Genomic DNA, 57,671 nt, shown 5'->3' on the forward strand with positions numbered 1-57,671 from the left:
ATATACAACGATTCGATCTACCGAACCGAATAGTCTTCAAATTCCGGAATCGTTTTTTTCACGATATAAGCCAGGATCGCCTTTTTGGAAAGCACCTTTTTGCAGGCCGCATCGAATGTCTTTTCTTGATTCCATTGTAGCATAGGATACGAGAATATTTCTTCTCGAACAAAGCTGTACATAGTGATTCCCCCTTCTTATATTCAATACGACAAAAAACAAAAAAATGGTCCCAAAAAAGAAAAAAACTGCGAAAGATTTTAATCTTCCACAGTTCAAAGAAACATTTCGTTAAAGTTGATGATTATTTGTCTTCTTCACTTGTTTCCTTTGTTCGGAATACAAACCGAACTTTTGAATCTGCACCCTTAGGAGCTCCGGCAAACGACGCGTTTTCTTGATTCAAATCTTGAATATCTTCCACAATATCCATCAAAGTCTTCACTTCATTCGTCGTCAGATCTAATTTTTTCTTCAATTGACCCATTCCTTGTTCTTGGAATTGATCGGAACCTTCTGCCAGCTTTTTCGCACCAGCATCGAGTTCATCTACACCCGATTCTAGTTTGCTGATTCCTGCCTTCAATTCATTGAGTTTGTCTTTTTGATCATACAATTGTTTCGTTCCAGCTTCTAATTGACTTGCACCTTCTTTAAGTTTTCCAGAATTTTCGTTGAGTTGATTTGTACCTTGTGCTATTCCATTCGCTCCAGAATTCAATTGGTCAACACCATCCGTCAACATACCTAAACCATTTTGTAATTCGGAGAGTTTACCTTTTTGATCATACAATTGTTTTGTTCCAGCCTCTAATTGACTCGCTCCCTCTTTAAGTTTTCCGGAATTCTCATTGAGTTGGTTTGTTCCTTGGGCTAAGCTATTCGCTCCAGAATTTAATTGATCAACGCCTCCGCTGAGCTTACCTAAACCTGCTTTTAACTCATTCAACTTATCTTTTTGATCAGCCAACTGTTTCGTACCTTGAGCGAGTTGAGCAGCTCCACTATTCAAAGCCTCGTTTTGATCAACAAGTTGTTGAGATCCAGCATTCAATTGAGCAGCCGCTTGATTTGTGCTCTCTTCCAGTTTATCGATTCCTTGATCCATTCTTGTGATTCCATTTTGAACATTTTGGGAGCCCTTTGTTAATTTACCGAGACCCTCTTTTAACTGAGCAACTTGATTTTGAATATCTCCAATAACCGGCGTCAAAGTTGGATCGCTCAAAGAAGACTGCATCTGATTTAGAATCGTTTTTGAAGTTTGAATATCGCTTTGCATACTTGCCAAACTATCTTTTGCTGATTTGATCGTCTCTTGCATCGAACTAAGTCCGGCGCTCATTGTTTGAAAATCCTGAGCCAATTGAGAAGGATCGAGTTTTTCTAACGCTTGAAGCTGTTCAGGAGAAGTTGCCGCAGCCAAAGCATCTCTTTGACTTTGCAAGCTTGCGATTTGAGAACTTAGATCAACCGTTACTGTCTTTGTTTCATACGTAACTGTGTCTTGTTCTCGTCCATTTTCATCAACCGTTTTCGTAGTGACAGGCACTTCATAAGTTTGATTGACTTGCGCATTCTGTAAGGCAGCGATCGCAGAATCAATTTGAGCAATGTAGGCATTTCGTTCTGATTTAAATTGAGCAACGCTCGAATTAGCAGAAGCGTTATAAGCATCGATCTTCGCGTTATTTTGATCAATGATCGCATTCATCTTTCCAGCTTCTGTTTGAATATCTGCTACAAGAGCTTCCATGCCAGTTAATCCTTGAGAAGCTTGTTCAACAGTCGCGCTCATCGAATCGAGAGTGTTCGTATCTTTGACTAAAATCGTATTGAGCTCGTCTAAAGCCGCCTTTGCCTTTTGAATCTTATCATTCAAGTTTTTAATCAAGTTTGGATCCAGACTAGAAACCTTTTGACTGATCTCTTCAATACCATCTACAACTTTTTGATTGCCTTCACTCAATGTCAAACTTCCTTGTTTGAGTTCACGGACACCATTATCGATCGCATACAAGTTTTTATTTCCTTCATTTAACTGAGCAACCCCAGCCGTATATTGTGCTAGACCTGCTTGAAGGTTTTCGCTACCTTCAGCGAGCTGGCTCGATCCTTCGATCAATTGATCGATTTGAGGATAAGCACTCTCTAATGGCTTCATGCCCTCTTTAAGTTGATCTGTTCCTTGAGCGAGCTGACCTGCTCCCGTGTTGACTTTTGCCACTCCATTCGTATATTCTTCGATGCCAGTATGTAGCTTTTTGCTTCCATCGTACAGTTGAGAAACTCCATTTCCTAGCTGATTAAGCTGAGGTCCAACTTGTGCTAATGGCTGTATCCCCGCTCTTAATTGATCTGTTCCTTGAGCAAGCTGACCTACTCCCGTGTTGACTTTTGCCACTCCATTCGTATATTCTTCGATGCCAGTATTCAGCTTCTTGCTTCCATCATACAATTGGGACGCTCCATTACTTAGCTCTTCGATTTTTGGACCAGCCTGAGTCAATGGCTGGATCCCCGCCTTCAATTCTCCTGTTCCATCCGACAATTGATGTGTTCCCTCATTGATCTGCTCGCTAGCGCTGACAAGCTCATTGATGCCACCCGTAAGATCGGAAACTGAATCGATTCCTTCGATGTCTTCTGCATCCATTTCATTGGTAGCCCCCATCATGATTTCCGTTTCTTGATAGTCTTTGACATCGGCATTGATCGTGATCGTATCGCTCAAATCTACTTTTTTAGCCACCGTAGAAAGTCCTGCTTCATCCAATGTTTGAGCGAGTCCAGGAACCGTGGCGAACGCTAAGATCTCGTTTTTGCCATCATTGACGATCTTGCCTTGCTTGCATTTGACATTCGAGAATACATCGGTATTCAAATCCATCAAACCCCCTGCAATATAGGAAGGATGAATCGTGACCTCTTTCCCATTCGCCATCACTTTTTTTGAAATGTTGTTTGTAAAATGGATCAACATTTCTAAATGGCCGCTCTTGCCGACAAGATCCTTTGGAGCAATCGTCTTTCCATCCAATTTATATTCGATCGACAGTGAAATCGGAAGATCCTTTTTCGTGTCGCCTTGATAATATACATCATTGCCTTTGACATTCCATGTATACTCTTTCCCTTTGACCGTTGGCTTTTCATCGGTCTTGATATTTTCAACATTTTCAAGATCGAGCGTTTCTTGAATCGACTGGATCCCGTCTTCATCATGGAGCCATGAAGAAACGATCGTATCCTCCACGTTTCCATTCGCGTCGATCACTGTATATACTGTCTCCGTTTTTTCGGTCGGATGATCTTCCTCACTTGCAAAAAGCGGAATCGAAATCGAAGAACATCCCATCACTGTCGCAAGAATCGAACATCCAATATTTTTAATTGTTTTATTCATGAGCAATTTCTCCCTTGGCTTTTGGCCATCCCTTAGTCGTTTTTTCAATCAATTTAGAAAAGAAGATCAGAAGTGAAGGAAGCACAGTCAAGATCACGATTACCGAAATCAAGGCGCCCCTTCCTAATAATTCACATAAAGAAGCAATCATATCCATCTTGGCAATCAACGCCACCCCCGAACAAGCAGCAAAGAACGACAAGCCACTTGTGATGATCGAAGGCGATGTCATCATGATCGCCGTTTGCGCAGCCCGTTTTCGATCTTTGCCATTTTGAAGCTCTTCCTTAAACCGTGTCGTCATCAAGATCGCATAATCGATACAAGCGCCCAACTGAATCGTGCCAATAACAATACCCGCAATAAATGGCAACTGTGTATGCGTCAAGAATGGAATACCCATATTGATACAAATCGCAAACTCGATCGCCAATACAAGAATAAAAGGCAAAGAGAACGATTTGAACGTGATTGCGATGATCAACAAAATCGCCACGATCGACACAATATTGACCATTTGAAAATCTGTATTTGTAACATGAATCAAATCTCTCGTCAAGCTTCCTTCTCCAGCAATTTTCGCCTCCGGATCGTATTTATGAATGATCGAATCGATTTGATCCAGCTGTTTATTCTCTTGATCTGTGGCAGCCCGGTAATCCGAATTGATCACCAACAAACGCTTGCCACCATTATGCAAAATATCTTGCACAGCCTTCGGTTCAAAAGTGCTCGGAACCCCAGGACCCATATATTTTTCATAACCAATCACATTCGTGACCCCATCGACCTTTTCGATCCGGTCAATGATCTTTTGAATATCTTTCGTTTTCACTTGATCTGAAAGGATCGTGAAATGAGTCGTTGTCATATTGAACTTTTCCTTTAATTGATTCGTTCCAATAACACTTGGCAAATCTTCAGGAAGCGTCTGCGTCAAATCGTAATATTGACCTACGTTGGCTTGGCAATAGATAGCTGGAATGAACAACAATACAAAGACGATCAAAATCGCTTTATAATGCTTCACTACAAATTTAGGCGTTCTCTTTAAAGGACGGATCAGTACAGGATGTGACCATTTCTCGATCCATGGATCAAAAGCCATCAAAAGACTAGGCAAAACCAACACGGTACAAACAACACCCAAAACGACACCTTTTGCCATGACGATTCCAATATCTTTTCCCAACGTCAGCTGCATAGCACATAAGGCCAAGAATCCAGCAATCGTTGTGACTGAAGAAGAAGTGATTGAAACAAAAGTGGCATGGATCGCTTTTGACATCGCCAATTCTTTATCGCTCACCTTTTGTTTTTCTTCTTGATAACGGTGTAAGAGGAAAATGGAATAGTCCATCGTTACAGCCAGCTGCAAAATCAACGCCAAAGCCTGCGTAATATAGGAAATCTGACCTAAGAACACATTCGTTCCCATATTGTAGATGATCGGAAACGCGATACCGATCAAGAAAACGATCGGGGCGACCCAAGATTTCAAGCCTAGACATAATACGAACAAACAAAGAATAACGGCGATCAATGAATAAATTGGCGTCTCCGTATTCACTAAATCTTTCGTATCTTCTGTAATCGCGCTAAACCCTGCCAAATAACAATCCATCGCCGCATATTTCTTGATCTTCGCGATCGCATCCATCGTCGTATCCGAAGCAGTCGGCTCTTTGAACGTGATGATCAACATCGTTGAATCGCCACTGTAAAGCATCTTTCTTATATTTTCAGGAATCGCTTCTTTTGGCACCGTGATGTCTGTGGCATCATCTCTCCAAATAACTTTGTCGACTCCTTGGATCCCCTGAATCTCTTTTTTTAACTTGAGAACATCTTTATCCTTCATATTGTTGACAACGAGCATGTCGACACTCGATAAATTAAAATCATCATTCAAAATATCTTGCGCTTTCATAGACTCACTGTCTTTTGGCAAATAGGATAAAATATCGTAGTTGACTTTTGTGTTCAAATATCCAAACACACTTGGAATAAGAAGCAAGATCGAAATGATCAAGATCACCTTTCGATACTTGACGATAAATTGTGATAGTTTTTCCATATTCCTCAATACATTCCTTTCATGCCTGTGAATATATCACTAGAATGACTATTGGTCAAATATTTTACATTTTTTTTGTTTTAGAAACTATAATCACGATTTTCAACTAAACAAATGGTCATTTTTAGTCAACTTGTGATATAGTTAAGCCATGAAAAGCAAAATACTCGAAAATAAACGCAAAAAAAAAGAGAGCCTGCTTAAAGCAGCCTACTCGCTCTTCTCAAAAACAGATATCAAAAATGTCAGCATCCAAGATATCGTATCCAATGCCGGAGTGGCTAAAGGAACTTTCTATCTTTACTTTAAAGATAAGTATCATCTTAGAGACTACTTGATCTCGATCGAAGTCTCCAAGCTTTTTAAAAGCGCCAATGATGAACTGCAAAAAAACGATATCCGCAATTTTGAAGACAGCGTCGTCTTTATCCTCAACAACGTACTGCTCTCCTTAGAATCCAATCCAGTCATGCTTCGCTTCATTAAAAACAACCTGTCTCTTGGCGTATTTCATGAACAGCTCCACTCCGCCCTCGAAAACGATGAAACGTATAATTTAAACGATCAATTCATCAAACTCGTGCACAAATATCATTATACATTCAAAAATCCAACGATCATTTTATATTTGATCATCGAAATGGTCGGAAGCGCCTGTTATACAAGCATCCTCGAATCCAAACCAATGCCGATCCAGGAGCTTAAGCCCTATTTGTTCGACTCGATCCGTGCTATACTCAAGCAAGGAGAACCATCCAAAGAAAGCGAGAAATAAATATGGCAACACAACATCCAATCTGGACCTTGACCAAAAAGATCGACACGCCTCAAAATATCAGTGCCGTTCTAGATACCAACGAAACCGCTCTAGTCAGCTATAAAGATGGAAAAGATATATTCACACTTACAAACCAACGGATCCTTTTATCCGATTCGCAAGGACTTTTCGGCTCCGAGCATACACTGTATGTTTTCCCAGTCTCAAAGATCGAAGCCTATAGCCTACAACAAGCCAATCTGCAAAAAAACACATTGACGATCGATACATGGAACGATCAATACATTTTTAAACTCGATCACTCGATCGATCCAAACGAGCTCCTTAAGCTACTCGCTCAAGCGATGGCGCGCTAAAAAACCGCTCGATCTGGCGCTTCCTCCATCGAAACGATATGTTTTGTCTTTTCATTCCGGTATAGCTTCAGCGATTCTTCGCTCAAGCTTTCGATAAAATCGACTTTCGCGCTCAAAGCGTCTTCGAGATCCATCAAAATATGATACAAAAGAGCACGACTTTCAAATTCTTCACGAGAAGAAGGAAGCGGCTCTTTTTTCATGACCAAAAAGATTTCACTCAAGATCTCCTTTTGCATGATCGGCAATTCATGCTCATAGATCTTGTTGCAGCAAACATCCAAAAATTGCTCGATGATCTTTGCTTGAGCAGGCATGCTCCGAATCTTACGGATCTCATAATGCAAATTATGAAGAATATGAAACTGACGTATCCGCATCTGAAAGTATTCAATAAAATACTGAGGATGATCGCTGAACGTATTGTCTTGAAACTCGATCGCCTGCGACAAAGCTGTCTGCAGCTCCTTTTCGATCCGCCCAAACTCTCCCCATACTTTTGAATTTGTCTCCATCTTTTCCATATATACGATTACTTCTCGAATCAAGATCAAAAGCTCCTCATCCGTTTTCCGCACCTTTTCAACCAAAGAACTTGTCGCTCCTCGATAATCATGAAACAAATTAAAAACGATCGCGATCGAGATTCCGATCAACAACAAAAAAAACTCGTTAAAAATAAAAGGCCAAGAATACGTTTGAGTCGAAAAAAAATGCATCGCGATCAAAGCATTGACTGAAAGTGTCTGCTGCGTTTTCGAAGCCTCCGTGATCAGAACGAGCAAAAAGATCACAAAACCAAAAGCGATAAAATCTTCCTGAAGCCAAGGATAGATCCAACAACACAAGCTCACCGTAATAAGAAACGTCCAAATTCTTTGAAACGTCAATTTAAACGTCCCTTTTTTTGTCGTCAAAAGAGTCAACAAAGTGATCGTCCCTGCCCCCATCGGATTTTCTAGCCAAAACAAATGCGCCAAAAAAACAGCAAGCGCCGAACCTATTCCAATTTTAAACGCTAAGATCAAAGCCTTCTTTTGATTGATTGACATACGATCCTCCCCGAACTGTTTCTTTAAGTCTACGAAAAAGATTGCGATTATACAATACTTGACGGATAGGAGTATAATAGATGGGCAATTACAGAAAAGGAAATGACAAATATGCGATTTGAAACGAATATACCTCAAAAAGAATACGATCGATTCGTCCAAGAGCAGCCTTACAACCATCTGCTGCAAAGCTACAACTGGGCAAAGATCAAAAACAACTGGGACTCTATGACACTTGGACTTTACGACGATAACGACCAGTTAACAGCCACAAGTCTTGTCTTGAGCAAAACATTGCCATTCGGTTTTAAAACATGGTATATCCCTCGCGGACCAATCCTTGATTGGGAAAATCCAAACCAAGTCAAAACATTTTTTGACCATCTAAAAAAACTCGCCAAACAAAACAATGTGATCTTTATCAAATTCGATCCTGCCTACCCGATCCAATCGTTCAAAACGAAAGATCGGCCTGAAGGAATCAGTGAAAAAGGAAAAAAAGTTGTTTCGCTCCTCGAATCCATCGGCGCAGAACATAAAGGATATACCTTAATGCTTGAAGACACCGTGCAGCCGCGCTTCGAATCCGTCGCGTTCTTCGAACCCGACATCAAAAAAGTGGAAAGTACGATGCCACGCCATACAAAAAAACTGATCAAAGTCGCCAATAAACATGGCGTAAGCATCGAAGAAGGTCATGAAGAATTGTTAGACACCTTCGCCAACCTCGTACAATTCACCGAAGCAAGAAAAGGAATCTCGCTTCGGGATAAAGAGTATTTCAAACGACTGCTCGAAATCTATGGAAACGATGCGATCATCCATATCGCCTACTGCAATTTAGAAGAATTGATGCAAGAGACAAAAACCGATCTTGCCGGAGTGATGCACGATCTAGAAACGTGCCCCGAAAACGCGAAGAAAAAACGCAATTCCCTCTTAGAACGCCAAGTCTCTCTCGAAAACAAATTAAAATCATTCGAACAAATGATCCAAGATGGACTTCCAAAAGAAAAGACCCCGATCGCCGGAATGCTTTCCGTAAAGTATGGCCCCTATATGGAAATGTTGTATGCAGGAATGGATGAGCGCTTCAAACAATTCATGGCCCAATACAAAAACTACGTCGAGATCTTTCAATGGGGATTGGAACATGGCTGCAAAAAAGTCAGCATGGGCGGGATCGAAGGCGACCTAAACGATGGCCTCACCCAATTTAAAGATAACTTCGACCCGATGATCGAAGAATACGCTGGCGAATTCGACTTACCGATCAAAAAAATCGTATACTCGCTCGTGATGCCGATCTATCGTAAAAAAACCAGTAAAAAATAACGATGAAAAAAGCTCTCTTTCCTTTAGAGAGCTTTTTAAATCCAAATCTATTCTTAATCCGCTAAAGCATCGATCTCTTCTTCGAAACTATTCATCGGTCCAGTTTGAAGATCGACCTTCTCTTTTCCTGCCAATGCACGCAGCCCTTGGATAGCCACGATGATTCCAAGAGCCAGCAGCAAGATGGCAAAGACAAGCTGTAAACCAAGACCCAATGTGAGCGTTCCCGCAAACAAATTGCCCGTTAACCCAAAGATCGTCATCGATAAAGCGGTGAACGTAACCGCCATCATGAAAAGCATTGGAATATAAAGCATCTTGGATCTGCGTTTTGTCTTTTTCAAGAACACCGCGCAAGCCACCAAAGCAAGCACCGACAAAAGCTGATTAGCCGAACCAAACAATGGCCAGATCTGCGCATAGCCGATCCGCGCAAGAATGATCGCCAAAACTAGAGTGAGTCCAGTCGAAAAATAAGTATTGGTCATCAACTTTTTAAAAGGCGATAGTTCCTCTAAATTCGTGTCTTCATCCAAGAATAGTTCCTGCAAAGACAACCGGCCAATTCGAGCCACCGAATCCAAAGAAGTCAGGGCGAAAGCGCTGACGGCCAAATTGATCAAAGTAAATGTCAGATCCCAAGGAAGTCCAATCGATACGAGAAAGTTGGCGATCGCGCCTGCAAAAATCTGCGGCTGCGTGACAAGACCCATACTCGCCGCCTCACCACTTGCAAAACTAGCTACACAAATCAAAGCGATCACCGCGAGCATGCTTTCCATGATCATGGCTCCATAAGATACTGGAAGCATGTCCTTTTCGTTTTTGATTTGTTTGGAAGCCGTTCCCGAAGAGACAAGTGAATGGAATCCGCTGACTGCTCCACATGCGATCGTGACAAACAAGATCGGAAAAAGCATTTGTCCATCTACATCAAAGCCCGAAAAAGCCGCCAAGTTGATCGAAGGATTCGAAACGAAAACACCAATGACAGCCCCAACGATCATAAAGATCAACAAATATGAATTCAAATAATCTCTAGGCTGTAAAAGCGCCCAAACAGGAACGACACAGGCGATAAAAATATAAATAAAAATAATATAATGCCATGTTGTCTGGGTGAGATAAATAGGATAATGCATTCCTAGCCACACCGCCGCGATCAACATCAAAACAGCCAAAGCGGTGTTGATCCACTTATTCAAATGCGCATAACGCAAGATCATCCCTAAACCAACTGCTTCAACGATAAAAATCATCGAAGTCATCGCTACAGCTCCATTCGCTTGGATCGTCGCCCCCATATCACTATAGCCATTGAATGTTCCTGCCACGATATCGGCAAAAGCTGCCACTACTAAAATACAAAACAACCAGCAAAACAGCAAAAACAACTTTTTACCCGTCTTGCCAATATACATTTCAATGATCGTGCCGATCCCTTTCCCTTTTGATTTGACAGAAGCGTACATGCTGGCAAAATCTTGCACCGCACCAAAGAACACGCCGCCAAAAAGGATCCACAATAAAACTGGCACCCAGCCAAAAATCGCAGCTTGGATCGGACCATTAATCGGTCCTGCTCCAGCGATCGAGGCAAATTGATGACCAAATACAACATTCGTATCCGCTGGCACATAATCAACACCATCTTCTTGCGTATACGCAGGAGTAGGCTCTTTAGGATCGATCCCCCACGTCTTAGCAAGCCATTTTCCATAAAATACATAACCGGCGCCAAGAAATAGGATGGCGATCACCATCATCGTTATTCCATTCATTTCGATTTTCCTTTCCTTTAACAGAAACAATAAAAAAGAATCTATTCCCATTATTATCCCATAAAGAAAAAATGTAAAATATTTTCTGTAAATTTTGTTTAATATTTTCTTAATATTCCATTTTTATGAAAAATATTTCATCAAAAAAAAAAGAAATAGCTGAATATTCAACAATTTCTTTCTTTATTTTTAATATATTCTTTTAATCGGTTAGAGACTATAGCAAGCTCTTTATTGGGCGAGATCGCTTTGAGTGCGAAACTGCTTACATATGGGATCCAAACTTTTTGATATGGATCGTATTCGATCCATGCATTGTTGGCCCCTCGATAGGCGATCGGGTCGATCCGTATCTCATTCCGCTTTTTCTTTCCTAATCGATTCCGATATTCATTATAGTTCTTGCACTTTCGAAAAAGATCTTGATCGATCCAAGGCTTGAAGACTTCTTCCTTTGCTGGTTCAGGCAAAGCCAATCGCACTTTTTGTTTACCCAAAAACTCTTTAAGATCTTTCTCTTCCCGTCTGATCTTCACACCATATTCTTGAGACAAAAGCTCGATCGGGCGATCATAGCCTTTATCTTTAGAAAGAATGACATATTGCCTTTTCTTTTTATATTTTGCGCAGCAGATCGAAAGCTGTGCTAAAAGCACAAGATCCATCTCGTTTTTAACGTTCGAAGAATTCGTGCTTAGATCTACCAATCGAACTCGTTCATTCATACAAGCCGGATAGATCTTTGGCAAAATGTTGCGGTTGTGCAAATAAAAATAAATCGTATACCTCTTCTTGATTGTCTCTGGAATTTGAATTCCGATATTTTCTGTATCGACAAACAAGATCTTTTTTTTCTTTTTCATTCGTGACAGTGCGAACAGACTTCTTCGTGGCAATTACAGCTATGATTCAAATTCTCGACCACAAGATCCCCATTGAGAACATCGATCTTCACACCTTCTGCCAACTCTTTTCCCTCTGCAGGAATCAGTACTTGAATTCCATTGATCGTTGTGACGACATCATTATCATCAAAAACCGCCAAAGAAAACATCGGTGATGCCCCACAACAAGAGGTTGCGATCTGCATCATCAAACCTTCCGCCTTGTTCTCCTTCAATAAAGCTTCTAACTGCGCTTTAGCCGCATCTGTAATATTCATTTGGATATACCTCCTTAAAAAATTAGATTCCGTGGTGTTCTAGGATATGGCTGAACATCGCGAATATTTTGAACTCCGGACAAGTACATGAGCATGCGATCAAAACCAAGCCCAAATCCTGAATGCTTGCATCCGCCAAATCGACGCAGATCCAAGTACCACTGCAAGCCCTCAAGCTCCATTCCCATTTCCTGCATACGAGAAACGAGAAGATCGTAACGCTCCTCGCGTTGGCTGCCTCCAACAAGCTCTCCAACATATGGAACAAGAAGATCGCATGCAGCGACCGTTTTGCCATCATCATTTAAACGCATATAAAACGCCTTGATCTCTTTCGGGTAATCTGTCAAGAATACAGGTCCTTTCACGACTTGTTCGCACAAGTAACGCTCATGCTCCGATTGAAGATCCATGCCCCAGAAAATGTCTTGGTTTTCAAATTGATCTTTTGCCGCTTTTAAATGCTCGATCGCTTCAGTATAGCTCATCCGCTCGAATTTTGAATCCGCCACTTTCTTCACACGAGTGATGCAGTCGTGATCGATCATCTTTTCAAAGAACGCCATTTCTTCGCTCGCGTTTTCTAAAACATATCGGATACAGTATTTGATCATATCTTCGATCACATCCATATCATCGCTCAGATCCGCAAACGCCATTTCCGGCTCGATCATCCAGAATTCGCTCGCATGACGCGTCGTATTGGAGTTTTCCGCTCTAAAAGTAGGACCAAATGTATAGACGTTGCGATACGTCAAAGCGAAAGGTTCTACATGAAGCTGTCCGGAAACTGTCAACTGCGCATGTTTCTGAAAAAAATCTTCTTCGTATTTGCCATCGCAGCGCGTCGTGACCGTAAACACTTCTCCAGCGCCTTCCGCGTCGTTGCCTGTGATCTCTGGCGTATGGACATAAACAAAACCTCGATCTTGGAAGAAGCGATGGATCGCCATGCTCAAGACAGAACGAAGACGGAACATCGCATAATACGTGTTCGCACGCGGACGAACATGCGGAATTTCACGCATATATTCGAAACTATGCCGCTTTTTCTGCAACGGATAATCATGATCCGAAGCCCCTAAGACATCGATCGAAGAAGCCTGGATCTCAAAAGGCTGTTTTCCTTCTGGAGTGACTTTAACGATCCCTTTGACTTCGATCGCGCTTCCTAGAGTAATCTTGGAGACTTCCTTATAGTTGTCTAGATCGTCCAAATATACGATCTGCACATTGGAAAATGTCGTACCATCGTTCAATTCAATAAAACCAAGCTTTTTTGAATTCCGGTTCGTTCTCACCCATCCTTGTAGCATGATCTCTTTTCCATCGAGCTCTTCAAATCGTTCTTTCAATTTCTTTACTAACATATCAACAACCTCTTCCTTTCCAAAAAAAAACCGTTCCTTCTTTGAGGAACGATCGAAACCGCGGTACCATCCTTATTTATACTAAGTATACGCTCTAGACTTAACGCGCCCAACGAGTCTGTCTACTAGCTTTCTCCAGACCAACTCCGCAGCTGTTCATTCTCTTTGCTTCGTATATGCTTCCACCAAACGCATACTCTCTTGAAAACCCGCAAAGCCTTCTACTGTTTCTATGTTTTTGAATCCATTGAATTTGTCTGAAAGACAAGTTCTTGAATAGATGATACCACATCGATAAACTTGATATCAACCCCTTTGGGGGCTTTGAAATGCTGATGGGTAAAGTCTACGATTCCCTGGATCCCGCACGCTACTAATCGATCCACCGTTTGCTGTACATCGTTCGAGATCGTCAAGATCGCGATACGACAGCCTTTTGGGATCTTTTCTTCCAATTCGCTCATTGGATAGACGTCCACACCAAACTGCTCTTTGCATTTTTCAGGATCAATATCAAAAGCGCATGCGATCTCGCCGACCACATGATCCCATTTATTATAATTCAAAAGCGCTTTCCCTAAGTTTCCGGCACCGACCAAAATGATCTTTTCATCAAAGTCGACACCCAGCTGTAAATTAAAGATCTCGATCAGTTTATTGACATCATAGCCATAGCCTTGCTTGCCTAAGTTGCCAAGAAACGAAAAGTCTCTTCGGATCGTCGTCGGCTCGATATCGACAAGAGCCGCCAGTTCCTTGGACATGATCTTTTCCACTCCGTTTTTTTGAAGTCGTCTAAGCGCTTTCAAATAGATCGGATAGCGATGTAATGTTGCTTTTGGTACGTTTATTTTTCGCATAGAAATCACCCATATTATTGTATCAGATTTTGATGAATTTGTGAAATAAATTAGAAACTGAACTATTTTTGCGACTCACTTCGAATTCATCCATCGCTTGATCCAAAGCCGAACGATTTTTCTCGATTTCCTCTAGGATCTTTTCATCCAATAAGGAAAAAACCATATAAACCAAGAAAAAGAGCCAGATCAATACGCTAAATAAAAACGCGAACAAAAAAGGAATATGAAAAACAAAGACCAAAAGCGAAAGCATGACAATATAAATAGAGGTCGATACATACAAAAACGGCTTCATGAGCATCTCTTTTCTTTTGCTTAAATAATCTTTGCGTTCCGATAAAAAGATCGCCACGCCATAGTCGATCCGGTTTTGAAAATCAACCCCCTTGAACAAGGTCCGCTTGTATTTTTTTCGTTTCGCCTCGACGAGCATCTGCATCTTGATCATCGTATATTCATAGGCGTCGCGATCCTCTTCTTCCGCGTATTTGATCGCGAACATTTCCAAAAGCTTTAAATAATCGTTGATCGTGATTATTTCTTCATAGATCATCGAGCGCGTCAGCTCATCAAGCAGATTGTATTTATCCGACATCATGCTGAGCTGATGCTTGCTTTTTTCCTCGATCCGATAGAGAGCGTTTAAATACTTGTCTTCCATAGTCCCAATTTCCCTTTCATCCTAAGCAAGATCTGTCGTGTCAGCAAAGCGATGCATAAACCAGATACGATCGATAACGCCAAAAGGATCGGCAAGAACAGCTGCATAAAATATTGTTGATAAATATAGGTGATCGCCAACACTTGTCCGACATTATGAAAGCAGGCGCCCAAGATGCTCACCCCATAGATCGAAAAGATCTTCGAACGATACGCCAAGATCATCGCGAACATCGAAAGAAGACCTCCCGATACCGACAAAAGAAAGGCGATCGAAAAAAGAGTCCCCTGCAACAACGACGCAAGAAAGATCCTCCCAGTCGTTACGATCACCATATCTTTCGGACTATACGCGTATAAGGCAAACAAGGATACGATATTGGCGATCCCGATCTTATAACCTGGAACGACCATGACGATCGGGAAAAAGCTTTCGATCAATTGAAACACGATCCCTAGCGCGATCAAAAATGCAAGAATGACGCCTTTTTTCGTATTCATTGAATCTGCACATCCTCTCCGTCTTCTTGCCCTTCGATACGAACAACAGTTTCATTGGGCAAACAGACGATCGGTGTATTGACAGAATCGACAAATCCTTGCTTCGAACAATAATGATGGGGCGAGTTTTCTTGTTTTACTCGCACCGCTCCATCTTTGACTTCAATGCTCACTTTGCCTAACGTTCCATCGACCGCGTAATTGGCGTTTTCTAAAAGCGAAAAGCGAAGCACTTCTTTATTTTTGACTTGAACGACGGCTTCCTTGCTCACAGGCGCGTTTTGCATGATCGGAATGATCAAGACAAGACATGCGATCATGATCGAGACGATCAATATTTTGTCCGCCTTTCTCATCCAAGAACTCCATCCAAGACCATCATGACCGCAAATCCGATCCCAAAACACAATGTTCCAAAATTCGAATGCTTCCCTTCTTGAGCTTCCGGGATCAGCTCTTCAACGACCACATACATCATCGCCCCTGCCGCAAAAGAAAGGAAATACGGCAAGATCGGCGTTAAATATTGAGAAAAAGCGATCGTCAGCAACGTTCCGATCGGCTCTACGATCCCAGATAGGCTTCCATAGAGAAACGCTTTCCATTTCGACATACCTTGCGTATGCATAGGCATCGATAACACGGCTCCTTCGGGAAAATTCTGGATCGCGATCCCGATCGCCAACGAAAGAGCAGCTGCAAACGTGATCGTCGCCTGCCCTTGCAGAAAGGCTGCAAAAACGACTCCGACAGCCATCCCTTCTGGAATGTTGTGAAGCGTCATGGCGAAGAAAAGCTTTGTCGTTTTCTTCCATGGTGTCTTTATCCCTTCTTCTTGATCCGTGATAGCATGTACATGGGGGATCACTTCATCTAAAAACAACAAAAACAAAATACCCGCGAGAAAAGCCAAGGCGCATTGAATGTAGCCAGCTTGTTCCAAGGCAGGAAGCAGCAGCGAAAAGAAGCTAGCCGAGACCATGATGCCGGCCGCAAATCCTAACAAACTTTTTTCAATACGAACAGGGATCTCTTTTTTCAAAAAGAAGACCATCGCGCTGCCTAAAATCGTTCCTAAAAAAGGAACGAGCGTTCCGATCCATATTTCATTACTCATCATCTTACCACCACCTTGATCGGTTGTTCGATCGTATTCCCGTATCGATCTTTGATCTTAACGACTGTATCCTTTTCTCCGCTTGTGCTCGTTAAATCGTTAGCGGATTCATACGAGACACCCGATAGATCGCTCGCCTGAAAAACCGAGTCCCAGTCGATCTTTTCTAGATACCCAACTTCGATGGAGCTAGGCGTATTCGTCAGAGTCGGTGGCTGTGTATCTTTGATCTTGATCACAAAAGGAGTCGCGTCCCCATCATAATCGAGCTTAAAATCATACTCGCCAACTTCTAATATATCCTTCCCGACGCTGATAAATCGATTATCCTTGATGGCGATTCCATTTGTGACAGGAACGACTTTCAAGCGTTTTTGATCCACGAGCCGATCTTCTTTCATATATAAATTTGGATTGGCGTATACATCTTGTCCAAGCTCGATCGTGAATGTCTGCTTTTTTAGATCGAGTGTCTGCGCGCATCCAGATAGCATAATACAAATTCCCGCGTTAAGAATCCACTTCTTCATCTTCGCTCCTCCAAGCTTTTGCCATCGTCTTGATCTTGCTAAGGCGATGCTTCATCCCTGATTTTGAAATAATCTCTCCATATTCTCGATAGGCTTCGTCGCAGAGTTCGTTGATACTTGCTTCCGGATGCTTTTTACGGATCTCCATCACCTGCAAAATCTTTTCCGGGATCTGAAGCTGACGGGCATGGTCTTCTAAGATTTGAATGCAAGCCAGTTGTTCTTTGGCGGCCTTGAACGTTTTCATCTCGTTGGCAACTTCGCAGTTATCCAAACGGGTGAGCTGGTTGTAAAAATCCCGTTGGATCCGGTTGTCTTCAAATAAAAACAAGCCGCTCGTCGCGTTGCACAGCCTTAAAAAATCAGCGATCTTATCCCCTTGCTTGATATAAATAACATAGACATTTTTTCTTTCGATCACCTTGGCTGGCAAATAAAAACGCTCCAGGATCTTTTGGATCCCATACGCTTGTTTTTCGTGGCTCGCGCTCATTTCTAGATGGTAGTTCGTCGTTTTCGGCGAATTGATCGATCCGCTCCCTAGAAAACAACCTTGCAGATAGGCTCGGGCGTTTTTTTCCGAACGGATCCATTTATAGATAGGACTTGAATGCAAGCCGCTTGCCGTCAAGATCCCTAGATCGTTCAAGATCTCCGTACAGCTTTCATAGATCTGAAGCCGATACATATTGTTTTTTTTAAGCTGCATCTTTTTCAGGACAGAAAGTCGTCCCTCGATCTTATATAGACGTTTGATCAAGGTGTAAATATGTTTGATGATGCCCGCGTTTTCCATTTGTACAGAAATATAAGATCCTTGCCAATTCATGTGCAAGCTGCCTTTTGATTGAAGCAGCGCACACAACTGCGCTTTTGCTTCGTTGTCATCCAATTTGACTTGACAGATCTCCGCTTTGATATCGCTTGTAAACGACATAACTACATCGCTTCCAAGATCTCTTCCAGAACGGCTTTTACCGCATCCGGGTTGTGCCGGATCCTGCCTTTTTCATCAAGCATGATCAAGTTGCGAGTAATGATCTTATATGGATGTTCGCTTTCCTGCATTTGTACTGGATACGAGCCTTCTTCTTCATAATTCTTTTTGACAAAATCAGGCAGCACGCTTTCGTTCAAAACCGCCACATCGACTGGATTTTTAAAGGAATGTTTTTCGAGAGCCCGAATGTGGTCTTCTAAAGAATAGCCATCGGTTTCGCCAGGCTGACTCATCGCGTTGCAGAAATAGATCTTTGGACAAGGGTTTTCATAGATCGCTTGCGAGATCTCCTGGATGATCAAATTCGGGATCACAGATGTATATAGCGAGCCGATCCCATAAATAATCAAGTCCGCCTGCTCTATGGCCTCGATCGCTTTTGGGAAAGGCGTGATCGATTGCTGATAAAAGATCTTTTCAATGTGGTTATCCATATTGGGGATATTCTTTTCACCTCGAACGAGCGTGCCATCTTGCATCAATGCATACAAAGTCACGACATCCAACGTGCTTGGCAAGATCTCGCCTTTGACATTCAAAACTTTCGAGATCGACTGGATCGCTCCCATAAAGGAGCCTGTTGTATCCATCAAAGCGAGGAAGATCAAGTTTCCTAGGGAATGCCCACCAATATCTTTGTCTCCTTCGAAGCGATAATTCATCAAATCGTTGAATAAAGTTTCATTTTCTTCTTGGGACATAGCGGAAAGAACATGGCGAATATCTCCCATGGCAGGAACATGATATACGTCCCGGATCCTTCCTGTGCTTCCTCCATCATCTGCGACAGTCACGATCGCAGTCAAGTTGACGTTTTTGAGCTTTTTCATTCCCATCATCATACTTGAAAGACCTGTACCGCCTCCGATCACGACGATGTTCTTCATTCAAACTCCTCCTTTATTCCTTTCTCTTCGCCATCTTCGATATCGCGGTGGCTCTTGAAGCAGCGATACATATTTTTATAGGTGTCGAACAAATAATTGCAGATGCTCACAGAGCGGTGCTGTCCCCCTGTACATCCGATCGCCACGATCATATGCGATTTGTTTTGTTTATCGTAAGAAGAGAATGTGAAATCTAAATACGCCTTGAGCTTTTCGACAAATTCCTTCGTTTCATCAGCAGACATGACATAATTGTAGACTTCTTCTTGATTGCCTGTTTTATCACGCAAGCTTGGTTCATAAAACGGATTCGGCAAGAACCGGACGTCGATCACACTATCGGCATCCATCGGGACGCCGTGCTTGAAACCAAAAGACTGGAAAGTAATCGTGAACTCTGTCTTTTCATCGGTCCTGAACCGGTGGCGGATGCGATTCGCTAACGCTTGTGGTGTAAGCTTGGTCGTATCAAGGTGAATCGTATTCTGCGCGTTTTCTTGCAGATGATCGAAATAATCCCGTTCCATTTCAATGGCTTCTTCCAACGTTGTCGCAAGATTGGTGGCGATCATTGGATGTTGTCGGCGCGTAAACCGATAACGAAGAAGCAATTCATCGTCGTTGCAGTCTAAAAAGACGATCTGAAGCTTATTGTTGTTGTTGTCGAAATATTTAACGAAAGAAACGTAATCCAAAGCGGATACCGATAAAGCGACCGATTTATACTTGGACCCTTTTTCTTCGAGCAATTGTTCCAGGTTTGGTAAAAGTTCTTTTGGAAAGTTATCTATACAATAGTATCCGAGATCTTCAAGAGCGTTCATCGCGCTGCTTTTTCCAGCTCCTGACATTCCCGTGACTAATACGATGTTTTCGTTCATAAATCCTCCTTTCTTCCATTATAGCATCTCTCTAAAACAATACCTTGCTTCTAAAAAGAAGAAAGCGGCGCTCTCTTCTTATTCCCTTTCGATTTTATAGACCATTTGATGCGATGTCCATAACGAATCCATCAACGGGATCGGTTCTTCTTCTCTTCCGATCTCGAATCCAACTTTTTTATAACACGCGATCGCACGAGGATTGTTGTCGAACACCCCAAGATCGACTTGCTGGGCGCCAAGAAATTCGATCGCGTACAACACAGCCATTTCAAGCATCTTGCCTCCAAGATGAGGAATATTTGGGTCCTTGATGACAAAGCCGATCCGAACATGCGTATATGCGGGATTTGTATAACGAAAGATCAGATGACCGATCACTGTATGCTCTTGGACAAAAGTAAAAGGAAAAAACCAATTGTCCTCTTGGTGCAAGCGATACAAATCGATCATATCTTGAGGCGAGATCGGATAAAAGCCGTATACGCTCGCGCTCCATTGAAAAAAAGTTTTCTCATCTTTGATCCAGGATACGATCGTTCTGGCATCTTGATTGATAAATGGACGCATCTGCATAAAATTATCTTTCCTGATCGCTTTCGAAGCGCTGGATCGAATCGATCCGCCCGATCACGACGATCCCATCGCCGAACTCAAACCGATAATTCGGTGAAATATCGGTGATCGTGCTTTCTCCTCGTTCGATCGCGATGATATTCAAACCATATTTCGCACGCAGATCAACTTCCTGCACGCTTTTGCCTACGTATTTATCGGGGATCATCATTTCATAGATCTCTGTTTCATCGTTGAGTGAAAAGAAATCGACCAAATGATTCGAGAGTAGTTTTTTTCCTAGCCGGACTCCCATATCGTGTTCGGGATATACAACTTCAGCGCCAAGCCGTTCCAAAATCTGTCCTTGGTCTTGCGTTGTCGCTTTGGCGATGACGCGTGGCAAACCAAGATTGATCAAATGAAGCGTCGCAAGAATGCTGACTTCGATCGCGTTTCCGATACACACGATCCCGACTTCGCAGTTTCTGACCCCGATTTCATCAAGCGCTTCTTTGCTCATTTGGGGAACGACAAAAGCGTACGGAGTTAAATCGCGAAGTTCTTTGACGCGGTCCGCATCTTTATCACATATAATGATCTGTCTTCCAGATAGAGCGAGCGTTCTCGCTAAGGCGCTTCCAAAACGGCCGACGCCAATGATCGCATAGCTTGCGGGTTCTTTCTTTTTCATGTTTTTTCCTTCCTTTATCCAATCATAATGTCTTCTTCCGTATAGGAAGCTTCATTCATTCCTTTGACGATATATAGTGTTGCGATCGTCGTTGGTCCCAATCGGCCGATGAACATGCAAATCATCAAGACGATCTTGCTTGGAGTACTAAGTCCTGGCGTGATACCCACAGTGCTTCCAACAGTAGCGAAGGCGGAAGTCACTTCCACTAGCACGCTGGATAGATCAAGATCTGGTTCAAAGAACAAGATCAAAAATGTGCCGACAAAGACAACTGCCAATCCATAAAACAAAACGGTCAAAGCTTTTCGAAAGACTAGGCTCGGGAACTTACGATGAAAGATCTCATCTCGATTGTTTTCAACCGTGCTGCTGATCGCTTGGAAGGCGACCGCAAAAAAGGTCGTTGTCTTGATCCCGCCACCTGTCGATCCAGGAGAAGCGCCAATAAACATGAGAACACAGAAGACCAATAAAGCAGGCTGCGTGAATTTTGCCAACGAAAACGTGCTGAATCCAGCTGTTCTTGCGATCACGCTTTGAAACCACGCCTCAAGCCACGTTTCATCGGTCGTCCATTTGAGCAAGATCGTACCACTGATCAATAAAAAGATCGTCATGAATGTAACGACTTTCGTATTGAGTCTTAAATAGCGCCATTGGAACCGATTTTGATACAAATCCATCAGAGCGTAAAATCCAAATCCGCCGATGATGACTAAGATCGTCGTCACCAAGTTCATCGGAACGTTGTTCGCGTACGCGCTCAATGAATCATAAGCGCCTAAAATATCGAAGCCTGCATTATTAAAGGCGGAAATCGAATGAAATAAACCGATCCCCAAAGCAGCTGGAGGGGAATAATTAGGCAGGAAGATCAGAAACGAGAGAACGGCGCCGATCAGCTCTGTAAAAAATGTGATCTTCAAAAAGACGATCATGATCTGCACCACGCCACCATAGCTCGAAAAATTCATCGCTTCCACAACGAGCTGTCTAGTTTTGAGGCCGACTTTTCGTCCAATCAATAAGGTAAATAGGACGCCTACACTTGCGACGCCTAAACCTCCGATTTGAATCAAGATCGCCAAGATCGTATATCCGATCGGCGTAAATGTATCTCCAATCGGGATCGTGGTCAATCCTGTCACGCACACGGCGCTTGTCGAAACGAACAGAGCATCAATAAAGTCGACAGGCTCGTTTGCTTTATGACAGATCGGAAGCATGAATAATAACGCTCCCATCAAGATCACTAGGGCGAAACCTAACGATAAGATTCTAGCCGGCGACTGTTTATTGATCCAGTATTCAAGATTTTTTATCATGTAATAAACCACCTTATTCTCTACAAAGTATAAACTTTCACTGAATAAGTTTCAATTTTAGTGTATGATGATTTTGAAAGGGAGAATCAAAATGAATGCAGTCATTTTTCTAGATATCGATGGTGTCCTTGCCCCGAAAGAAAGGATCCAGACCTATACGATGATCGAGCAGCTGAATAAAAAGCTCGCCTATAAGAAAGAGGATGCGCGTATCGAAGCGCTTCCGAACAATCTTGTTAACCAGATCTATCATCACTTTGATGCAGAAAGCTGTCGTATGATCTTAAAGCTGTGCGAATCGTTCGATGCGAAAATCGTCCTGACTTCGACTTGGCGGCTCTTTTTTTCCTTGGAGCAGCTCAAGGCGATTTTGAATATTTTCGATCTTGGCGATATGGTGATCGGATGCACAGATCCAGATGTCCCTCGGTATCGAATGATCCAAAATTATATCGAAGCACATCAGATCAATAATTATATCGTGATCGATGATCTGAATATGTCTAGACAATTTCCTTCCCATTTTATCGCAGCTCAAAAGCGTTTTGATCATGGGCAATATGAAAAAGCGGTCTGTTTGCTCCAATATCAAATATGAAAAAGAAAGCGTTGCCTTTCATCCTCGTCTCATTGTTGATCATGGGGATGATCTTTTTCTTTTCGAGTCAAACTGGAGATCGTTCTTCTTCGCTTTCTAGTCATTTCGCAATGATCTTCTATCCGCTTTTCGGCGAAGAAGGTGCTCAGTTTTTTGTGCGGAAAGCGGCTCATTTTACGATCTATTTTGTGTTGGGAATGAATGTGTATCTTTCTTTTCGCTTTTCGGGCCATTCAAAAAAGAAGGCTTTTTTTTGTTCGATCCTCGTTTGTTTCTTCTATGCTAGCTTTGATGAGTGGCATCAAACATGGGTGGAGGCAAGATCGGGTCAATTCAAGGATGTCCTTCTGGACAGTAGCGGAAGTATCTTGGCAGCCTTGCTCCTTTCTAAGTATAAGTGAGCAAGGTTTCTTTTTTTAGGCATTCTATGCTACTATGGAAACGGTGATAACATGAACGAACGAATCAAGAGGATCGTTCGTCTACTGATCATTGCTGATTGTCTGATCTTGCTCTTTATCGCGGGTATCCGTTATGGGATCCCTTCGATCAATTCTTTGATTCATCCTATACGCTATATCAAATGCGACGAGCCGACTTTACAGGTCCCTATCTTATATATGGATGGGAAAGAAGCCGCGAAAAGAACCGTGGATCTTACCCGGGGCACTCAAGTTCGGCTTCGAGATGAGGGAGAAGAAGAATCGAGCATAGAGTATCAAGGAGAAATCTTTCAGGTGCCTAATCAAAATCTAGCGACCTCGCTCCAGCAGTGTGTCGATACAAAAACCGTATACCCTAGGCGTTTGATTTCTCTTTATGAAAGCAAAAACGGAAAATTAAGCAATGTTGTGGCAAAAAAAGGGGAAGCTCTTCAAGTCCGTCATGTGGACGAAAACGATCTCGATTTGAAGACGGGGATAGTGAAATGGTATGAGATCACCAAAGACGATAAAACATATTGGGTTCCTGGCAAATATGTCGAGCCAAGCAAAGAAAGCGCTCTAGCCAATTATGGCAGCTCGATCCAATACTTGCCGTATTGGGACGCTTATTATGGAGAAGGATACTCCAAAGACGCCTATATCGATCAAGTCGATTACAAATCGAACAAAAAAGAAGCCTACGAAGATAATGTAATGCCAGAGCATGTCAAGGCGTATCATGTCTCTTTAGAGAATTTGATCAAAAACAAAAACGAATTGCTGCAGCTTTCCAAAAAAAGCGGCATCAACGCTTTTGTGGTCGAGATCAAAGATGACAACGGGATCTTATATTATGATTCCAAAGCAGCGAAGGACTATTTAAAGGATCCGCAAGACGCGATCATTCCGATCGTCTCGAATGAGGAGCTCAAAAAGATCTTCAAAGAGTATGAAAAATCCGGGTACTACATGATCGCAAGGATCGTCACTTTTAAAGATCCGATCTTCGCCACGCAGAATCCAAAAGAATCGTATACGGATGAGAGTGGAAATTTGATCAATCATGAAGGTTTTTATTGGCCATCGCCCTATTCAAGAAAAGCGTGGATGTACAATGTCTCGATCGCCAAAGAGATCGCGCCCTATGTCAACGAGATCCAATTCGATTATGTCCGCTTTCCAGATGGAACATTGCAAAGAACGCTCGATCATACAGGCGATTTCCACAACCAATACAATGAAAGCAAGGTCGCGGCTCTTCAAGGCTTTTTAGCGTATGCCAAAGACCAATTGGAAGAGACCCATACCTATACGAGTGCCGATGTATTCGCATGGCCGATCATCAGTAAGGACGATCAAGATATTGGGCAATTCTTGCCCGCGATCGCCAACGTAGTGGATGTGGTATCGCCAATGCCTTATCTAGATCATTTCTCGCTAGGAGCGATGGATATTCCTGTTCCGATGGAAGCTCCACGCGAAACACTTTCTAAATTCACCGCTTTGAGCCACTCACAGTTGTCTTCTTTAAAAGATGCCGCAAAATATAGAACGTGGATCCAAGGCTATCAGCTCGATCCCTATAGCGTACAGCAAGAAATAGAGGGCATCCAAGACCAAGGCTATGATGATTATATGGTTTGGTCTGGTGCGGGAAATATGGAAGATATCAACGCGATCGTGGACGGTTTAAAATAAGATCATAATAAAAGCTAGGATGTGGTCCTAGCTTTTATTGATTGAAATGATATGTCTTGTTGACGAATTTTTCTGCGTTCACGATCACGCGGACATGCTCTCCTTCACCGATCAAATCGTCGCCTTGGAAAGCCTGAACGTAAAAATGGATCTTTTTACCATCGACCTTTGTGATCGTCGAGCGGATCTTGATCACAGCGCCTAGCGGCGAGGCTTTTAAATGTTTAACATTGATCTTGACGCCCACACTTGTGACATCCTTGTCTAGATTCAAGCAAAGGCAGCTCGCCTCTTCCATCCAAGCGATCATTTGCGGAGTCGCTAATACTTCCAAGGAACCAGAGTGCATCGTGCTCGCCATGCCGGATTCTTTGACTGTTCGTTCAATATCGACTTTTGTATTCATCATAATGGCATCCTCTTTTCGCATTCATAGTAGCGAATCTAACAGTTCATTTCAAGTTAGACGAATGGGCGGGATTTTGTGGTATAATTTTTCGTATGAATGATACAATGATTTTATCCAAAGCAAAAAATCGAGTGATCGCTCATATCGTGTTTTTTTATATATTTATTGGCTCGGTACTGTTCGCGATCTATTACACGCTGACTTTGGACTTCTTTAAAAATTCGCTTTTCGCCTATTCTTTTTTAGGGATCGCTTTAGGAGATGCTTTGATCATCCTTTTAGCGTTTATCGCTTTGGCGAGTGGAAAAAAATGGTCGCGCTGGCTGTATTGGCTCGCTTTTTTTGCCACCCTTGGTTTTTTCTATATTCCGATCAAAGCGCTCTTAGATGATTTACCCAACTTTCTATCGTATGGTTTTTGTCTAGGCGGAATGTTCGTTTTGGAACTCATCTTGTTTCAAGTAGGAATGTATTTTTATAAAAATCCATATTGCCGGATCTATTATGATCACATTCTTACTAGCGAGCTCGAACAAAAGTTCATGGAGCAGCAGCAAACAGAACGAAAGCTTGTAATCCAGCAAGAAAAACGAGTCGCTGATCAAAAGGAAGAATTTGAAGAAATCGAAGAAGAAAAGGAAGTGCCTGTAAAAGAGGAGATGACCTATCCACAGCTTGCTTTACGGCTTGGAATCGGGGTTTATGGCGAGCTGATCGTTTTTCCGATCATCGTCCAGATCTTTTCGAACTTCTTCGCGAGCTATGATCTACAACAAGTATTCGCCACGCGCGAGATGTTTATCTTTTCGATCTTCACGGCTTTTGTCTGGACGATCCCTGTTCTTTATCTCTACTACAACCAGCCGCAATCCAAAAAGATCGTGTATGGCTGTATTCTTGCTGAAGTTTTGTTCTTGATCTATTGCTTCTTCCAAATTAAAGGCTATTATGATTCTGGTTTATATCCGATCAAGGCGTTCCTCTTCTTTGGCCTTCTCGATCTTGCCCGTTATGCGATCTTGGCTTATTTTGTCAAACCGATCCTTACAAGCGATTATCAACCTGATAAGCTGCAGTTACCTTGACTGCAGCTTTTTTATGTACTCGAGAAGCGCATCAATGTCACCATGTGGATATTGATCGATGTTCTCATTTCTAGGATTGAGAAGATGATCTGTCAACAGAAAAACATGCATCCCGCATTGGCGGGCGATCATATCTTCTTCGACATTGTTTCCGACCATCAAACACGTTTCCGGATCCAAATCATAAATTTTGATCAGTTCTTCATAATAAAGAAGATTTGGTTTGCAGGCGTGTCTGTTTTCGTAGGTCGTGATCGTTTTAAAATCGGCTGGATCAAGTCCGGCCCATCTAACTCGGGAGAAAGTAGCGATTGCCGGAAAGATCGGATTGGTCGCGATCAAAAGGGTGAGGTTTTCCTTTTTGAGTTGTTCGATCAAAGCGGCGACTTGTTCATTTTTTGGACAAACATGTTGGATCGATTGAAATTCATTTTGATAGAAACGTTCAAAGTCGGATTTCGTATGAATGATCTCTTGACCATATTCTTGCTGCATGCGATCCCAGAATACGTCTTCATTGGTTTTTTGGCCATTATTTTCCAACATCGCTTGCGTGCCGTTCCAGATTGAATGGATCAAGCGCTTGGAATCGAAAGAAGAGGCCATCGTCTTTGTGATCGCTTTAAAGTAATATTGAATAAATTCATCGAGATCCATCGGAAGCAGCGTTCCGTCAAGATCAAAGAGTATCGTATTGAGCATATTGTTTCCTTTCTCCTTCAACGATCGGCATTCGGATCGTAAAGCTTGTGCCTGCACCAATTTGGGATCGAACATCGATCGTTCCTTGGTAATACTGGACGATGTTTTTAACGATCGAAAGGCCTAAGCCGGTTCCTGTTCGGTTTTGATGATCGACGCGGTAAAACCGCTTGAAGATCTTGGACAGTTCCGCTTCTGGGATCCCTATGCCTGTATCTTTTACTTCAAAATACACTTGTCTTCCTTCTTGATGGAGCGTGATATCAACTTCCCCGTTTTCACGGTTGTAGATCAAGGCGTTCTTGATCAAGTTGATGACGAGTTCTTCCATATAAGGTTTATAAGCATAAATACTACAAGAGGAAAGATGAGCGCGAATGTGGATGTTTTTTTCTTTTCCAATCAGCGAGAGCCGTTGGATCGTCTGTTCGACGAGTTCTTTGAGATCGATTTCTTCTTCTTGGCTGATCTTTTCATGCGTTTCAAGTTTGGAGATCGTCAGAATATCTTGGATCAGATTGCTCATCTTAAGACTTTCCGCATGGATATGCGCCATGCTTTCTTGTTTTTGTTCTTCGCTCAGCCACCCGCTTTGAAGCAGTTCCGTATAACCTTGAATGCTTGTTAGAGGTGTCTTGAGTTCATGGGAGGCGTTGGCGAAAAATTGCTGGCGCATTTTTTTATCTTGATTAAGGCGTTCGATCTGTTCATAGATCTTTTGATCCATCTCTTCGATCGAGGACGTGATCTCCTGCAGTTCTTCATAGTTATACAGATCGAATTTGATCGGCGCATCCTTTTTGTTCCTGACTTTTTGGGAGATCCGGTGGATCGGTTCAAGCAAAGAATCGGACACCTTGGAAATAAAAATATACCCAAGCCAGGCGGCCAATAAAAACAAACCAATAAATAGCGGAAGGGTGCGAGCCACGCTTTCATTCAATCCATCGAGCGGGATCGCTAAACGAACAAATCGTTTCGTGTTTGGAAAATACTTAGCCACATACAAATAATTCATACTGTTGGAGGAAGAGTAGCGGATATCGCTTCCGATCCCGTCTTTTTTCGCGGATTTGATTTCTTGCCTTTTGGAATGATTCCCGTACTCTTTTCCCGTTGAATCGTTGATCACTTTTCCATTTTGATCGATGATCGTCATTCGAATATCGCTTTCTTCCAAAAAGAAATCCAATTTTTTTTGATTGGAAATCGAGGCGTCGACAAGATCGATCGTATGCTCCAGCATCGTTTCTTGTTCCTTGATATACATTGTATAGAAAACAAAATACAAGCTTAAAAACGACAAGGCGAGAACGACCAAAAGCACAAAAGTAAATGTAGTAATGATCCGATGCTTCATGACGTTCCTCCTTTCCTTTTTCCTTCTTTGTCTTTTATTTCTATTTTTTTATTATACCTGGAATTGTAGGCATAAAAAAAGATTACTGCAAAATTTATCAGTAATCTTTTTCATATTCTTTATTCGATCGCTTCACCTGTTTCATCAATGATTTCACTTTTTTCGGCTTTTTCTGGATAAATTGTTTTGAAATCGTTTTTCATGCTGATGGTATTGAATCCATCTTTTTTACACATATCCGCCACTTTTTTTGCTTTTTCCGTATTACCATGATCTCGCTGGGTATCATCACAGAGAAGTAAGAACGCTTCAGCTGGATATTCGTTATCGGTGATCGTATAAATGGCCATACTTTCATCGCCTGAGCTGTTTCCAAAAGCTAGGACAGGCTGAATTCCGATTTCTCGAGCGATCGCTGTCACTTTATTGGTTTTCAAGTTTTTCTTGATGAGCTCTTCACCACGAATAAGTTCGTCATCTTTTGTATAGCCATAGAATTCACCATCTTCATCGCCTTCATTCGAAGCTTCGATCATTGAATCGGAAGCAATCACATGATTTGCTGGAATACCTAGCTCTTTCGTTACGGCTGCCCTTGTGGTCAAACGATCAGCGCCTGATACAACATAGACTTGAAAATCATTGTCCTGCAAAAAGTCGACGACATTGCGCATAGGCATATAGAATGATTCTCCATATGTGATTCCATCTTGTCCATTCACAGGTAGATCCATAAAATCTTGAACATATTTTTCATATTCGTCAAGACTCATGTTTTTGTAGACTTCCGCTTGATATTCGGAGAACTGCGCATCGATCTCGTCACTCACTTTACCATCATAAACGGCTGGTTCTGCTACATCTTCAACAAATTTTCGAATATTTTCAGGCGCTTTATACGTTGGATCATCGAGCACCCGATGAAAAAACATCATCCACTCAAAATAGTAAGGATTGGTTTCAGAAAGGAGGGTCCCATCCATGTCGAATACCGCGATTCGGTTTTCGATCGGAATAAAGTCTTTTGAATTTGGATTGGTCGCGTTCTTCACAAAATCAACGAGCTTTTGTTTCGCTTTTGAATCGTTTGTCCAATATTCAAAATCATTTTCTTCAAAAGACGGGGTTTGATCTTTCTTTATTTCTTCTGTTTGCTCTTTAGCGCTAATAGACATAATCGTTGGAATATACATTCCAAAAGCCAGAGTTGTAGCAAGAATGCCACTCATGAATCTGTGTAACATATACTTCTTTTCTCTCCTTATAGAACCTTAAGAAAAGCAGGCCTGATTTTTCTATTTGTGTTGGTTCTTTTAATACATACTGAGTATAGCGCTTACATTTTCGGATCGTTACTTATATGCACAATAAAAAAAAGACTATTGTCCTCTTGACAATAATCTTTTTGATATAAATTATAGGCTTTCTTCAACTTCTGCGTTCATCGCGTCCAATTTTGATTTGATTTCTGTCATTTTCTTTTTCGAAAGTGGATACCAGAAGATCAAGATCAAGGCGATCACGATATAACCAACAGCAGGAACACCAGTTGTTACTGAGTAGATCGCGCTCGTTACCGCTTCGCTTTGAACGATTGCTTGTCCGCCTGTGCTCACTTGGTACCCGATCGCACTGATCACGAAACCACCAAGACCACCAGCCAAGGCTTGTCCGATCTTACGAGAGAAAGAGTAGACTCCATAAACCGTTCCGCCGTCGCAAGAACCTGTTTCAACCGTTTGATAGTCGATCACGTCCGAGATGAACGCCCACAACATCAAGTTGAAGATTCCAGATCCAATATTGGCGAAGAACAAGATTCCACAGTAGAGCCATGCATTTTGAATGCGAGCGAAGAACAAGAATGCGTAAATTGCGGCTGAGAATAACAAACCGAACGCGGACGCTTCTTTTTTACCGAACTTGTCGGCGATCTTACCAGCGAATGGAGCTAAAAGCAGCGTACAAGCAGTCATCATCATTCCAGCTACCGACATCGCTCCGATGTTTTTGAAGTAGTCCATGTAGAGATACATATTCATCGATTGTGCCAAAAGCATTGCAAGAAGCGATACGATAGCAGCTGCGATCATCGAAACAAGCGCGCGGTTCGTTACAAGCGCCTTAACAAGGTCTTTTGCAGACAATTGTTTTTGGTTCGAGTTGTCGACGATGATTCTTTCTACCGACCATTTGTAGCAGATCGTGTAGCAGATCAGTGCGAGAACAGCGAAGATGCAGGCAACCATGAATACACGGTTTCCTTGAAGCACTTGGTTTCCGGCTGCATCTGTCGTATATACGAAGAGTGGTGTCAAAGAACCAACAAACAATCCTGCTAGCGATGCGCCGATCGAGCGGAATGTCGAAAGCATAGCGCGCTCTCCTGGTTTATCCGTGATCGCCGATGCCATCGAACCGTAAGGAATGTTGATTCCAGTGTAGCAGAAGCTTCCCCATAAAATATAAGTCACGAAGATATATACGATTCTAAACGTGTATGGTAGATGAGCGACCCAAGGCACGAACATCATAACACCTGCAGCAACTACTGGAAGCATCATTCTTTTGATCCATGGACGATAGCGTCCTGCAGCATTCGGTTTAGATTTATCGACGATCCGTCCCATTCCAATATCCGTGAACGCATCAACGCAGCGGCTTACCAAGAAGAGCGTTCCGACTAGAGCCCCTGGGATCCCAAGAACGTTCGTGTAGAATACCATCAAAAAGCTAGAGGCAAGAATGAAGAAGAAGTCGTTTCCGAAATCTCCGCACATATAGGCGATTTTGTCTTTCCATCCAAAAGGTCTATGAGCCGCGCGTTCTTCTTCTTGTTGAAGAGCCGCTTTGGCTTTTACATCTGAAACATTGATCATAGTATTGTCTCCTTTTCTTTGTTTCTCTCACTCACCTTGATAAGCGTTTTCAAAAGAAGCTGGCTTTCCTTTGAAAGCGCTATCACGTGAGCACATGAATAGAATACTCGATAATCCAAGAAAATAATACACCATTTCTTGTTATGTACATTGCATAAATTGTTATTGTATTCCTCTCATATATATAATAAAGTTCTTTATTTATAGGAATTTGTCCTTTTTATTAAGTTATCATAAAACAATATTAACAATGTCAAATTCTTTGTTGAAAAGCCTTTTCATCCACCCAAAAAAAAAGGAAGCACTTAAGCTTCCTGAAGGGTGTAGCGAGCTAATCGCTCCGCATGATCTGAAATACTTTCATAATAATCGATCACATCTAAAAACAAGATCCCATTTTCAATGCCTTGTCGATTATCGAGCATCCGCTTCATATATCGGCTACGAAGGTCGGTTTCGATCGCGTCGACGCTGTCTTCATGTTTTTCGACTTTTTCAAACACTTCAACATCCCCTTCTTCACGCAATCTCAAGGCATATTTTAATGTCTTATACGCGTGATGGGAGATCGTATTGATGTCTTCGCGTTCGTTTTCGCTGATCTTGATGTCTAACATATCCTTCGCTCGATCCATGATATGCGAACAATACACAGAGATTCGTTCGATATTATTCAAGGCCAAGATCGAGTGCTGCATTTGCAGCTGCTGTTCTGGGGTTAAATACGATGCGTCAAATTTTTCAAGATAGGTCGTGATTTCATTTTTGTATTCTTTGATTTTAGCCTTGTTTTTACTCAGCTTCTCAAAAGCGCTCTCGTCAAAGAACAGATCCCGTGAATAGGTAATGGATTCGAGCGCCATCGATCCTAGATTCAAGATTTCTTGAAAGACAGTCTGCAGCGCGATCAGAGGCGTTTCTAAAAGGCGGTCGTCTAGAATTGGACGTCTTGCGCTCTCTTCTTCGTGGGCAGGTATGATCCGTTTTGCGATCTTTACTAAAAGATTCGCGAATGGGAACAATAACACTGTAGTCACAATATTAAAGCCTGTATGGAAAAGAGCTAATGAGGTTCCGCTCACATTGCTAGCGGCCACAGCAGGATTTAGCGCAAAATAAATCCAAATTACAGTTCCTACGATCAAAGATCCTATGATATTGAACAATAGATGAAGAGTAGCCGCCCGTTTCGCATTCTGATTGGCTCCAATACATGATAAAAGCGCTGTGACGCACGTTCCGATATTTTGACCTAAAGCGATAAAAGCAGCCGCTCCCCAATTCACAACTCCATTGAAGGCCAATGTTTGTAAGATTCCCATGGATGCGGATGAGGATTGGATCACAGCCGTGACGATCGCTCCGACCAAAAGCCCGAAAATCGGATTCGAACCAATGATCGTAAACGCTTGGTAAAAGATCGGCTCTTCCGAATACGGCTTGATCGCTCCCGACATTGTCCCTAAGCCAATAAACAAGATCCCAAAGCCAACTAAGATCCCGGCGACTTCCTTCACTCTATCTTTTTTAGAAAACAGAAATAAGATCGTTCCGATGATCAATAAGATCGGCGCGAAGAAATCCGGTTTGAAGATGCTTCCCCACTCTGACATAGATACGAGCCAGCCTGTCATCGTCGTTCCGATATTAGCTCCCATGATGACACCGATCGCTTGGGAAAGATTCATCAAGCCGGCGTTCACAAATCCTACGACCATGACCGTTGTCGCAGACGAAGATTGAATGATGGCTGTGATCAGGGCGCCTACTAAGACTCCGATCAATCGATTGTTCGTTAAGATTCCTAGTAAATTCCGGGTTTTGGCGCCAGCGGCTTTTTGTAGACCATCGGCCATGAGCTGCATGCCATAAATAAACATACCGAGTCCTCCGCCAAAGGCCAGGACGCTTTTTACTATATCCAAATTCATAAAAATCCTTTCTAGTTATTTCCTTTGTATCATATCAAACCCTTAACTCTGGGATGTAAAACGTTTGTTAAGGAGTTGAGAAATAATTTACATAGAATTAACATAGAAAGGATTGTTTTGTTTATCGGAACAATTTATGTTTTACATTTCGAAGCATCGTATACATTCTGAACTCCGAAGGCTTCGCCGTATAGGTGAAATCGCCAACCAATTCCGCCACACACGCATTAAAGCTGCGTTTGAATGTAAAGACGCCATAATCTTCCGCGCTTTCATGGAAGTTTCCGCTGATTCCATAAAAGTTATAGCGAGAGCAATGATGATCGATCGCCATCTGGATCATATGCCATTGGATCATGAATGAACCCGCAAAGCGGTTGAGGTCTTTATTGGAACCAGAAAATAAGTACAGAGTTTCATAATCCGTCAACATAAAGCAAGCGGCTGCAAGATTAAGAACGGTTCCATATTTTTCTTTATATTCCTTGATTTCCTTTAATTTGCGATGGCACCCTTCGATCGCGTATTCGGCTTCTTTCTTGCGGTTGATCTTCTTTTGGGAATCGGGCGTTTTTTTAAGGTCTTCAAGTGCTTTAGCTAAGATTTTTTCTTGACGCGCTTGATCGTTCAAGACGTTTCGTTCGTATTCGTCTAGATCGATATACGCCAAGCACGCTTTAAAATGATCTTGGAAGTTGTCGTAATAGGCTTCGTACTTGGAAATGTTTGGCGACTCAAAGTCGCGGATCTCACCAGCGATATCGACGAGCTCTTTTAATATATAAAGTTCTTCGCGTTTGAGTTCTTTGACTTTGACGCCCATTTTTTCAGCATTTCTAATACTTTGGCGCGTATTGGTATGCATCGCTTTAAAGATGTCTTGATTTGTTTTTCCTTCTAGGTCGAGAATGGACATCCAACGAGGTTCAAAGTTCGGATCGTGTCCATTACGAAAGCCTGAATGGATAAATCCTTCTCGTTCAAAGAGCTGGATGAGTTCGTCTCTTTTCTTTCCTTCCACGACATAACCGTTCAAATCGTGATCTTGATAGTCGATATAGGGATCCGTTCTGAAATATAAACAATCATGTTCATTTAAATAAATCTTCAGCTCTGTCAAAAACGCTTCGACTAGATCCAAAGCATCGTAGTCGATCAAAAAACCACGTAAAGACATATATAATTTTTTTCCCATAAAAACAGGCAGCGAAACGAGTACAGCGCTTGCTTTGATCGTATCGCCATCTTTGAGCGCGACGCATTGATAATCCCAGCTCGGATTGGAATTTTTTCGCATCTTCGCCATTTCGAGAGATTGCCAAAAGTTTTTTTCTTTATATTGATCTCGGAATTTTGTATATTCCTCTTCACTGATTTCTAAAAATTCCATATGAAACCTCCATCGAAAGATTATAGCATAAAAAAGCCGTCCAAGGACGGCTTATGCGTGTTTTTCGATTTACTTCGCTTTTTCGATCAACGAAGGATTCCAATGTTCGTTTGGTTTTACATCAAGAAGCTGGCAAACTGTTGCCGCGATATTGGAAAGTCCAAGATCGTCTCCTTGTTTCAATTCAACATCGGCGTTGTAGACGATGAAAGGCACTTTATTCAAAGTGTGCGATGTTTTCGCTTTATGGACAGCCTCGTCTGGTTTTGGTTTATCGTACATTTCATCCGCGTTTCCGTGGTCAGCCGTGATCAAAAGGATCGCGTTGGCTTGATCGACCGCTTTGAGCACACGGCCCAACGCGAGATCGACCGCTTCTACACCAATGATCGTCGCTTCAAGATTACCTGTATGTCCGACCATGTCCCCATTTGGATAGTTTGTACGTAAGAATTGGTATTCGCCAGATGTGATCGCTTCGCAAAGCTGATCCGTGATCTCTGCGGATTTCATCCATGGACGTTGTTCAAATGGAATCACATCGCTAGGGATCTCCACATATGTTTCAAGCGTGTCATCGAATTTTTCCGAACGATTTCCATTCCAGAAATAAGTGACGTGTCCGTATTTCTGCGTTTCGGAGATGGCGTATTCGTTGATACCTTCTTTAACGAGTTGTTCTGTCAATGTGTATTTGATTTTTGGAGGTTCCGTCAAATACTTTTTAGGGATATTCAAATCCGCATCGTATTGAAGCATTCCAGCGAATTTAACATCGGGTTTACGAACCCGATCGAACTTATCGAATTCTTCTTCATCGAACGCTTTGCAGATTTCTTGCGCGCGATCACCTCTGAAGTTGAACAAGATCACACTATCGCCATCTTCGATCGTTCCAACAGGCTCTTCTCCATCTACGATCACAAAGCCAGGTAGGTCTTGGTCGACTACGCTAGTTTCTTTACGGTACGTTTCGATCGCTTCTGTGGCGGATTTAAATTTTCTTCCTTCCCCTAATACGTGGATCTTCCAGCCTTCTTCGACCATAGGCCAATTGGCTTCGTAACGGTCCATCGTGATTTGCATTCTTCCTCCGCCCGATGCGATACGAGCATCGAACGTGTCGTCGTTGAGATCATTCATGAAGTTTTCGATTTCATCGACATATTGAAGTGCGGATGTTTCTGGTACGTCGCGTCCATCTAATAAGGCGTGTACGCGAACTTTATGGACACCTTCTTCTTTGGCTTGCTTGATCAAAGCTTCCAAGTGTTTGATGTGCGAATGCACGTTTCCATCCGAGAGAAGGCCGATAAAGTGCATTGTATGATCTTTTGCTCCTTCAACGAGTTCCTTCCAAGTGGCAGAATTGAATAATTCTTTCGAATCGATATTTTCATTGACAAGCTTAGCGCCTTGCGAATAGATTTGTCCGCATCCGATCGCATTATGTCCAACTTCTGAATTTCCCATATCTCCATTTGTTGGAAGTCCAACAGCGAGGCCGTGCGCTCTTAATTCTGTATGAGGGCATTCTTTCCATAGTTTGTCTAGATGAGGTGTATAGGCCATTTTTACGGCATTCCCTAAAGTATTATCACTTAATCCAACGCCATCCATGACAACTAGGACAACAGGTCTTTTTTCCATGATTTTTCCTCCTATTTTCCTATAAAAGTGTATCACTTTCATAGATTTGATTCAATTAGCCGATGAAAAAAGGACAGAATTACTCTGCCCTTTATTGAATTATTCTTTTTCTAAAGCAAGCGTGCGTGTCGTTAGATCGCAAACTTCGCTTGGTCCATAATATTGGATCGCTCCTGGGAATACGAATGCTGTTTCCACTGCCCATTTGTCGCGGTTATCTTCGAAGAACTTGAATGGTTTTCCATCGAGTTCAACAAGCGCCTTGCGAATAACTGGCTTATCCTCTCCATGACGGCGTTCGATGTTCATCATTTTCGTGATCGGCATTCCGCCAGCTACCCATTCTTCTGCAGGCTTAGACAAGTTGGAGATCTTTGAAAGATATCCATTGAAACCATATTGAATAAGCATCGCTGCGTTATAGCCTAACGAATAGCAATAGTCGGCGTCAAAGTTCGATGGGAACGCGCAGCGTCCTTCGTATCCGAAGAAGTGATGCAGCGGATTGAATTTACCCGTGTATGTTCCTTTTTCTTTGCGTTCTTTCAATTTATCCGCAACAAGAGCCGAGAAAAGCTTTTCGGATTCGATCAAAGAAACTTGAACGTTTCCATGTGGATCGCGTTCCAAGAAGAGCTGTTGCTGGATCGTTTCAGGTAAGATCTTGAACACATCCATCGCTTCTTTGCTCAAGCCGTTTTCGATAAATTCATATTTCTCTTTCCAAGTCGGTAGCGCGTTGAACGCTTCCGCTTTTTCTCCAGCCAAGAGCTCGTTGATCTCGGCGATCAAAGCGGAGAATTCCGGAACGAATTCAACAACACCTTCTGGAATGATCGCAACACCAAAGTTTTCGCCATTGGCAGCGCGTTTTTCTACTGAATCCGCGATATAATCAGCGATCTGCGAAAGCGACATCTTCTTGGCAGCGACCTCTTCGGAAATCAAGCAAATATTTGGTTGCGTTTCAAGCGCGCACTCTAAAGCTACGTGAGAAGCCGAACGACCCATCACTTTGATAAAGTGCCAATACTTTTTCGCCGAATTGGCATCCCGTTCGATGTTCCCAATCAATTCGCTATATGTTTTTGTCGCAGTGTCAAAACCGAACGAACATTCGATATCTTCGTTTTTCAAATCGCCATCGATCGTTTTTGGACAACCGATTACTTGCACACCACTGTTGTTGGCCGCGAAATATTCCGCCAATACGGCAGCGTTCGTATTGGAGTCATCCCCACCGATGATCACGATCGCGTCAATACCATGTTTTTTGCACACTTCAGCGGCAATCGCGAATTGTTCTGGCGTTTCAAGTTTTGTACGTCCAGATCCGATGATATCAAATCCGCCTGTATTGCGGTATTCATCGATATAATCATCAGTAAAGACGATAAAGTCATCTTCGATCAGACCGCTTGGACCATTCTTGAATCCGATCAACTCATTTTCAGGATTAGAAGCTTTCAAAGCGTCATAAAGACCGCTGATGACATTGTGTCCGCCTGGGGCTTGGCCACCAGAAAGAATAACTCCGACTTTGCGTTTCTTCGTTTCAGCCGTGTTCTCTCCTTTTTCAAAAGTGATCTCGTTCTTTCCATATGTGTTCGGGAAGAGAGCTTGGATCTTTTCTTGATCCGCTACACTTTGTGTAGGTTCCCCTTCTTTCACACTGATTTCTGAAATACCGTTTCTCAGCATCCCAGGCAGCTTTGGTTCATACTCGTACCGTGCCTTTTGCAAAGGTGAAATTTTCATAGTAATATCTCCTCTTTTTTTCGTCTAAATTATAAAATAGCCAATCCAAAATGTAAATGATATCTGAAATCGAAGCGCTCCCAAAAAAAAGAAACGCGAAATTTCGCGTTCCTTTTTACGCTTCCGTTTGTCTTGAAGAAGCAAATCTTGATAAAAACTGACGTGTTCTTTCTTGTTTAGGGTGCTCGAACAATTCATTCGGATTCCCTTGTTCGGCGATCACACCCTTATCCATAAAGATCACACGGTCGCTGACATCTTTGGCAAACTGCATCTCGTGAGTGACGATCACCATCGTCAACCCTTGCTTCGCTAAAGATTTCATGACATCCAGCACGTCCCCGACCATTTCTGGGTCAAGGGCGCTTGTCGGTTCATCGAATAGAAGGACTTCCGGATCCATGCAAAGTGCTCTAGCGATCGCCACCCGTTGTTTTTGTCCACCCGAAAGACGCGTGCTGTCCGCATTGGCGAACGCTTCCATTCCGACTTGCTTCAAGGCAGCCATCGCTCTTTGTTTCGCTTCTTCCTTCGATCGTTTCAAAACTTTCGTCTGCCCGATCATACAGTTTTGGAGCACGCTCAAATTATTGAATAAGTTAAACGATTGGAAGACCATGAGCATCTTGGAACGATACTTCCCAAGATCCATCTTGGTATCAAGAATATTTTGTTTGTCAAATTTGATTTCGCCACCATCCGGGATCTCAAGCAAGTTGATGCAGCGCAGAAGTGTACTTTTTCCTGAACCCGAAGAACCAATGATCGTAACGACTTCTCCTTTATTGACATTAAAATCGATATCGTGTAACACGTGCAGATCTCCAAAGTGCTTTTGAAGATGGCGGATCTCAATGATTGGTTGTTCCATATTTCCTCCTTGTCAAGCACTCATATCCTTATGAGAGACTGTACTTGTCTTATTGATCTTACGTTCAGCGAAATTCAAGAGCGCGGTCGCGCCAGTCGTCAAGATCAAATACAAGATCGCGGTCACAAAGTATACTTCAATATAACGGAATTGAGAACCCGCTACTGAAACGGCCTGGAAATATAATTCCGTTACCGCGATGGCGTTGAGCATACAAGAATCCTTGATATTGACGATCAGCTGGTTTCCAATCGATGGGAACGTATTTTTGATCGCCTGCGGCAAAATGATATGCATCATCGCTTGATAATTGGATAAGCCAAGCGATTTCGCCGCTTCGATCTGTCCACGATCGATCGACTGGATCCCTGAACGAATGATCTCCGCCATATAGGCTCCTGTATTGATCGAGATGATGATCATGCCCGCGCTAATTGGCGTCCAATTAAAGACAGGACGCAGCAGATAGTAGATAAAGAGCGCTTGGACCATCATTGGCGTCCCACGGAACACCCAAATATAAAAGCCAGCGATCGCTTGAAAAAATTTGATTATTGCTTTTTTCCATGGCTTATCTAGCGGATCTTCAGGAAGGCCGCGGATCGCTCCTACGATCAAACCAATGATCAAGCCCCCGATCGTACCAACGATCGCAAACGATACTGTGATCTTGATCCCATACCAAAACATTGGCCAGTTTTCGAGGAACATCTTCCAGCAATAGGCAAAATCGAGACGCATCGAGCTTATTCTCCTGCTGGCGCAGTTTCAACCGCTTTTTTCATATAGTCGTTGCGTGTATCTTTCGAGATCTTATCAAGAGCATCCTGCACGCTATCGAACGACTCAGTTCCTTTCGTGTTGTTTTTAAGACCGATCGAAACGGTTGTATCGACATCGAAGCCTTTTCCATCTTCGAATTTGACGATCGTAAGATCAGGGTTGCTCGCTACCACGCCTTCAGCCACAGGCATTTCAGCTGTGATCCCGACAGCATCCCCATTTTGTAAAGCAACGACAAGTTCAGGGTACGTAGCCTTCGGTGTAACATGATCAACGTTTTCAATTTGGTCGATCACATCGTCATAGTTCGTATTCTTTTGTCCGATCACTTTCTTGCCGGCAAAGTCTTGGATCGAGGTCGCTTTTTCTTCTTCGCTTCCTTTTTTGACGATCATGACCATTCCATCGGATTCATAGTATGGTGTCGTAAAGTCGATTCCTTCTTCACGCTCTTCGTTGGCTGTCATTCCCGCGATGATCGCGTCGATCTCTCCAGATTCGAGCGCTGGCTGCAAGCCATCCCAAGCGATCTTCTTGACAACGAGCTCTTTTCCCATGTTGTCGGCAATGTCTTTGGCCATCATGATATCGTATCCATCGCAATAGCCCATACCGCTGCCTAGATCCACACTTGTTTCGGTCTCGCTCGATGTCTGCCAGTTGAATGGCGCGTAGCCACATTCCATTCCAACTTTGAATTGATCATTCGAATTTGAGGATGCATCAGAAGATGAAGAGCATCCCGTCAAAAGAAGCGCGAGCGCTCCTGCGCTGAGTAAAGCTTTTTTCATATTTTCTCCTCCTAAAACGATAAAGAAAAAGCTGCGTGTTATCCAACACCCAGCTACTGCAATTCATGTTGATAACGCCTCTTCATGATTGAAGGAGTGCATCAGGTCTTTCCTGATGCCCCAAGAAACAAAACCGCCACTTTGATTCTTTCGGCGATGGTTGCCTTTCCGTTTTTTCTTCGCATGCCTGCTCGAAAACGTACTCATCTGCATCGCTACCTCTATCTTTATCTGTTCATAATATACAAACAATTATAAGAGTCTATATTTTTGAAGTCAACACTTTCCACGCTTTTCCAAGCAACGAATCAAGATCGTACACCATAGGGATCGATGGAAAGATCGTGATCATTCGCCAAATATAGTAGACCAACATTCCAATGACCCAAACCCATAGCAAGAAGTTGAACGCTTTTTTTAGATCCATGCAATAAAAGCAAGTCAACAGCAAGAAACAAAAAATCGTAGGGATCAACATCGCATGATAGGTCAATGAGCTTTCCAGATTTCCATTCATGAAATAATAGAGCGCCGTGGTCATATTGCATCCAGGACATGGTAAACCTGTCAACGACTGAAATGGACACGAATAATGGAAAAACAAGATCATCAGTCCTAAGGCGCCATAAGCGACCACGATCATTTTTATTTTTTTTTGCATAATGAAAAGAGAATATCTTTGGATACTCTCTTTATTCTCCATAACGTACGATCGAATTGATCGAATCTTGAAGGATCGCCATCGAAATGATCGGGGCCAAGCAGCCTAAAATCGCAAGCAAAGCGGAATTGTCTCCAACTGGATACTTGGAATGAAGGCGAGAAACACTTTTTCCCGCTTTATAGAAAAAGTAGATTTGATATAACCCGCAGGTCACGATCGTCAGCAAGACAGCCATCATTGGATCCATGCTCATCGGCTCGTTTTGAGAAACCTCGAGTTCGTTGATGTCTTTTGCCATCAAGTAAAGCCATACAAATTCGTAGATCCCGCATGTAACGATCGTCAACAAGATATTCAAGACAATGCTTCTTTCTCTAATCGGCGCGATTCCACCATTTGTTCCATAATTCGTATTAGCACTATACGAATACGATTCTTGACTTGTCGTTTGCGGCAAATAAGAAGACAATTCGCTGTTCTTCAACAAGATCCAATCTTCCATTCCTGTTTTCCAAACATACGTTGTCGCTTTTAATGTTCCATTTTGAACAAATTCGATCATCTGCGACTTTGGGAATGGTCCTGTCGAAGCGTTATTGGATACATAATACCAATCCGCTTCTTCTTGAACGCTATCTTCCTCGATCACATCGACGCTTGGCTCTTCGGCTACGATCACTTCTTTTTCCTCTGTATCTTGAAGATTCGCCCCGCAATTGGTGCAGAATTTAGCTCCTTCTTCATTTTCATGATTACAATTGTTACAAATCACAATGAATCCCCCTTTTCGTCATAAAAATATTATACACACAAATACAATTTCTTACAAATATAGAAGAAATTAATCTTTTTTGTGGGAACGTTTAAGTTTGAAAGCGAACAAGAGGATCGCAGCAAGCGCTACAAACCCGATCGTGATGTACAGACCTTCGTTCGTTTTTGTAGCCGTGTTGGCCGCATCGACTTTTGTAGGATCCTTTTTCGAATCGTCCTTATTCGTATCGGCAGATCCTTTAGAATCTTTTTTATAATAGACATTGATCGTGACATCTTGAGCGATTGCATCGCCTTTGACTTGTCCTTCCGTCTTCACGTGCGTATAGCCGTTGATCTTGATTTGATCAAATCGAGAAGCATCCCAATCGCTGCCTTGGACAAGACCAGCGATCTTATTGGCATAATGGATCGACTTATTCGTTTCCTCATCAAGATAATTGACACGTACATAATATTCATTGATTGGCTGAATATAGATATCAACACTTTCATCCTGCTTCATCACAAGACTCTCCTCTTTTGGAAGCTCTACGATTTTATATCCTTCAGGAAGATGTGCTAAAGCGATCGTTTTCAAATCGACTTCTTCATTTTCCTTTTGATCTTTTAAAGGAACCGTCGCGATATCTTCTTCATTCACCGCGTTGATATATCGAAGCGACAACGTATATAGATTGACTTCTGGCTCTTTCTTTTGTTCCTGCTGTTTCATCACTTGAATGACAAATTCAAGATCCTGCTGGATCGTTCCACTCGTTCCTTGTTTGTTCGTTTCCGTGATTTCCTGGATCTCATAGCCTTTTGGAAGCATCGCTTCGATCTCCGGTTCAATGTCGTATTCAGCCTTTTCATCGAGCGGTCCCACACTTTTTTGAACGAGATCCTCATTATTTTCAGCATCGATCATCCGAATCGAGATCGTATACTGTTTCGTCTTGGCCTCTTCTTGGCTGGATTCTCCTTCATTGGAATTTTCTGACGTCTCTTCTTTTTGGGCTACATCGAGTTTGGTTCCGATCTCAAATCCATTTTTTTCTAGATCGATCTTGGAATCCAGATCGACATAGCTGCCCAATACGACATTTTCCGTGTTGCGGACCGTGATATTAGAGGTATCTAAAACCGTATTGACATCTGTAAGGTTTTGATAGGCGCCTTGATTTCCATTGACTTCAAGAGTGGAGCTATCGATCTTCATCGTATTGTTTTTCAATGAAAGACCAAGTCCTTGGTTGTCGTTCAATGTCGCGCTGCCTTCGTTTGTGATCTGCCAGTTTCCGCCCTCGATCCCTGCTTGATTGCCTTTCACTTCCAGTTTCGAATCCTTCAAAGCGATCGGTGTCGCGTTGAGAACCATCGCTGTGCCCGCATTGTTTTCGATGACAATATCACTCGAGTTTTCAAAATAGATCGATCCCGTGCTTTGTCCGTTCGCGAAGAGCATCCCTTCTTCGCTTTGTCCTTCTTGGATATCGATTTTCGTTTCGTCCATGACAACTTTTGCTTCATAGACACTCAAAACAGGCGCTTTTTTTGTTTTGACTGCTTGTATAGTGGATTTTAAGAACGTCACATCGCCTTGATAAGCGCCGATCGCTCTTCCTTGATACCCATCGATTTCAAAATCGCAGCCATCAAATTCAATCATTCCATCCTCTAAATAAAGCTCGCAATCCATCGGGGAGTTTTCTCTTTGTTCGCCTTGAATCTTGAACGTGCAATTTTCAAACGTGACGTTTCCGTTAACAAGCACTTTTGAATAGGTCTTCATTTCTCTTGAATTGGGATCGGCCTCCGTATTGGTCTTTCCGGACAATTCAAATGTGCAGTTCTTTATCGTGATCGGGTCTTTCTCGCTTCCGATCTTGAGAAGCGATTTCTCGTCGAGCTTGAATGTCTTATCTTGCATATCTTGCGCGATCTGCTCGATCGATACCGACTCCTTTGTTTCCTCTTGTTTTGGATCTTCGCCATTCTCTTTGGCGTATAAATACGCTGTATTCGGTAAAAGCATAGATAAAGCGACCATAGATGCTATCATTTTTCTATACATAAGTAGACCTCCGTTCTATCTCCATTATAGCATCCCCATAAAAAAAGGATGCTTGTGAACATCCTTTACTTTTCTTTGATCACGATTTCTTCTTGGCTTTTGAAGATCGTGTGTTCTGGAACTTGACCGCGTACTCGAGAAAGTGGATACACATTCGTATTTCTTCCGATGATCGTTCCTGGATTCAAAACACTATTGCAGCCCACTTCGACATGATCGCCCAACATGGCTCCCATTTTTTTCAATCCCGTTTTGATTTCCTCTTTCCCATTTTTCATCACTACAAGAGTTTTATCCGATTTTACATTGGATGTAATAGAACCAGCCCCCATATGAGAATAATACCCAAGAATGCTGTCGCCTACATAATTATAATGCGGTGTCTGTACATGATCGAATAAGATCACGTTTTTCAATTCTACCGAATTGCCGACCACGCAGTCAGCCCCCACTAAGGCACTCCCTCGAATAAAAGCGCAATGGCGAACCTCCGTGTTCGGACCGATAATACAAGGCGCTCCTAGAAAAGCGGTTGGCGCGATCTTAGCGCTAGGATGGACCCAAACATGCTCCTGAACTTCTTCATAGTCTTCGAGCGTTTTTCCTAGATCCAAAATGAGCTGCTTGATTCCTGCAAGCGCTTGCCATGGGTAGGTGAATTGTTGAAGATACTCTTTTGCGAGAGTGTGGTTTAAATCGAATAAATCATTGATCGTATACATTATTGTTCCTCTTTCTTTTGTTCTTCGAGCGACATGAGAGAGCGTACGAAGCGCCCATTCGCTTCGTCTAAGCTATGTTGCGCGTCTTTGCATGCGTTGACTTGTTTGGAATGCAGCATTTCCAGCGCATCCAAGTTTTTACGGAGCTCGATTTTTTCTTCTTGGAGAGCCTCGATTTCTTTTTCGATCTTTTGAACACGCGATTCGAGCTTGCCTTTTTCCATGTCAAAATGTTTTTTTGCGTTCTTTTCGTGATGGAGCCTGTTTTCAGCGGATTTTAACCGATCCATATTATGTGCGACCTGTACATAATGTTCGAGTTCTTTTTTGACCGCTTCGATCTTGCTTGGATCGATCCAGCCCGCTAAACTCGTATCGTCTTTGCTTCCCCGCTTCGAGATCTCAGGAAGAAGATGAGCGAAATAGCTTTGGATCTTTTCTTGATCGAGATCTTTGATCTCTAAACAAAGCTCGCCAAAAAAGGCTTGCAGATGAATAAGATCTTGGAACGATTTATCGATCCCGTCGCTCGCGATCATGATCGCGACCGGATCGGCTTGTCTTCGATCGATCCATACATAGCGCATTCGTCTGCTCGCATCCTTGTCGCATAAAGAAGTAGTGATATTACGAATACATAAAGCATCGTCAGGCATTGGTTGGTATAAAAAGCCGTTTTGATCCACGCAAATACAGACCCCATCCCCTTGTTGGAGGATCAAAATATAGTTTTCGGTGATCAAAGCGCTTAGAAGAGTTGTTCCATAAATATTGGTCAAATACATTCCCTTTTGATAAATGGAAGAGAGCGTCTGGGCTCTTTGATACTCTTCTTCCCGGATCGGGAACGCTTGAATATCCGCATAGACATATTGATTCCAATTGTCGACGATATCTTGAATCAAAGAACGAATCAGCGCTTCACGGTCTTCCTCGTTCTGAAGCACATGATCAAGATCGTATTTGTCCACAGTTTGTGCAAAGAGCTTTAGATTTTGGATCGCGACATCGACTGCCAAGCTCGATCCTACTTCGCTTCTAAAGCATTCTCGCGCTCCATGTCCATCGGCGATCGCGATGATTTGATATGGATCATTCTGCCAAAGATCGACGGAATCTTCGTTCGCGAGATCCATTTGGATATGTTTATATCCCGTTGTCGTATGCGCAAAAAGGGTGTTCTTATTCACAATATCATCCTTTCTTCAATTTTTATCGCATCTATCGTATTATACTTGATTATGAAAAATTGTGGAAACAAAATCAAATCCCATGAACAAAAAAAGCACTTTTTTTTCAGTGCTTTTCATTCGTATTTTCAATATTATTGATTTTCCATTGTCCATCTTCTTGTTTTAGAGTGAACTTTAGATTTGTTTCAGTGTCTGGAAGATCCTCTAACGACTTTGTCATATTCCCGAAAACGAGCGCAGAAAGATCTTTATAGAGCTTCGCCTCCAATTCCTCTTGGGTATGTTCGGTCGCATACGCTTCTAAGCTTTCAGCATTTTCTTCCATATACGTTTGGACGCTGTTCATCAATTCCGTCTGCAAGGAATTCACATCGAAGGCTTCGCTGTCCTTTCCTTTTAACGTGATCAGAGCCGTAGCTTCCTTATTATCGATCTGAGTGGAGTCGATCTTATATTGATCAAAGGTCTTATTCATAAAAGCGCTCACGAATTTTCGAGCCTCTTTGTCAAAATCCTCTCCTAGATCCATGTTGACGAGCTGATCATCGAGCTGTTCATAAAACGCGGTGAGATTCATGCTCACATCCGCATCCTCAGAAAGGAGGGCGTCCGCCTCTTTATAGTCTCCATTTTTACAATCGGTCAAATAAGACTGCACGACTTCTTGAACCGCTTTTTGTTCCTCTTCTTGATTGGAGCATGCGCTCAAAGTAATGATCATAGCAAAAAACAATAAACACGATAACAATCTCTTTCCCATACTGTACCTCTTTTCGAGCTCAGTATAGCATAGTTTTTAACGGTTCCGGCCAACTTTTTCATATTCTTCTTCCAAAACAAAGCGGAAATTGAATTCTTCTTCGTTTTGAAGGCCAATATAATAAAGAACACGGATATCTTTATGATCGAACAAATACATTTTTGTCGAATCGATCATCCCTTCCGGCCACAATACGGCAGCATAATCATAGATCTTGCCACTTTCCTTGCTTCTTTGAAAACGACCGATGATCATGATCTTCTTATCCCCATTCTTTAATGTGACGACACTCCCTAAAGGTAATAATTCTGGCATCTTCATCGTCTTCCTCCTTTCATTAATATTTGATGTTGATCTTCCAGCCTAGACCTGCGATAAAGCCAAGCTTACTCCCAAATTCCCATTCCCGGTTTTTATGCGAATAGCTCACATCCGCTCCTGCGCTCATTAAAGAAGCGCTGCCAGATAACGTGATCGTCGCTCCAAACAAATGAAAGCCTAACTCCGCTTCTCCTTCCAAAGCCGCAACATGACCTGAAAGCTTTAAGGTTTGCTCTTTTGCGCTCAGACACACTTGGCCGACTGCTTTCGCGCTTCCTACATTGACGCTCGCTTTGCTTGTTGCATACACTTTTCCTTTCCCTAGCTTCGCATGGCTTGTTAAAGAAAGGAGCGAAAGCGAAATCTGTCCACGCAGATCTAAGGACGGATCGAATTTCTTATCGTTCCAGATCCCTAACTCAAATTCACCTTCCACTTTCGCATTCCCTACATTCGCTTCTAAGCTATGCGATAGAAATTCATTCGAGTATTTATTTTCAACTTGCATATAGTGGATGGAGGCGCTCGCTTCACCTTCGATCGGTCGGCCCCCTTTGCGAAGCAAAGAAGACATATGCGGATCAAACGAGGCGCTCGTGCCCGTCTTGAACACGTTCGAGCTCACGCTCACTTTAGGAAGCGATCTTCCTTCAAGCGCTTCCGCTTCATTTGCAATCGTTAAAAAATATTGTCTTAAGCGCTCGATTGCCGCCAAGATTTCTTGATGCCTTTGAGCTAGAGAAGGATGCAGAAAATAAAGATAGGTCCGCACTTGATGGATTTGGCTTGCGAATTGTCTAGAAGAGTTTGTCTCGATATCCAAGAGCATCCATCTCCTGTCTTTGTAACACGATCAAGCCTTGGATCTTAGCGAACGATTTCGATACATACCATCGCTCATTATCGCTTAAAAAACTAGGAATCGATTGAGCGAGCCGATCCAGCTGATTGGCCATTTGATCATAGACAAAATATCCCCTATGCATGGAAAGCATTCTCCATGATCGTTTCATTTTCCTCGTAAGCAAGGGCTGTCTGGCTTAAATAATTCGCGTGATTTTCGATTGTCTGCACATAGGTGTCAAACACTGGATGCAGTCTAGAAAACTCTTCCATCAATCTTGAGGAAGCCGGCGAAGTCCAAAACGATTGAACGTCGTGCATTTTAGCTTCGATTGAGAGAAAGATCGCGTTCATCTCTTGTTCCATATTTTTGAGCTGGGCTGCGTATTGTTGTAGATCGGCCGCGCTGATTTTTAATTGTGACATCGTTTTCTTTCCTTTCTACAGATTCCTTGCTTGAGCAAGACGATTTTGTTGGAGCTGTTCATAACTCGAAGCGCATGTCTTCAACACATCGCTATAAGACTGTATAACGTAGACTAACTTTTTTAGCTCTGGCTGAAGCGCTTGAACGTGTTCAATAAAAGCATCGTTGTCGCTTCCCGACCATATAGAAGAGGTTGAAAGCATGTGCTGATTGATCCTTTGGATCATAGATTCGTACTCCAAAGCTTGGCTCGCTAAGCTTTGGCCCGCTTGATGAAGTTCTTGATAGTTGACTTTGATATTCATAGTACCCTTTCAATAGACGATCAAATGATCGCCATGCTGCACGACTTCTTCATGAAATGAAGAATACAAGATTTGAGTCGTCTCTAAAACGACTACATTTTTAAAAACCGATGTCTCATAGAGACGATTCCATTCAAGAAGAAAGTGCTGGATCTTTAGCTTTGGATCGATCAAAACAAGCTGATATTCTTGTTCATAGACGCACTTGATCCACACATAGAGCTCATTCATAAATATGAAGACATGCTCCGCAATCGATCGACTCCTCTTGAAACAAGATCATTTCATACGGTTCTAAGATCGATCGCTTATGAAATGTATACGCATAGTCATTGAAGCCAGCTCCAAACCAAGCTAGATCCATGTTTTCGACCAATTTCGTATCCAAAAGCGTTCCCTCTTGGATCTGGATGATCGAAACGTCCGCCCTTTCATCGATTCTGCCAACACAAATGTCCAGGACCGGATCTTGAGCGCGCCAGATCTGCATCAAATAGAACAGATCCTCTTCTTTTTTTGCTTGAGCATAGGCGATCAAGAGCGGTCGCTTACGCTGCCATACGAGAGGAAGACAATCGCTTCCATAGCCCAGCACGTAGCTGGAGAAATAGTTCTTCGCCTGGGAAAGCGTAAACATTTGATCGATTTGAGGATACGGCGCGGCAAGGCTGTTTTGGTTTTCAGCTTGGCTCCAGATCCCGCTGCAGATCGTCTGTTTATACGCTAGATTCATCATTGGAAACTCCTTTCTAGAGATCTTATAGGTTTGCATGAAGGCGCGAGCGTGATCGATATCATAAAACGAGGACAAGATCCGGTATGTGAACAATCGATAAAGCTCTTCGTTTCGCGCTTCGTACGAGGAAGTCAAGCAATATATTTTTAAGAACGGAATATTAACGATTCGTTCTACGTCTTTTGTGCCAAATACGACCAGCGTGGCTCGTTTCTTCTCCTTGAGCAAAAAATAGAGCGATTTCCATTCAAAGTTTTTGTGCAGGATATAGACATCTGTTTCATGTGCGCAAATCGAATCGACGATCTTTTCTTGCGCTTCATGACATAAAATCAGAGCCGATTGTCCATAGGTCAGCTTCGCTTCATAGACTTTTTTTTGCTTCGGCCAATCCAATAGCCAAAGCGAAGAAAAGGAACATTCGCCTAACATCGGCATTACGATCGATATAGAGTCTTCTTGGCGCGCCTCGACTTTCTTTCTGACCCAGTTAAGAAGGCTTTCTTGTTTGAGGTCTTGATTTACGTAGCGGATCGAATCGAGACAAGACGAAGATGAATGGATATAAAAACTTCTTCCTTTCACTTCCTTGTCCCGACTTCCTTCTTGAAGAATAAATTCTCCGGCACGATTTAAACGACTCGCCCCCTCATGCATGAGCATTTCCCGGGAGTCGGCTGCTGTGTGTACTTTTAAACAGATCCGATATTTAGAATTGCTCACGATTTGTTCATCCACGATCCCAGCTGGCTTTTGCGTCGCCAGGATCAAATGGATCCCTAAGGAACGGCCAATGCGAGCAAATTCCTTCAAATCGCTCATCGCATCGGGGAAACGAGATTTTAATTGAGCGAACTCATCGACTACGATCCATAAATGGGCCATTTTATTTCCTTGTTCTCGATACGCATGAATATTGGCCGGCTTCCCGCTCTCTTCTTGAAAACGTGCCAACGCGACTTGCCTTTCCTCGATCTCTGCTTGCAAGGAAAGTAGAAAGCGTTCCATCCCCTCTGTCTCAAGATTGGTGATCTTTCCAGCGCAATGCGGAAATCCATAAAAAGCCTGACCGAAAGCGCCTCCCTTGAAATCGATCAAAATATATTGGAAATCCAAGGAAGAATACGTGTAGGTACCAAAAAGAAGGAGGCTGGAGATGAATTCAGATTTTCCCGAACCGGTGGTTCCCGCGATCAATAGATGCCCTTCCTGCAGATCGATCCAAATAAGTTTTCCTTTTTCAAGACCAACCGGAAACGAGTATGAACGGTTGGAAGAGCGAATATAGGCGTCTTTGATCGAGTCGTTCAACGGCAGAACGTCTCTAGCGTGTGTTTTTTTTTGAAGGAAGAAAGGTCTAGAGATGATGGAATCAAAAGGAAACTCGCTCTTTTTTAAAGAACAATACAGAAGGGTCCAATGTTCTTCTTGACAAAATCGTTCATCGAGAAGCGCTTCATCACTAGTCACGATCCAATACGATTCTGTTTTGGATAAAAGGATAGTCGCTTGTTCATAAGATCGTATCGAAAGATAACCCTCCTCGATGCAGAAGGAATCTAAAACCGAATAGGCAGGTTCTCTTTCTAAAAACACCCATTTGCTCGTCCGATTCGAAAGCGTGGAAAGATGATCGAACAAAGGCTCGATTTTTTCGCATTGGATCCAGACGCTTTGGCCTTTTTGAATTTCGCGAAAGATCGGAAGCTTCAAGTCAAGCTGGAGCAGCTGTTCTTTAGCATACGAGTACAACGGATCGTTTCGAGTTTGATAATTGACCTTCGGAAGACTTGGAAGAGAAAGAGGGATCCATTCAATTTGGATCGGGATCGTTTCTTGTTCAAGAGGATAGAGAGATAATTCTTCTTTAAAAGAATCGAAAGATTGTATGTATTGATGGAACGCTTTTTGGATTTCTTGGATCCTTTCTTCGATATAGTTCTGGTACATCGTATTACGATGTTCTTCTTGTTGTTTTCGCTTCCGTTTTTGAAGGCGGACGTTGAAGAATCCAAGGCTCAAAAAGGAAAATGACATGAGAAGTGTCGTGATCGACGAAAGAAGGATCGATGTGATCGTTTGTTTTTGAGCGAACACTTGGATCAAGATAGAGATCGTTGTCGAGAGAAAGATCATGATTGAAGGCGCGATCGATTGGATCAGGGAAATCGATTCAGACTCTATCTTTTGAAGAAAAGCTTCAAGAGGAGAAAAAGAAGGAAGTACAGGAGGCGAGATCGTCTGCTTCATAGGGATCGATTGAATCGTCAATGTGGAGAAAAGCTCTTTGGGATCCTTGAAAGAAAGATCGCTGATCAAAAATTTTGGATAATAAAAGATTGTGTGGATCGCAAAACAAATTTGATCGCCTTCATGAAGAGGTACGTTATGAACCACTCGTTTGCCATTGACATACGTTCCGTTTTTAGAATAATCGTAAAGAATTCCATTTTCGATCGTGAAATGGAGCAACGAGATCGTAGGATCGAGTTCGCAAAAGCTTTCTCGACCAATTTCGATTCGGTGTTCGAAAGCGCACAGAAAGAAAGATTCTACTTTTTTTTGATAGGAATAAGTGGTCGGTTCGGGTAGTTTTGTTTTTGATTTAGTATGGGTGCGATAGTATACCGTATGAATGTCGTTGTTTATTTGCCCCAATTTATCCATGTTCTAAACCAAGTGAAGAATGATTCGAAGGCGGCTTGCACTTGTTCCTTCCAAGTTGGTTTTCTTAGAATCAAGTTTTTCGAAACCACTTCTGTCGTTTTGTCATCATCATAGGTGACTTTGATCGTATTTTTAGCTTTCTTTGCCTTCACTTCAATATAAGGCGAGTTTATCGTGTCATATTGAATGTCCTCCTTTTGAATCACTTGATCGTTCCACTTCACGTTTTTGATTTCCTTCCCTTCTTTATAAGGTAAACGGACGCGGAGAGTCTTAGCCCCGTCTCCATCCTCGATCCGCTCCATTTTTTGATCAAAAAATAGAATCTCTTGTTTCGGTTCTGTTTTGTTCGGGATCTCTAGGAGCTTTTGAGGAATTTTGGGTTTTTGAACAGACGGGGGAGTCAAAACAAGGGGTGCAATCTTCGGTTTTTCGATCGAATCCTCTTTTACGATGGGCAGATATTCGGATTGTGGTGTTTCTTGCACGATTGGTTCTGGAATCGTTGGACGTTGTTCAAGAGGAAGAATGAATAGCCGTTGAGAAGATGTCCAAGTATTTCCATCCATATCGATCATTTCTATTTGTATATCGAATTCCTGGGATTCTGTCGTTGCTGGCAATGGAATCGAGAGCATATCCGAATACACTCGCTCATTGATTTTTACTTGAAAAGATTGAGGTGTTTGGCTTGTTTGAACGAATAATCGATCGTTTTCCCAATCGATGCTCGCATCCAGAGGGATAGGATCATAGCTGAGATTGATCCACTCGACTTCTTCAAGCAAATGCTTGGAGCGCAGTGTAAAAGAATTGATTCCATTTTCAAGCGTGGTCGTTTCCTCTTTGATCGGGTTTCCATTCTTCAAGATTTCAAGATCCTCTTGCTGCGTGATCGATATATTGTTTCCAGTCTGTTCATAGTCCGGAAAAATGAGAGGCCTGATCTCGAGAATCTTACTGCTTTCATTCCCGGCTTGATCTTTCAAATGCCATCGGACTGTTTTCATTTCTGGCTCGACGATCAATTCGTCGTTTTCATAAAGCACATCGTCGATATAGATCGCACACTCTTTCAGATCCGTATCTAAGATCGAATATGGAAGCGAAGTAGAACGATTTATATAAAGATAATCTTGGACGGGTAAAATAAGTTGAGGAGCCGATCGATCGCCAGTGATCGTTTGCACACCTTGTTCAAGGAGCTGATCTTGTTTGTCTTTGAGTAAAAATTCGAGTTCGAATGTTTGTGAAAGATGGATATCGATCCAATCTTGATCCCATTCTTTTCCATTGATCAAGATTTGACTTTTTTCGCGATCGACTTTTTCATGAAATTTTAGATCGATCCTTTCTTCACTCGTTTCGACTTCAATATACGTTGGTGGTGGAAGTGTTGGTTGCATAATTACCTCCTTCATGCAAATTCGGATGTAAAGAGCTGGAGCTGATCGCAAAGATCGATCAATTCTCGCCCTTCTTCATCCATCGTTTGGATTCTATCAAATGCGTCTGGTAGATACGTTTCTTTTTCCATGCTCGCGTACAATAAGATCAATTGAATATATCGCTTGATTGCTCGATCATGGACCTCTATTTTTTGGGCAAGTTCTTTTTGTTGATCGATTGATAAAACGATTTGATGTTCGATGCATATTTCGATCAAACGAATGAGATCATCTTCTTGCCCGAGCTCTTTTAAAAGAAGAAAGAGTTCACTGGGTTCGAAATCTTCATCTTTCCCTGCCTGCCATTTTAAAAATAAGACGTTTTGGGCATCGATCGAATGGGTGTCGATTTTTTCCAACCAATATCGGCAAAGGAGCGGATCTTTTGTACGGATCACTTCGTTTGTGAAATAGTTTTGTTCTTTTTCTTCAAGAAGGGATCGTTCGAGCTTTCCTTCTTCGATCCAGTGATAGAGCGGACGTCCTTGAGCGATATATTGATCAATCAAATTCCGCGGCTGAAATTGGCACAGTCCAAAAAACAAGACAGACAGAAGAAGGAACAGTGCCAAGATCTTTATTTTATTTCGACGTTGTTTATAACGCTTGCGGATCGCGTTGGTGCTCGTAAACTGCTTTTTGATCCAGGATCGTTGAACGATTTGATAAAAAAGCGGGCTAGCATAGGCTAGATCGTCTTTTATCGACTTTAAAGCCTTCGATTGGGAGGGAAGTTCTTGAGAGAAAACATAAATGGAAGAAGTTTTGGAAGGAATACAGCCATTGAAATCGATCAGTACAGGACTTCCATTCAAAACGAGTACATTGGAGGGTTTCCAATCGATATATAAGTACCCTGTTTGATGGAACGAATCGATCGCATCGAGCAATTCTAAAAGAAATCGGATCCGCGTTTTATAGGCTGGATTTTTTTCGAGCCACGTTTCGAGCGACTGGCCTTCGATCTTTTCTTCAATGATCGCAAGTGTGTTTTGTTCTTCGATCACATCGATCAAATGCGGATAATAGACACCTCTAAGTCTCGACAAGATTTCGATCTCCTGCAAATATTGATGCCTTAAGACAGGATCTTCTGTTTTGAGCATCGTTTTTTTTATCAATTCATTGCCTGTTTTTTCATCTTCTACGATCTCGACTTTTGAAAAATTCGTAAAGCAAACGATTTCTTTCGTTTTATAGCGGTTCATGAAATTCAAGCTGCTTGTTCCCAAAGACGATCTTCATTCCATTCTTTAAGCGCATCTTACGGATAACGCGCTTCTCGCCAAGAAACGTTCCATTCGCGGACTTGAGATCTTGAAGATAATACCGTTCGTTGGTTTTCGTGATCTTAGCGTGTTTTAATGAGACGCTCGCTTCTTGTAGGCGTATTTCACAGCTCATCGCTCTACCCACTATCATTTGTTCGAACATTAATTCGTATCGATCTTGGCCATCATACAAATATGCGCTTGTCTCTTGTTGAGGATGAAAAAGGATTTGAGTATGTTCGAATTCTGGTGTTCTAGCTTCTTCTTCTATAAATTCGATCGCTCGAGAACAATACGTTCCAATTTCTTCGCGAGCGATAAAACCGCTTTCACGCTTTTGAAGGTGATACCACTTCTTTGGAAAGTATTTTTTTTGAAGCATCTTCAAGCCAATGATCACATTGGGGATGGAAAATTCTTTTTGGCGCAGGCTTTGATATAAATAGCCGCTAATTTCATAGGCGCTGTTCGTTCGATAGCGTCTTGCAAGATCTTGGATGAATTCTTTGCATTCATCATGGCGGTACATCCAGCAGTCGAGCTGCAAAGGCAAAACGATAAATCCAAACTCTGTACCCTTTGAAGACACATAGATCGATTCTGTATCGAGAAGAACAGGCTTGTTCCGATTGACATTGATCGCTCTTTCTAATAGATCGATCAAAAAACAATAGCCTTCCTCTTCTTGAAAAATATATTGCTCCAAAAAATAAGAGAGCGGAACCAAATTTTGAAAAGAATAAGAGAGAATATTGGCCTCTAGGTTCGCCTCGATGCAATAGGCATCGGATCGGATCTTCTCAAGGATCGATGGATCGATCATTTCTTTTTGTTTGAGATGAATATAAAGTGTTTGATCGCGTTCAATTTTTTTGAGAATTTGTTCTTTCATAACGTCCCCTTTCTATGTGCCTCTTATTAAATACGACAAAAATTCAAAAAATGGTCCCAATTTCTAAAATTTTTTTATTTTTTTGTCTTATGCATACGTACCTATTTATTAATCTATATCTTATATGTTATTAAAATATATTTTTTTCATATAATGTATAGACAAATAAAAAGAATTCGTATATTATGAAGACGTAAAAAATGTATACCCTTTCAACTAGGATCCATTGGAAGGAAAGAATAAGGAGAGAATTTATGAAAAATTTGGATCGCTTTACCGAACCTTTGATCGAATTCGGTGCGAAACTTAACAACTTTAAACCTTTAGAGATTCTTCGCGACGCCTTCATGCTTGCGTTCCCGCTTACGATTTTTGGTTCGATCACGTTGATCATCGCCAATTTCCCATTCTTATCTCAATTGATCGGAGAAACGAATGCCGCAACATTGAATACGATGCTTGGGCCTGCTTCGACAGCAACGATGAGTATCGCAGCCGTCTTCCTATGCATGGGTATTGGGTATTATTATTCAAAATCAAAAGATTGTGATCCAATTTTTGGAGCCGCGATCGCACTTGCAGCCTTCTTGCTTGTCACTCCAATGTTCATGAATGTAGATTTGGAAAGCGGTGAGCAGCTTCTTGTCAGCAACGTCTTCAATATCGACCGCTTAGGTGCAAGAGGAATGTTCGTCGCTATGATCGGTTCTTATCTTGCCGCCTTCATGTATTGCTGGGTTACAGAGAAAAACTGGACGATCAAGATGCCTAGTTCCGTACCTCCTGCTGTTTCGAAATCATTCTCTGCATTGATTCCTGCTGTATTGACATTGACTGTCTTCTTATTGATCCGCATTGGTTTTGAATTCACGCCTTGGGGCAACGTGCATGATTTTATTTACCAAGTCGTTCAAGCGCCATTGACAAATTTGGGAAAAGGTCTTGGTGCTACGATCTTAGCGATCTTATGTATCCAGCTTTTATGGTTCTTTGGTTTGCATGGACAAATCATCGTCAACTCTGTGCTCGATCCAATCTGGAACACATTGACACTTCAAAACTTGGAAGCTTTCCAAGCAGGAACTCCAATTCCGAACATCGTAACAAAGCAATTCATCGAAATCTTCACTGTAGGTATTGGTGGTTCTGGTATGACATTGGCTGTCGTGATCATCTTGATGTTCTTCTGTAAGTCGCAACAATTGAAACAAATTGGTCGCTTAGCAGCGCCTGCTGGCATCTTCAACGTCAACGAACCCGTCATCTTTGGTATGCCGATCGTAATGAATCCTATGATCTTCATCCCGTGGATCGTAGCGCCAGTCATCAACGTGATCATCGTTTACTTCGCAATGTCTTCAGGACTTGTACCATATACAACAGGAATCACCGTTCCTTGGACGACGCCGATCTTCTTGTCTGGATGTCTAGCGACAAACTCTGTAATGGGTGGAGTGATCCAGCTAGTCGAACTCGTTGTGGTCGGAATTTGCTGGTTCCCATTCTTGAAGGCTTTGGATCGTCAAAACGTCAAATTAGAAGAAGAAGCAGAATAAAATGACCTCAGTTGTTTGCTTTGATATCGGAGGAACCGCAATTAAATATGGCTTGATCCAAGATGGAACGATCATCGATCAAGGAAAATTTGCAACAGACTTAACGAATGGATCGCTCATGTTGAGCCGCATGGGCGATATCATTCAAGACTACAAAAAAGCTCATGAGCTAGATGGGATTTCCATCAGCTCCCCAGGCTTTGTAGATAATCGATCCGGCATGATCATTTCGGGAAACATCATTGACGGATTCAACGGACTCAATATCCGGGATTACTTTCAAAAACATTACCAATTAGATACAGCTATCGAAAACGATGCCAACTCGGCTACGATCGCCGAACACGCTTTAGGCAACGGAAAAGGCTATGAG

Annotated in this window: 57 protein-coding genes, 1 riboswitch and 1 other annotated feature (1 of these 59 running past the window's edge); of the genes, 9 read left to right on the forward strand and 48 right to left on the reverse strand. The window is 42.3% G+C overall.

The genetic code is table 11. The features are described from left to right. Positions 1–17: 17 nt before the first annotated feature. From BO225_RS12240 to BO225_RS00320, 3 genes are all read right to left on the reverse strand, one after another. Positions 18–182: a hypothetical protein gene (locus BO225_RS12240; protein WP_158023759.1), complete on the reverse strand. Its 165-nt coding sequence runs from the start codon at positions 180–182 to the stop codon at positions 18–20. Positions 183–304: 122 nt separating this feature from the next. Continuing rightward, positions 305–3,406 (reverse strand): YhgE/Pip domain-containing protein, encoded by a 3,102-nt coding sequence (locus BO225_RS00315; protein ID WP_076340312.1) that lies wholly within the window; start codon positions 3,404–3,406, stop codon positions 305–307. Then, positions 3,399–5,483 (reverse strand): efflux RND transporter permease subunit, encoded by a 2,085-nt coding sequence (locus BO225_RS00320; protein ID WP_076340313.1) that lies wholly within the window; start codon positions 5,481–5,483, stop codon positions 3,399–3,401. Before BO225_RS00320 ends, BO225_RS00315 begins: the two co-directional genes overlap by 8 nt. A 151-nt stretch (positions 5,484–5,634) precedes the next feature. On the opposite strand from BO225_RS00320, the gene BO225_RS00325 reads away from it, so the two are divergent. Both BO225_RS00325 and BO225_RS00330 read left to right on the forward strand, forming a co-directional pair. Then, complete coding sequence (locus BO225_RS00325; protein WP_076340314.1) at positions 5,635–6,258, forward strand: TetR/AcrR family transcriptional regulator; 624 nt, start codon at positions 5,635–5,637, stop codon at positions 6,256–6,258. A 2-nt stretch (positions 6,259–6,260) separates the two neighbouring features. Beyond that, positions 6,261–6,617, forward strand: a complete 357-nt coding sequence (locus tag BO225_RS00330) for a PH domain-containing protein (RefSeq protein WP_076340315.1) — start codon at positions 6,261–6,263, stop codon at positions 6,615–6,617. On the opposite strand, the gene BO225_RS00335 is transcribed toward BO225_RS00330, so the two are convergent. Beyond that, on the reverse strand, positions 6,614–7,669 hold the full coding sequence (locus BO225_RS00335; protein WP_076340316.1) for an aromatic acid exporter family protein: 1,056 nt from the start codon (positions 7,667–7,669) through the stop codon (positions 6,614–6,616). The genes BO225_RS00330 and BO225_RS00335 overlap by 4 nt on opposite strands. Positions 7,670–7,780: 111 nt before the next feature. On the opposite strand from BO225_RS00335, the gene BO225_RS00340 reads away from it, so the two are divergent. After that, positions 7,781–9,004 (forward strand): peptidoglycan bridge formation glycyltransferase FemA/FemB family protein, encoded by a 1,224-nt coding sequence (locus BO225_RS00340; RefSeq protein ID WP_158023760.1) that lies wholly within the window; start codon positions 7,781–7,783, stop codon positions 9,002–9,004. Positions 9,005–9,057: 53 nt separating this feature from the next. Here BO225_RS00340 and BO225_RS00345 read toward each other — a convergent pair whose 3' ends face one another. From BO225_RS00345 to BO225_RS00420, 16 genes are all read right to left on the reverse strand, one after another. Then, positions 9,058–10,785, reverse strand: coding sequence for a carbon starvation CstA family protein (locus BO225_RS00345; protein WP_076340318.1), 1,728 nt, complete (start codon positions 10,783–10,785; stop codon positions 9,058–9,060). 167 nt (positions 10,786–10,952) lie between these two features. Beyond that, a complete protein-coding gene (locus tag BO225_RS00350) occupies positions 10,953–11,648 on the reverse strand; it encodes a hypothetical protein (RefSeq protein WP_076340319.1) in 696 nt (231 codons plus the stop codon). Next, positions 11,645–11,947, reverse strand: a complete 303-nt coding sequence (locus tag BO225_RS00355) for an iron-sulfur cluster biosynthesis family protein (protein ID WP_076340320.1) — start codon at positions 11,945–11,947, stop codon at positions 11,645–11,647. Before BO225_RS00355 ends, BO225_RS00350 begins: the two co-directional genes overlap by 4 nt. Before the next feature lie 14 nt (positions 11,948–11,961). Then, positions 11,962–13,317, reverse strand: a complete 1,356-nt coding sequence (gene asnS / locus BO225_RS00360; protein ID WP_076340321.1) for an asparagine--tRNA ligase — start codon at positions 13,315–13,317, stop codon at positions 11,962–11,964. A gap of 41 nt (positions 13,318–13,358) precedes the next feature. Then, positions 13,359–13,559 (reverse strand) — a binding site (T-box leader). Continuing rightward, complete coding sequence (locus BO225_RS00365; protein ID WP_076340322.1) at positions 13,548–14,177, reverse strand: redox-sensing transcriptional repressor Rex; 630 nt, start codon at positions 14,175–14,177, stop codon at positions 13,548–13,550. Its footprint overlaps the feature before it by 12 nt. A 22-nt stretch (positions 14,178–14,199) precedes the next feature. Next, the gene (locus BO225_RS00370) at positions 14,200–14,841 is read right to left on the reverse strand and encodes a hypothetical protein (protein ID WP_076340323.1); all 642 of its coding nucleotides are present in this window, start codon (positions 14,839–14,841) and stop codon (positions 14,200–14,202) included. Further along, positions 14,823–15,341 carry a Gx transporter family protein gene (locus tag BO225_RS00375; protein WP_076340324.1) on the reverse strand — a complete coding sequence of 173 codons (519 nt, stop codon included), beginning with the start codon at positions 15,339–15,341 and terminating at the stop codon, positions 14,823–14,825. The genes BO225_RS00370 and BO225_RS00375 overlap by 19 nt, the downstream gene beginning before the upstream one ends. Then, complete coding sequence (locus BO225_RS00380) at positions 15,338–15,697, reverse strand: NusG domain II-containing protein (RefSeq protein ID WP_076340325.1); 360 nt, start codon at positions 15,695–15,697, stop codon at positions 15,338–15,340. The genes BO225_RS00375 and BO225_RS00380 overlap by 4 nt, the downstream gene beginning before the upstream one ends. Continuing rightward, positions 15,694–16,458, reverse strand: a complete 765-nt coding sequence (locus tag BO225_RS00385) for a ZIP family metal transporter (protein WP_076340381.1) — start codon at positions 16,456–16,458, stop codon at positions 15,694–15,696. Before BO225_RS00385 ends, BO225_RS00380 begins: the two co-directional genes overlap by 4 nt. Further along, positions 16,458–16,988, reverse strand: a complete 531-nt coding sequence (locus BO225_RS00390; protein WP_076340326.1) for a hypothetical protein — start codon at positions 16,986–16,988, stop codon at positions 16,458–16,460. Before BO225_RS00390 ends, BO225_RS00385 begins: the two co-directional genes overlap by 1 nt. Further along, entirely contained in the window at positions 16,969–17,925 is a 957-nt protein-coding gene (gene whiA, locus BO225_RS00395) for a DNA-binding protein WhiA (protein ID WP_076340327.1), read from the reverse strand. The genes BO225_RS00390 and whiA overlap by 20 nt, the downstream gene beginning before the upstream one ends. A gap of 2 nt (positions 17,926–17,927) precedes the next feature. Next, positions 17,928–18,875 (reverse strand): gluconeogenesis factor YvcK family protein, encoded by a 948-nt coding sequence (locus BO225_RS00400; RefSeq protein ID WP_076340328.1) that lies wholly within the window; start codon positions 18,873–18,875, stop codon positions 17,928–17,930. Then, entirely contained in the window at positions 18,872–19,756 is an 885-nt protein-coding gene (rapZ, locus tag BO225_RS00405) for an RNase adapter RapZ (protein ID WP_076340329.1), read from the reverse strand. The genes BO225_RS00400 and rapZ overlap by 4 nt, the downstream gene beginning before the upstream one ends. 78 nt (positions 19,757–19,834) lie before the next feature. After that, positions 19,835–20,332 carry a GNAT family N-acetyltransferase gene (locus BO225_RS00410; protein WP_076340330.1) on the reverse strand — a complete coding sequence of 166 codons (498 nt, stop codon included), beginning with the start codon at positions 20,330–20,332 and terminating at the stop codon, positions 19,835–19,837. A 4-nt stretch (positions 20,333–20,336) separates the two neighbouring features. After that, positions 20,337–21,005 carry a potassium channel family protein gene (locus BO225_RS00415; protein WP_076340331.1) on the reverse strand — a complete coding sequence of 223 codons (669 nt, stop codon included), beginning with the start codon at positions 21,003–21,005 and terminating at the stop codon, positions 20,337–20,339. A 14-nt stretch (positions 21,006–21,019) separates the two neighbouring features. Then, a complete protein-coding gene (locus tag BO225_RS00420) occupies positions 21,020–22,333 on the reverse strand; it encodes a TrkH family potassium uptake protein (RefSeq protein WP_076340332.1) in 1,314 nt (437 codons plus the stop codon). A 91-nt stretch (positions 22,334–22,424) separates the two neighbouring features. Here BO225_RS00420 and BO225_RS00425 point away from each other — a divergent pair, with 91 nt between their 5' ends. Genes BO225_RS00425 through BO225_RS00435 form a run of 3 tightly spaced genes read left to right on the forward strand, consistent with a single transcriptional unit; the run spans position 22,425 to position 25,054 of the window. Then, complete coding sequence (locus BO225_RS00425) at positions 22,425–22,931, forward strand: HAD domain-containing protein (RefSeq protein WP_076340333.1); 507 nt, start codon at positions 22,425–22,427, stop codon at positions 22,929–22,931. Then, complete coding sequence (locus BO225_RS00430) at positions 22,928–23,332, forward strand: VanZ family protein (protein WP_083632015.1); 405 nt, start codon at positions 22,928–22,930, stop codon at positions 23,330–23,332. The genes BO225_RS00425 and BO225_RS00430 overlap by 4 nt, the downstream gene beginning before the upstream one ends. Before the next feature lie 51 nt (positions 23,333–23,383). Continuing rightward, positions 23,384–25,054 carry a putative glycoside hydrolase gene (locus BO225_RS00435; RefSeq protein ID WP_076340335.1) on the forward strand — a complete coding sequence of 557 codons (1,671 nt, stop codon included), beginning with the start codon at positions 23,384–23,386 and terminating at the stop codon, positions 25,052–25,054. Between the two features lie 34 nt (positions 25,055–25,088). Here the strand turns inward: BO225_RS00435 and BO225_RS00440 are convergent, their stop codons facing one another. Next, positions 25,089–25,463 carry a thioesterase family protein gene (locus BO225_RS00440; RefSeq protein WP_083632016.1) on the reverse strand — a complete coding sequence of 125 codons (375 nt, stop codon included), beginning with the start codon at positions 25,461–25,463 and terminating at the stop codon, positions 25,089–25,091. A 92-nt stretch (positions 25,464–25,555) separates the two neighbouring features. Here BO225_RS00440 and BO225_RS00445 point away from each other — a divergent pair, with 92 nt between their 5' ends. Then, positions 25,556–26,548: a hypothetical protein gene (locus BO225_RS00445; protein ID WP_076340336.1), complete on the forward strand. Its 993-nt coding sequence runs from the start codon at positions 25,556–25,558 to the stop codon at positions 26,546–26,548. Here the strand turns inward: BO225_RS00445 and BO225_RS00450 are convergent. The 27 genes from BO225_RS00450 to BO225_RS00590 all read right to left on the reverse strand — a co-directional run bounded on the left by BO225_RS00450 (position 26,540) and on the right by BO225_RS00590 (position 55,742). Next, positions 26,540–27,250, reverse strand: coding sequence for an HAD family hydrolase (locus tag BO225_RS00450; RefSeq protein WP_076340337.1), 711 nt, complete (start codon positions 27,248–27,250; stop codon positions 26,540–26,542). The two genes, BO225_RS00445 and BO225_RS00450, sit on opposite strands and share 9 nt — an antisense overlap. After that, on the reverse strand, positions 27,228–28,610 hold the full coding sequence (locus BO225_RS00455) for a sensor histidine kinase (protein WP_076340338.1): 1,383 nt from the start codon (positions 28,608–28,610) through the stop codon (positions 27,228–27,230). The genes BO225_RS00450 and BO225_RS00455 overlap by 23 nt, the downstream gene beginning before the upstream one ends. Positions 28,611–28,729: 119 nt before the next feature. Next, positions 28,730–29,854, reverse strand: a complete 1,125-nt coding sequence (locus BO225_RS00460; RefSeq protein ID WP_076340339.1) for an HAD family hydrolase — start codon at positions 29,852–29,854, stop codon at positions 28,730–28,732. Positions 29,855–30,025: 171 nt separating this feature from the next. Then, on the reverse strand, positions 30,026–31,489 hold the full coding sequence (locus BO225_RS00465) for an MFS transporter (protein WP_083632018.1): 1,464 nt from the start codon (positions 31,487–31,489) through the stop codon (positions 30,026–30,028). 305 nt (positions 31,490–31,794) lie between these two features. Then, complete coding sequence (locus BO225_RS00470) at positions 31,795–33,420, reverse strand: Na/Pi cotransporter family protein (RefSeq protein WP_076340340.1); 1,626 nt, start codon at positions 33,418–33,420, stop codon at positions 31,795–31,797. 121 nt (positions 33,421–33,541) lie between these two features. Then, positions 33,542–34,810, reverse strand: coding sequence for a peptidoglycan bridge formation glycyltransferase FemA/FemB family protein (locus BO225_RS00475; protein ID WP_076340341.1), 1,269 nt, complete (start codon positions 34,808–34,810; stop codon positions 33,542–33,544). A 69-nt stretch (positions 34,811–34,879) separates the two neighbouring features. After that, a complete protein-coding gene (gene gpmI, locus BO225_RS00480; RefSeq protein ID WP_076340342.1) occupies positions 34,880–36,460 on the reverse strand; it encodes a 2,3-bisphosphoglycerate-independent phosphoglycerate mutase in 1,581 nt (526 codons plus the stop codon). A gap of 99 nt (positions 36,461–36,559) precedes the next feature. Continuing rightward, positions 36,560–38,218, reverse strand: a complete 1,659-nt coding sequence (locus tag BO225_RS00485; protein WP_076340343.1) for a diphosphate--fructose-6-phosphate 1-phosphotransferase — start codon at positions 38,216–38,218, stop codon at positions 36,560–36,562. 115 nt (positions 38,219–38,333) lie between these two features. Continuing rightward, positions 38,334–39,089, reverse strand: a complete 756-nt coding sequence (locus BO225_RS00490; RefSeq protein ID WP_076340344.1) for an amino acid ABC transporter ATP-binding protein — start codon at positions 39,087–39,089, stop codon at positions 38,334–38,336. Positions 39,090–39,101: 12 nt separating this feature from the next. Continuing rightward, entirely contained in the window at positions 39,102–39,830 is a 729-nt protein-coding gene (locus tag BO225_RS00495) for an amino acid ABC transporter permease (RefSeq protein WP_076340345.1), read from the reverse strand. A gap of 5 nt (positions 39,831–39,835) precedes the next feature. Then, the gene (locus BO225_RS00500) at positions 39,836–40,663 is read right to left on the reverse strand and encodes a transporter substrate-binding domain-containing protein (RefSeq protein WP_076340346.1); all 828 of its coding nucleotides are present in this window, start codon (positions 40,661–40,663) and stop codon (positions 39,836–39,838) included. A 64-nt stretch (positions 40,664–40,727) separates the two neighbouring features. After that, positions 40,728–40,895, reverse strand: a riboswitch (Lysine riboswitch). Between the two features lie 30 nt (positions 40,896–40,925). Further along, a complete protein-coding gene (locus tag BO225_RS00505; RefSeq protein WP_158023761.1) occupies positions 40,926–41,324 on the reverse strand; it encodes a DUF2752 domain-containing protein in 399 nt (132 codons plus the stop codon). A gap of 31 nt (positions 41,325–41,355) precedes the next feature. Beyond that, positions 41,356–42,099 (reverse strand): DUF4234 domain-containing protein, encoded by a 744-nt coding sequence (locus BO225_RS11955; protein WP_083632019.1) that lies wholly within the window; start codon positions 42,097–42,099, stop codon positions 41,356–41,358. Positions 42,100–42,168: 69 nt separating this feature from the next. Further along, positions 42,169–44,157 carry a MucBP domain-containing protein gene (locus BO225_RS00525; RefSeq protein ID WP_076340348.1) on the reverse strand — a complete coding sequence of 663 codons (1,989 nt, stop codon included), beginning with the start codon at positions 44,155–44,157 and terminating at the stop codon, positions 42,169–42,171. 65 nt (positions 44,158–44,222) lie between these two features. Then, on the reverse strand, positions 44,223–44,879 hold the full coding sequence (locus tag BO225_RS00530; protein WP_076340349.1) for an acyltransferase: 657 nt from the start codon (positions 44,877–44,879) through the stop codon (positions 44,223–44,225). Continuing rightward, entirely contained in the window at positions 44,879–46,069 is a 1,191-nt protein-coding gene (locus tag BO225_RS00535) for a PP2C family serine/threonine-protein phosphatase (protein ID WP_076340350.1), read from the reverse strand. The genes BO225_RS00530 and BO225_RS00535 overlap by 1 nt, the downstream gene beginning before the upstream one ends. Positions 46,070–46,175: 106 nt before the next feature. Further along, positions 46,176–46,832, reverse strand: coding sequence for a hypothetical protein (locus tag BO225_RS00540; RefSeq protein WP_076340351.1), 657 nt, complete (start codon positions 46,830–46,832; stop codon positions 46,176–46,178). A 36-nt stretch (positions 46,833–46,868) separates the two neighbouring features. Continuing rightward, the gene (locus BO225_RS00545) at positions 46,869–47,153 is read right to left on the reverse strand and encodes a DUF4176 domain-containing protein (protein WP_233120256.1); all 285 of its coding nucleotides are present in this window, start codon (positions 47,151–47,153) and stop codon (positions 46,869–46,871) included. Between the two features lie 16 nt (positions 47,154–47,169). Then, on the reverse strand, positions 47,170–47,976 hold the full coding sequence (locus tag BO225_RS00550; protein WP_143356713.1) for a hypothetical protein: 807 nt from the start codon (positions 47,974–47,976) through the stop codon (positions 47,170–47,172). Continuing rightward, positions 47,951–48,139, reverse strand: coding sequence for a hypothetical protein (locus BO225_RS00555; RefSeq protein WP_076340353.1), 189 nt, complete (start codon positions 48,137–48,139; stop codon positions 47,951–47,953). Before BO225_RS00555 ends, BO225_RS00550 begins: the two co-directional genes overlap by 26 nt. Next, positions 48,132–48,422, reverse strand: a complete 291-nt coding sequence (locus BO225_RS00560; protein ID WP_076340354.1) for a WXG100 family type VII secretion target — start codon at positions 48,420–48,422, stop codon at positions 48,132–48,134. Before BO225_RS00560 ends, BO225_RS00555 begins: the two co-directional genes overlap by 8 nt. Positions 48,423–48,437: 15 nt before the next feature. Then, positions 48,438–48,728 (reverse strand): WXG100 family type VII secretion target, encoded by a 291-nt coding sequence (locus BO225_RS00565; protein ID WP_076340355.1) that lies wholly within the window; start codon positions 48,726–48,728, stop codon positions 48,438–48,440. A 9-nt stretch (positions 48,729–48,737) separates the two neighbouring features. Continuing rightward, positions 48,738–48,959 (reverse strand): hypothetical protein, encoded by a 222-nt coding sequence (locus BO225_RS00570; protein ID WP_076340356.1) that lies wholly within the window; start codon positions 48,957–48,959, stop codon positions 48,738–48,740. After that, entirely contained in the window at positions 48,952–52,131 is a 3,180-nt protein-coding gene (locus BO225_RS00575) for an FHA domain-containing protein (protein WP_076340357.1), read from the reverse strand. The genes BO225_RS00570 and BO225_RS00575 overlap by 8 nt, the downstream gene beginning before the upstream one ends. Next, positions 52,110–53,537 (reverse strand): hypothetical protein, encoded by a 1,428-nt coding sequence (locus BO225_RS00580; RefSeq protein ID WP_076340358.1) that lies wholly within the window; start codon positions 53,535–53,537, stop codon positions 52,110–52,112. Before BO225_RS00580 ends, BO225_RS00575 begins: the two co-directional genes overlap by 22 nt. An 11-nt stretch (positions 53,538–53,548) precedes the next feature. After that, a complete protein-coding gene (locus tag BO225_RS00585; RefSeq protein ID WP_076340359.1) occupies positions 53,549–54,787 on the reverse strand; it encodes a protein kinase domain-containing protein in 1,239 nt (412 codons plus the stop codon). Further along, positions 54,774–55,742 carry an FHA domain-containing protein gene (locus tag BO225_RS00590; protein ID WP_076340360.1) on the reverse strand — a complete coding sequence of 323 codons (969 nt, stop codon included), beginning with the start codon at positions 55,740–55,742 and terminating at the stop codon, positions 54,774–54,776. Before BO225_RS00590 ends, BO225_RS00585 begins: the two co-directional genes overlap by 14 nt. A 254-nt stretch (positions 55,743–55,996) precedes the next feature. Between BO225_RS00590 and celB the strand changes: the two genes are divergently transcribed. Both celB and BO225_RS00600 read left to right on the forward strand, forming a co-directional pair. Next, positions 55,997–57,298, forward strand: a complete 1,302-nt coding sequence (gene celB / locus BO225_RS00595) for a PTS cellobiose transporter subunit IIC (RefSeq protein ID WP_076340361.1) — start codon at positions 55,997–55,999, stop codon at positions 57,296–57,298. 1 nt (position 57,299) lies between these two features. Beyond that, positions 57,300–57,671, forward strand: partial view of an ROK family protein gene (locus BO225_RS00600; protein ID WP_076340362.1) — the start only. 534 nt of this gene lie beyond the right edge of the window; 372 of the gene's 906 nt are visible here — the first part of the coding sequence; it begins with the start codon at positions 57,300–57,302; its stop codon lies beyond the right edge, outside the window.

This window comes from Dubosiella newyorkensis (assembly GCF_001945605.1).
Taxonomy (GTDB): Bacteria; Bacillota_I; Bacilli_A; order Erysipelotrichales; family Erysipelotrichaceae; genus Dubosiella; species Dubosiella newyorkensis.

Coding starts and splice junctions, on each gene's coding strand:
- BO225_RS12240 (WP_158023759.1), bottom strand. CDS start 182: ATGTACAGCTTTGTTCGAGAAGAAATATTCTCGTATCCTATGCTACAA.
- BO225_RS00315 (WP_076340312.1), bottom strand. CDS start 3,406: ATGAATAAAACAATTAAAAATATTGGATGTTCGATTCTTGCGACAGTG.
- BO225_RS00320 (WP_076340313.1), bottom strand. CDS start 5,483: ATGGAAAAACTATCACAATTTATCGTCAAGTATCGAAAGGTGATCTTG.
- BO225_RS00325 (WP_076340314.1), top strand. CDS start 5,635: ATGAAAAGCAAAATACTCGAAAATAAACGCAAAAAAAAAGAGAGCCTG.
- BO225_RS00330 (WP_076340315.1), top strand. CDS start 6,261: ATGGCAACACAACATCCAATCTGGACCTTGACCAAAAAGATCGACACG.
- BO225_RS00335 (WP_076340316.1), bottom strand. CDS start 7,669: ATGTCAATCAATCAAAAGAAGGCTTTGATCTTAGCGTTTAAAATTGGA.
- BO225_RS00340 (WP_158023760.1), top strand. CDS start 7,781: ATGCGATTTGAAACGAATATACCTCAAAAAGAATACGATCGATTCGTC.
- BO225_RS00345 (WP_076340318.1), bottom strand. CDS start 10,785: ATGAATGGAATAACGATGATGGTGATCGCCATCCTATTTCTTGGCGCC.
- BO225_RS00350 (WP_076340319.1), bottom strand. CDS start 11,648: ATGAAAAAGAAAAAAAAGATCTTGTTTGTCGATACAGAAAATATCGGA.
- BO225_RS00355 (WP_076340320.1), bottom strand. CDS start 11,947: ATGAATATTACAGATGCGGCTAAAGCGCAGTTAGAAGCTTTATTGAAG.
- asnS (WP_076340321.1), bottom strand. CDS start 13,317: ATGTTAGTAAAGAAATTGAAAGAACGATTTGAAGAGCTCGATGGAAAA.
- BO225_RS00365 (WP_076340322.1), bottom strand. CDS start 14,177: ATGCGAAAAATAAACGTACCAAAAGCAACATTACATCGCTATCCGATC.
- BO225_RS00370 (WP_076340323.1), bottom strand. CDS start 14,841: ATGGAAGACAAGTATTTAAACGCTCTCTATCGGATCGAGGAAAAAAGC.
- BO225_RS00375 (WP_076340324.1), bottom strand. CDS start 15,341: ATGAATACGAAAAAAGGCGTCATTCTTGCATTTTTGATCGCGCTAGGG.
- BO225_RS00380 (WP_076340325.1), bottom strand. CDS start 15,697: ATGAGAAAGGCGGACAAAATATTGATCGTCTCGATCATGATCGCATGT.
- BO225_RS00385 (WP_076340381.1), bottom strand. CDS start 16,458: ATGAGTAATGAAATATGGATCGGAACGCTCGTTCCTTTTTTAGGAACG.
- BO225_RS00390 (WP_076340326.1), bottom strand. CDS start 16,988: ATGAAGAAGTGGATTCTTAACGCGGGAATTTGTATTATGCTATCTGGA.
- whiA (WP_076340327.1), bottom strand. CDS start 17,925: ATGTCGTTTACAAGCGATATCAAAGCGGAGATCTGTCAAGTCAAATTG.
- BO225_RS00400 (WP_076340328.1), bottom strand. CDS start 18,875: ATGAAGAACATCGTCGTGATCGGAGGCGGTACAGGTCTTTCAAGTATG.
- rapZ (WP_076340329.1), bottom strand. CDS start 19,756: ATGAACGAAAACATCGTATTAGTCACGGGAATGTCAGGAGCTGGAAAA.
- BO225_RS00410 (WP_076340330.1), bottom strand. CDS start 20,332: ATGCAGATGCGTCCATTTATCAATCAAGATGCCAGAACGATCGTATCC.
- BO225_RS00415 (WP_076340331.1), bottom strand. CDS start 21,005: ATGAAAAAGAAAGAACCCGCAAGCTATGCGATCATTGGCGTCGGCCGT.
- BO225_RS00420 (WP_076340332.1), bottom strand. CDS start 22,333: ATGATAAAAAATCTTGAATACTGGATCAATAAACAGTCGCCGGCTAGA.
- BO225_RS00425 (WP_076340333.1), top strand. CDS start 22,425: ATGAATGCAGTCATTTTTCTAGATATCGATGGTGTCCTTGCCCCGAAA.
- BO225_RS00430 (WP_083632015.1), top strand. CDS start 22,928: ATGAAAAAGAAAGCGTTGCCTTTCATCCTCGTCTCATTGTTGATCATG.
- BO225_RS00435 (WP_076340335.1), top strand. CDS start 23,384: ATGAACGAACGAATCAAGAGGATCGTTCGTCTACTGATCATTGCTGAT.
- BO225_RS00440 (WP_083632016.1), bottom strand. CDS start 25,463: ATGATGAATACAAAAGTCGATATTGAACGAACAGTCAAAGAATCCGGC.
- BO225_RS00445 (WP_076340336.1), top strand. CDS start 25,556: ATGAATGATACAATGATTTTATCCAAAGCAAAAAATCGAGTGATCGCT.
- BO225_RS00450 (WP_076340337.1), bottom strand. CDS start 27,250: ATGCTCAATACGATACTCTTTGATCTTGACGGAACGCTGCTTCCGATG.
- BO225_RS00455 (WP_076340338.1), bottom strand. CDS start 28,610: ATGAAGCATCGGATCATTACTACATTTACTTTTGTGCTTTTGGTCGTT.
- BO225_RS00460 (WP_076340339.1), bottom strand. CDS start 29,854: ATGTTACACAGATTCATGAGTGGCATTCTTGCTACAACTCTGGCTTTT.
- BO225_RS00465 (WP_083632018.1), bottom strand. CDS start 31,489: ATGATCAATGTTTCAGATGTAAAAGCCAAAGCGGCTCTTCAACAAGAA.
- BO225_RS00470 (WP_076340340.1), bottom strand. CDS start 33,420: ATGAATTTGGATATAGTAAAAAGCGTCCTGGCCTTTGGCGGAGGACTC.
- BO225_RS00475 (WP_076340341.1), bottom strand. CDS start 34,810: ATGGAATTTTTAGAAATCAGTGAAGAGGAATATACAAAATTCCGAGAT.
- gpmI (WP_076340342.1), bottom strand. CDS start 36,460: ATGGAAAAAAGACCTGTTGTCCTAGTTGTCATGGATGGCGTTGGATTA.
- BO225_RS00485 (WP_076340343.1), bottom strand. CDS start 38,218: ATGAAAATTTCACCTTTGCAAAAGGCACGGTACGAGTATGAACCAAAG.
- BO225_RS00490 (WP_076340344.1), bottom strand. CDS start 39,089: ATGGAACAACCAATCATTGAGATCCGCCATCTTCAAAAGCACTTTGGA.
- BO225_RS00495 (WP_076340345.1), bottom strand. CDS start 39,830: ATGCGTCTCGATTTTGCCTATTGCTGGAAGATGTTCCTCGAAAACTGG.
- BO225_RS00500 (WP_076340346.1), bottom strand. CDS start 40,663: ATGAAAAAAGCTTTACTCAGCGCAGGAGCGCTCGCGCTTCTTTTGACG.
- BO225_RS00505 (WP_158023761.1), bottom strand. CDS start 41,324: ATGCAAAAAAAAATAAAAATGATCGTGGTCGCTTATGGCGCCTTAGGA.
- BO225_RS00525 (WP_076340348.1), bottom strand. CDS start 44,157: ATGTATAGAAAAATGATAGCATCTATGGTCGCTTTATCTATGCTTTTA.
- BO225_RS00530 (WP_076340349.1), bottom strand. CDS start 44,879: ATGTATACGATCAATGATTTATTCGATTTAAACCACACTCTCGCAAAA.
- BO225_RS00540 (WP_076340351.1), bottom strand. CDS start 46,832: ATGGGAAAGAGATTGTTATCGTGTTTATTGTTTTTTGCTATGATCATT.
- BO225_RS00545 (WP_233120256.1), bottom strand. CDS start 47,153: ATGAAGATGCCAGAATTATTACCTTTAGGGAGTGTCGTCACATTAAAG.
- BO225_RS00555 (WP_076340353.1), bottom strand. CDS start 48,139: ATGCATAGGGGATATTTTGTCTATGATCAAATGGCCAATCAGCTGGAT.
- BO225_RS00560 (WP_076340354.1), bottom strand. CDS start 48,422: ATGTCACAATTAAAAATCAGCGCGGCCGATCTACAACAATACGCAGCC.
- BO225_RS00565 (WP_076340355.1), bottom strand. CDS start 48,728: ATGAATATCAAAGTCAACTATCAAGAACTTCATCAAGCGGGCCAAAGC.
- BO225_RS00570 (WP_076340356.1), bottom strand. CDS start 48,959: ATGAATGAGCTCTATGTGTGGATCAAGTGCGTCTATGAACAAGAATAT.
- BO225_RS00575 (WP_076340357.1), bottom strand. CDS start 52,131: ATGGATAAATTGGGGCAAATAAACAACGACATTCATACGGTATACTAT.
- BO225_RS00580 (WP_076340358.1), bottom strand. CDS start 53,537: ATGCAACCAACACTTCCACCACCAACGTATATTGAAGTCGAAACGAGT.
- BO225_RS00585 (WP_076340359.1), bottom strand. CDS start 54,787: ATGAACCGCTATAAAACGAAAGAAATCGTTTGCTTTACGAATTTTTCA.
- BO225_RS00590 (WP_076340360.1), bottom strand. CDS start 55,742: ATGAAAGAACAAATTCTCAAAAAAATTGAACGCGATCAAACACTTTAT.
- celB (WP_076340361.1), top strand. CDS start 55,997: ATGAAAAATTTGGATCGCTTTACCGAACCTTTGATCGAATTCGGTGCG.